Consider the following 57,671-nt stretch of genomic DNA (forward strand, 5'->3'; position numbering starts at 1 on the left):
TAGACGTATAGCAAGTATGGAAGAACTAAAGACAGAACTCGCGGCCTGGGAATGGAGCAGGAATAAAGAAAGAACAAATATAAACTGGCTATTTAATGTTGAATCAGCTCGTAAAAAACTTGAGAGGGCTTATGGTGCCCTCAACTAGTCAGAACTTGTGTGATGAAGTACTAGCACCTAGCACCTAGCACCTAGCACCTAGCACCCAGCACCCAGAACCACCCAGAGCCTATAACTCAAATCTAAGTACCAATTCAGGCTCCATTAAAGCAACTTTTGTTCTATTTATAAGCGGTCAAGTTCGAACTATGCTTAGTCTACAAATAACCCCGAAAAATGTGTGTTTATTTGGTTGAAAATTAATCATTTAAGACTAGAGTACGATGGTGTTTGAATACATCTTATAATACAATTTGTGGTCTGAACTATAAGTGAAGTCAATCACTTAGTGCACATTATCGGGTAAGGTAGCATAGCGTGGGTACATACGACTTAAAGCGTATTGTTGAAAGTATTTCAAATCTTAAAAGTGAGAACTTTTATAATGCAATATGCTTGTCTTTATCAGAAGTGCTTGGTGCTTCTCATGTTTTTTTAGCTCAAGTCGATGAGTCAACTTTGTATGCAACAACTATAGCTTTGTGTGCGCATGACGAAATTGTAGAAAACATCAGCTACGATATCCGCTGTACGCCTTGTAATGATGTGAGCTGTGGCAGCATCTCAAGTTACAATGCAGGAGTTCAGCAGTTATTCCCGAATGATCAGCTACTTGTTGATATGGGCATTGAAGCTTATGTGGGTGTGCCTTTACAAAGTATATCGGGCAAAACCGATACCATTCTTGTCGCGCTATTTCAGCATGAAATAAATGATGCGATGCAAATTGAGTCTTTTTTCTCGTTATTTACTGGTCTTATCCAGCGTGAAATCGAAAAAGACCGTTTTATTGCTAAATTAGATTTTGCAAACCAATTGATTGAGCAAAGCCACGAAGCAATTTTTATTTGCGACCACAATGTACATATTACCTACGCGAATACCGCATTTACTAAAATGACGGGGTATTCGTTGGATGAAGTCTTAGGGCAAAATCCAAAAATTTTAAGCTCAAACAAGTATGACCCGCATTTTTATAAAGCAATGTGGCACCAAATTAATACTGAGGGAAAGTGGTCTGGTGAGATCACTAATAAAACCAAACAAGGTAAGTTGTACACGCAATTTTTATCGATAACCAAAATGCAAAATAATGGTGAAGATTGCTATGTGGCGTTTATTTTGGATATCACTGAGAAAAAAGAAGCTGAGCAGAAAATTTATTTTCATGCAAACCACGATCAACTCACCGGTTTGACCAATCGTTTTTACTTCAAAGAGTACTTATGCCAGTTGCTATCATCTTTGTCGTACCAAGACGATGCAAATACTAACTTAGCCGTTATCTACTTTGATGTTGATAAGTTTCAAGATATCAACACCGTTTACGGTTTAACCTTTGGCGATAAGGTTTTATGCGAGCTTTCAGAGCGCCTCGATGAAAGCTTTAAAGAATCTGCTTTTTCGCGGATCGATGGTGATAGTTTTGCTATTTTACAAACTTATCAGCATGTCAGTGAACTTGAGCATGTTTGTAAACAAATTACCGCGTTACTTGTTGAGCCTGTTTCTATTGGTGGCATTAGTCAGCAAGTTTCAGTTACGCTGGGTATTAGTCAATTTGAGCAAACTAGCGCTGCTAGCTCACAAGAAAAAATCGAAAAAATTGCTCGTCGTTTAGTTCGCCAAGCTGAGCTTGCTACCTTGAATGCAAAACAAACAGGCGATGAATATTTGTTTTTCAGCAAAGAGATGGATAACAAGGTTAAAAAGCACAACTTACTGGTTGAGCAGCTTACACAAGCCGTAAAGAACAACGACATAGAAGTGTATTTTCAACCTATTATTGATATTGAAAATAATACGGTCGCTAAATTCGAAAGTTTAGTGCGATGGAACAACCAAGGGCAATGGGTATCACCTGCTGAGTTTATTCCGTTAGCAGAAGAGTCGCGGGTGATTATTCCCCTCGGTGAACTTGTATTGATTAAAACCTGCCAGCAAATTAAGGCGTTAGAAGCACAAGGTTATGAAAACTTTGTTTTTAATGTGAACCGTTCTTTATTTGAATTTACTGAGTTTAACCCTGAACGTAATGCATGGCTTGAGATTATTAAAGGGCAAGGGGTTAAACCATCACAAATTTCATTTGAATTAACTGAGAGTGTTTTAGCGCCAGAAAATACCAACCATCTCGATGTGTTAAAGCAGTTGAAGCAAGCTGGGTGTTTAATTTCGCTAGATGATTTTGGTACGGGTTATTCGTCTCTTAGTTATTTGCGCCGCTTCCCAGTTGATGTACTAAAACTAGATAAGTCATTTATTGATGAAGTGCATGTTGATTTAGGCGATGAAGCGCTGGTTAAATCGATTATTCAAATGAGTCGTGTTTTGGGTATTAAAGTCGTTGCTGAAGGAGTTGAAGAGCGCGAGCAATTGGCTGTGCTAACCGAAGCCGGTTGTGACTATATACAAGGCTATTACTTTTCTAAACCATTGCCAGCGAATGATGTAATTCCATTTTTAACGCAATTTTCTCGAGAGCAGTAGGTAATTACTGTATGATTTTGACATCAAACAGTTAGCAAAGCTTGTGATGTCAGAATTAACCGCAAAGCAAAACATAAAGGCGATTGTTACAGCCATTAAGGCCGAAGAACAATCGCTTAGATCGCATTACCCTATTCTTAACCAGCAAAACGCCATTGCGATGATTATTCTGCTGGCGTCGTTGTTTTCACTAATCGGTGTTGCGACACTTTATTACTTAGCGATTATTCCCTCGTGGCTTTGCATCATTCTGGCTGCCTTTATTACCTCGGTATCGCATGAGCTTGAGCATGACCTTATCCATAAGCAGTATTTTAGTAATCACCCTTTTATACATAACTTTATGATGTTAACCGTGTGGCTTATGCGGCCCAATACGGTTAATCCTTGGTATCGCAGAAAAATCCATTTGCATCACCATAAAGTATCCGGCACCTCACAAGATTTAGAAGAGCGTTTAGTGGGCAATGGCATTAAATCGCCATTTTTAAGAGCCTTGGTCATTACTGATGGTCTGCTAGGTTTATTAATCAATACCAAGCGATTTAATAAAGAAATTAGTGGTTTTAAGTTTTTAAGCGTGTTTAATGCGGGCTTTCCGATTGCAACCGCGTATTTTGCGATTCTTTATGGGGTAATTGCTTATTATGCTGTGCAGTTTGTGCAGCCGTTTACATTGCCGCCGTGGGGAGCTGAGTTACTGGCGGGAGCTGAGTTTTTAATGGTGGTACTTATTGTGCCTAATATCATTCGCTCAACGTCTCTTAACTTAGTGACATCTTCAATGCATTATTATGGCGGTGTAAATAACTTGCTTGAGCAAACGCATGTGATCACCAGCCGTTGGTTTTTACCGTTTCAGTTATTTTGCTTTGATTTCGGCCGAACCCATACAATCCATCATTTTGTGCCGAACCAGCCCTTTTATATTAGACAATTGATCAGCAAAAAAATACGTCCTATTATGGCCCAGCATAGGGTACGTTTTAATGATTTTCAAAGCTTAAAACATGCCAATCACTACCCTGTAAAAGGGCAATCATCTCAACAAGGAGTTTAATATGAAGGTTACCGGTCGTTGTCATTGTGGTGAGGTAACTTACCACGCAGAAGTGGATGAAAATAAAGTGATTAACTGTCACTGTACTGACTGTCAAATTATCTCGGGTGCGCCATTTCGCACGGTTGTGGTGTCTATGCCTGATGGGGTTACCTTTACAGGTGCAGAGCCAAAAGAATATATAAAAATTGCCGAGAGTGGTAATCAGCGTGCGCAAGGGTTTTGTGGTAACTGTGGTACGGCCTTATACGCGACCTCTGTAGGTGCAGGTGAACGTATTTATGGCTTACGTATTGGCGCCGTAGAGCAAGCTGATGAACTTATCCCTAAAGCGCATATTTGGTATCGCTCACATAAACCTTGGCTAGATAGCCTTAGTAATATGAGTGCCTTTGAAACCGCACCTAAATAGCTGTGGTTTCATATTTATTGCTGGCCGATGGTGATATTTCGGCCACTTAAATAACCAAATAAAGCACACAACAGGCTAGATGCAATACACAGCCAAAGTGCTCCTGCCCAGTTATTAAAATAACTATGTAAGGCGCCCGCAATAATAGGGCCTGTTGCAGCCAATAAATACCCGATACATTGCGCCATACCCGATAACGCCGCAGCTTGCATTGAGTCATGAGTACGCAGGCTTACAAATGATAAGCCCAAGATAAAGCAGGCACCTGAGCAAAACCCTAAGGTGACTGACCAAAGCATAGCAAAACTAGGCGCAACTAATAATCCAACAGAACAAAGCGCGCCAAGTAATGCCAAGCTTAGGGTTAAGATGCGTTGATCTTTTAATTTGGCAAGTAGTGGAATAAGCACAATACCTGGTAGCGCTGAGGCTACTTGAAAGGCGCCTTGCAAAGCACCCGCGTGCTGCGCACTATGGCCGCCTTCTATTAAAATGCTGGGTAGCCAACCTAGCATGATATAAGTGAAAAATGAGTTAAAGCCAAGCAATAACGTAATTTGCCAAGCAAGTGCAGAGTGCCAAATTTTGCTTTGTGTATTGTTCGACACATGTGCCTGTTTTGGCATGGTATGTTGCTTAAGTTGTGGTAACCACACCACAATAGCCAGCACAACCAATAAGGCATAACTGGCAAGCGCCAATTGCCAACCAAGTTCTTTATACTCAGCCAGCGGAATGATGAGTGCTGAATAGCTGCCACCAAATATGCCCATCGCTAAAACATAACTAGACGTCATCACAGCGACTTTGTGTGGAAAGTCACGTTTTATTAAGCTAGGTAATAACACATTGCCAATCGCGATACCGACACCAATTACAGCGGTACCAATAAATAGTATGGTGGCAGAATCAATAACACGAGACACAACCCCTATGCCTATGAGTACCAGGGCAATAAACAGTGATACTTCAAGGCCGCATTTTTTAGCAAGGCTTGCAGCCATAGGTGAAGCAACAGCAAATGCAATTAAAGGTAAAGTCGTCAACATGCCGGCTTGTGATGCATTTAACTTAAATTGTTCAATGATCTGTTCAAGTACCGGTGCAATACCAGTGATAGGGGCACGTAAACTAGCTGCAATAAGAAAAATGCCCAGCACTAAAAGAAGGTTACGAATTAGATTTTGAGAAGATGACACGCTGTTTAGGAACTATAGCAATAGGTACATTTATCATACCAAAACACTAAACAGCGTGGGTGAACTATGAGATAGCTCACCAAATAATGCGGTTACTTAAAACTGATAACTTGCTGATAACATGGCATTGCGCGGTCTACCTGGAAAGTAGCGGTCGCCACTAAATGTGGTGTAGTCAGCGCGCTCTGCATAACGCTCGTCAGTTAAATTGTTTATTCGTGCCGTCACACTAAGGTTAGCTGATAGCTGCCACGCCGCTCTTAAATTTACTAATGAGTGGCCTTGGTAACTATGCTGGTTTTCAGGATCAGTAAAGTAGCTGCTGGTGGTATGTAGCTCAAGGGCAACACGTGTCATGTCGTTTGCTTGCCAAAGTAGCTGCAAGTTCGCGATGTTACGTGGAGCAGTATCTATGAGATTACCATTGATATTAATCCCGCTGAGTAATTGGTCATAACTGTATGTATGTTTGGCGTGACTCGCGGCTAACTGCATCGATAAGCTTGGCGTAATGGCATAAGCTAACTCAAGTTCAACACCACGATGCTGGGTTTGGCCATCATTGACGTAATAAAAATCACTGTCGCGGAAAATTACGTTCTTTTTATTCATTGCATAAAAGCTAACTACATAATGCAGCTGTGCTTGTTGACCTTTTAAACCAAGTTCTAGATTTTTAGCTGTTTCAGATTTTAGATCTGCGACATTTTGTTCACGCTGTAACTGATAAAGCTCTGCCGCTTGCGGTGCTCGATAACCTTCTGAAGCATTGGCGTAGATAAACTGGTTTTCAGCATATTGATAGCTTAAACCAAGCTTAGGCGAAAAGTTGGTAAAGCGATTTACACCGCTTTCTGGTCGAGAATAGCGACATCCACCCATTGCGCATGGAGTACCATCTTCTTTTGTACGACCAGCCAACATATGGTTGTTGTAGTCATAACGCATACGCTCGTATCGGCCACCAAGGCTGATGAGTAACTCATCAAGTTGCCAATCAAGATTAACAAATGGTGCTAATAGGGTGCTAGTTACTTGATAATCATAATGTTTGCCTTGTGGCACGGTGGCGACTAAAAATGCTGAGCCTTGAGTTGGGCTATCTTGATATTGTAAAAAGTCAGCATCTGTAAGCTCACCATCAAAGCCAACAGTTAATAGGCTAGAACCCGTTAACTTATGCTGCCAGCTTGATTGTAGGCCAACACCTTGCTGAGCATTTTCTTCAAGGGGAGTACCCGGTAAAAAATGCTTAAAGAAGGTCATGTTTTGGTCGCGGATATAAGGCGTTAGGGAAAAGCTGTTAGCCTCATCTTGTGTCCAATTTAGCTTTGACCAAACACGTAAAGATCGGGCTTTACGAAATGCATCAGGATCAAAATTAGACTGAGCTATTTGCTCATCCTTATAGCTTTCAAAGCCCTCGATGTAGCCAGCCGTTTGCTGATCTAAATGGGTGTAAGTCAGGCCTGTACTTACACTTAATTTTTCGCCATCAAAACGGTGGCGTAGCGAAAGTTTTTCTTGGTCAACACTTTCGTCATCACGATAACCTGTATCTCGGGTGAGCGTGGCATTAATGCCTAAACCTTGCTGGCCAAAGTCACGCCCCGTACCAAGTTTGTAGCGAGTGTAGCCAAACGAGCCATAATCAAAACCAAGTTGGTTGTGGTCATAGGTCGTATCTGGCGTGATCACGTTGACTACACCATGCACTGCATTTGAACCATAAAGGGCAGAGCCCGGGCCTTTCAGTACTTCGATACGTTCAGCCATTTCTGTGTGGGCTTCGAATAATTCATTGATGTTGCAAAAACCAGCTGCGCGAAGTGGAATACCATCTTCAGCGGTAAGTAAGCCACCGCAGGCACCAGCACCAGAAAGTACAGGCGAACGTAGAGCGGGTAAATACTCTTGGCCGTTACCGTGTTGAAGATTAGCACCGGCCACTTGCTTAAGGGCTTGTTCAATATGGGTAGGAGCGATTAGGGCTAGTTGCTTTTGTGAAATACTGCTGACCACAACTGGCAATGGATCTGCCAACACTTCGCTGCGCGAGGCGGTTGTTGTAATATGTTCTAGCTCATTATTAGCGAAAGCTTGATGGTTAAATAATGAGGTGCTCACAAGCACTGAGAGTATCGACAACTTCATGAAAACCCTTTGGTTAGGTACAACAAAAACCAAAGGGTAACTGCTTTTTAGGATGGGTAAAAGCTTTCGCGATTAATAACTTTGTCTGTTATGCGCTACGGCGATGTACGGCAAAACCTGCCAGTACTGCAACTAACCAAAATAAGCTACTGCCGCTGCTGCCGTTTCTGTGCGTTACATTCGCTACTTTTTCTTCTTTAACGCGGGTTTTCGTAAATAGTGCCAAAGAAGTTTAAAGAAATGTAAAGATTGGCTTTCTAATGTGTTTATATGTAAACAGTTACGTTTTTAAATTGTAACCCTTCATCTATGATTCAGGCTAAAACGTTAGGCTTTTTATCAAGAGCAAACGTTGAGGGTCTCTATTATGAATAAATTACTTACTATCTCAGTTGCCATTTTAGGTTTGAGTTTGATACCTATGGAAGCAAACGCGAAACATGATCGTGACCATGATAGATACGAACATAAGCACGAACGTAAAAAGCATAAAAAGCATAAAAAACACCACAAACATCACCATCATGACAGACATGATCGTTACGATAGATACGACCGTTACAGCTACCGTGATTTACCACCCGGTTTATACAAAAAAGTAGGGCATGGTGGTGGCTTACCACCAGGTTGGTATAAGCGTTATCATCATGGTGATATTCTTGACCGTGATATATATCGTCATGGGCGAGTGATAAAACGTCGCGACCGAAATGGTATTATTGCCATCGAAATCGATGACCGCCTTATTCATCTAGTACACGATACGCGAGAGATTTTATCAATTGTTACTCGCCATCGTTAATCCTGTCAAAAGCCGCTTAGCGGCTTTTTTTAGCTGCTTTCATACCCAGTTCAGAAAAACTTGCTACGCTTAACTAGGACTAATAAAAGGAGCACTCGCATGAAAGCATTGTTAACAGTTGCAGTAATAGGTTTGAGCTTAGTGACGGCTGGCGCACTTGCAAAAGATAAAGACAAGGATAAGGACAAAGGTAAAAGTCTGCCACCTGGCCTTGAAAAGAAACTTGATAATGGTGGCGATTTACCACCTGGTTGGCAAAAAAAATTACGCAAAGGCGATATTCTTGACCGTGATATTTACCGCCGCGGTAAAGTGATTAAATCACGAGACAGAGATGGTCTAATTTCAATTCAAGTTGACGATACTGTCGTGCGTTTAGTGGAAGATACCCGAGAAATTATTTCTATTCTGAGCCGCTAATTTTGCTTGAATCGATCATGACTTATGGATTGAGTTCACTATTGGCCATGCTGCTAGTGGTCTCAATCTTGCCATTTTCATATTCCCAACATTACTTAATTCGCAGTTGTGACTTTGTACGCTTACAAGTGGTTTACCTTGCTTGTGCGAGTTTAATTACTGCAAGCTATTTAATCAGTCGAACGGGCTATGTGTTTTATATTGGTTGCGCTCTAGCTAGTATCCTAGTGCTGTTATTGCAAGTTGGTTGGATTTACCCTTACACATGGCTCGCTAACAAAGAAGTTGCCTCAAGCAATAAGTCCGATAAGCACAGTATTCGTATTATGTCGGCAAATGTACTGATGTCGAACACTGAATATGACAAACTCATTGGCTTAGTTAAAACGCACCAACCTGATTTCCTCATTACGTTAGAGTCTGATCAAACTTGGCAAAATAAACTGAGCAGTTTAGAGCAAGAGTACCCATATCGTGTTTACTGCCCAAAAGATAATCGTTATGGCATGCACTTGTACAGTAAGTTTAAAATCAAACAACAGCAAGTTTGTGAGCTTATAGAAAGCGATATCCCCTCAATCCATATTTTGTTTGAAGATGCCGATGGCGTAGAAGTACAAGGGCACTTTATTCACCCTGCTCCTCCGAGCCCCACAGAAGAAGACAGTTCACGACCCCGTGATACTGAGCTGATAATTTTAGCGAAAGCACTTAAAAACAGACAGCGACCTTGTATTGTTGCCGGTGATCTAAATGATGTTGCATGGTCGCGTAGTACCCGCTTGTTTATGCGTATTAGTGGTTTGTTAGACCCACGTAAAGGGAGAGGCTTTTTTAATACGTTTCATGCCAGTTATTTCTTTATGCGCTGGCCACTTGATCACCTTTTTCATAGTAATGAGTTTAGTGTTAAGCGTATTGAGCGTTTGGCTAAGTATGGCTCAGACCATTTTGCACTACTTACTGAACTTGTTTATAACCCCGATTCTGACAATCAAAAACAACAAGAGCAGATTGATAAAGAAAAAGCAGTGGATGAGTTAAAAATGCCAGCAGCGTCTAAGCAGCAAGTGCCAATGTTTGAAAAGTGATAACCTTATTCATGGCGGACAATTAGATATAAGAAAGGGCTCTAACGAGCCCTTTTTTGTAGTTAGTCGTTGATCATAATGGTTTTGATATTAACAAATTCTCGTAGTCCAAAGCCGCCGTGTTCACGGCCATAGCCACTGTCTTTTACACCACCAAATGGTAAGTTCGGCTGCGCAAGGGCATAGCCATTGATATTAACCATGCCGGTATCAAAATGGTGCTTTGCAAGCTCAATGGCTGCTTGTTCGTCTTTTGAGAAAATACCGCCACCAAGACCATAGCGAGAGTCATTGGCAATTTGCATTGCCTCATCATTATCTTTTGCTCTAATAAGCGATGCTACAGGGCCAAATAATTCATCATCATAGGCGGGCATGCCCGGTTTAATGTTTTCAAGTAGAGTCGGGGTGTAATAAAAGCCTGTGTGCTCAGCAACGTTACCGCCGGTAACAATGCTCGCACCCGCATTTACTGAATCAGTCACTTGCTGATGAAGTTTATCGCGTAGATCTTTACGGGCCATTGGACCGAGCGTGGTTTTTTCATCATTCGGGTCACCAAGAACAACTTGTTCAAATTGCTCTTTAATTAAGGCTTTAAAATCATCGTATAAAGCATCAACAACAATAAAGCGTTTTGCGGCAACACAGGTTTGCCCGTTATTGATCAAACGCCCTTGTGTACATGCGGTAATCGCCGTATTTAAGTCAGCATCATCGAGTACAACATAGGCATCGTTACTACCAAGCTCAAGTACCGTTTTCTTAACCTGTTTACCTGCAAGCTCAGCCACTTTTTTGCCTGTTTCGTCGCTACCAGTAAATGTCACACCTCGGATAGCTGAGTGCTCAATAAGTTTGCTTGCGGTTTTGCCGTCAATCAGTAGGTTTTTAAAGCAATAGTCATCAAAGCCAGCTTGAGTAAATAATTGCTCAATTTTTTCCGCCATGCCAAATACATTGCCAGCATGTTTTAGCACCGTGGTATTACCCGCCATGATATTTGCACAAGCATAGCGAATGACTTGATAAAGCGGGAAATTCCAAGGTTGGATACCTAAAACGACACCGATTGGTTGGTAGCTAATAATTGCACGGCCGTCTTGCATATCACGGCTTTCATCAGCAAGCACTTGTGGCCCTTGCTCTGCGGTATAGCGACAAATTGCAGCGCAAAGCTCAACTTCTTGTAGGCCTTGTTGATATAACTTGCCCATTTCATCGGTCATCAACTGGGCCAACTCTTGCTGGTTTGATTCAATTACTTGTGCAAGTTGATTGAGTAATTTAGCGCGCTGCTCATGGGATGTGGTGCGCCACTTTAAAAAAGCTTGATGACATTGGTCAACTTCACTCTGTGCTTGTTGCAGCGACAATAAATTATACGTATTTAAGGTTTGCTCATTGGCTGGATTGATTGTAGTAACAGTATCAGTCATCATTATCTCCTTACAAAATTGTAGGAAAAGGTTTGCAAGGCTAATACCTAATTTTTCGCTGTTCTAGCTATTTGATTTAATTGCCTTTTATTTTAATTTAATCTTAGCTGGGCACTCTTTTTCTGTAAAAACTGCAACAGGCTGCAAAACTTACAAGGAATACGTAATGACAAACTCTGTGTTAAATACCGAACTTGCGATTATTCAAGCGCCAATGGCGGGTGTGCAAAACGCCAAACTGACAGTGGCTGTTTGTGAAGCTGGGGGGCTTGGCTCGTTACCTTGCGCTATGCTTTCGGCTGAGCAACTAGTCTCAGAGCTTGATTACATTAGTCAGCATACTGATAAGCCGTACAACCTTAATTTCTTTTGTCATCAAACACCTGACTATACACTGGCTCAGCAAACTGCATGGCATAATGTGCTTACACCTTATTTTGATGAGTTTGCTGTCGATGCCTCACAATTTACCCGTAACGCTTCACGTCAGCCTATTAATCAGCAAGTGATCGATATTATCGCCCCTTATAAGCCTGCCGTTGTGAGTTTTCACTTTGGTCTGCCAAGTAAAGAGATTGTTTCTCAGATTAAAGCCTGGGGCGGGACGGTTCTTTCATCAGCCACAACATTAGATGAAGCGCGCTGGCTACAAGCAAATGGTGCCGATGCGGTTATTGCACAAGGGATTGAAGCTGGTGGTCACCGAGGTCATTTTTTATCGATGGATTTATCGCTACAACCAACCACAGTGCAATTAGTACGAGAGTGTGTAAAGCTTGATATTCCCGTAATTGCAGCAGGTGGAATTTGCACAGCGGAAGATGTAGCTCAGTACCAAGCATTAGGTGTATCTGCTGTGCAGGTAGGGAGCGCTTACTTACTTTGCGAAGAAGCGACAACAAGTACTTTACATCGTGAAGTATTAAAAACGGTTAAGCCAGACTCAACAGAATTGACAACCTTATTCTCTGGTCGCCCAGCAAGAGGAGTACGCAACAGAGTAATGCAAGAGTTAGGCGCGATGCCAGAGCAAGCGCCGCCTTTTCCGTATGCGTCGATTGCAATGACGGCATTACGTGCAAAAGCAGAGGCTAAAGGCGACAGTGGTTTTTCACCGCTTTGGTGTGGTGAGCGCTTTGTGGTTCGAGAAGGTATAAACGCCCAGCAAATGACTGAACTACTAATGCAAGGTTGGCAATCTTGACAGATACCCAGTTACTTCCACTTGGTGATAGTTACCATCAACTAGCCTGTGAATTTCGTAACAAGCTTGCTGGGCAATGCGCTACAAGACGTTACGCTAAAGGTGATGTTTTATTGCAGCAAGGCGACGAACAAGATGCAGGTTACTTAATTATATCTGGGGTGCTTGGGGCACTGCATGCATCCTCGCAGGGTGCGCAAAAGTGTAAAGAATTTTACTTTCAAGATGAATTTGCACTGCTTTATGGTAACTGGTTAACTAAAACCCCAGCGCTTTATCAGCTTAAAGTAATACGTGATGCTGAGCTCATTAAGGTGCCTTTGGTTTTATTTGATAGTAGTGACTGGCAAGCAATTAAACATCAGTTAATTAGTCAGCAATTATTGTTTAAAGAAGCAAAAGAAGCGTTTTTATTACTCAATACCCCTGAGCAGCGTTACCAATATTTACTGGAGCAAAAGCCGCATTGGCTTGAACAACTGAGTTTAAACGAGGTTGCTATGTATTTAGGGATCTCTGCGATTTCTTTATCGCGAATTAGACGGCGTCTTAACTTAAGTTAAGGCGCAGCAAAATAGTGAACATTACACTGCTGATTTTTCAGGAGTCGTTATGTTTATTTTATCTCAGTGCCTAGTTGCCATTGCCACATTACTCGATTTGGCATCTTTTCAATTTAAACAAAGACAGGCAATTTTGGCTTGTTTGTTTAGCTCGGTTTTACTGACATCTGTGCACTTTATGTTGCTCGAAAACTATAGTGCAGCAAGCTTAATGCTGATTGCTGCACTGCGTTATGGCTATTGTATTTTTGCCCGCAAAAGCTGGGTGATGATAGCTTTTATGCTTTTGAGTATTAGCGCAGTACTATTTACTTGGCATAGCTGGGTGAGCTTTATCGCGTTGTCGGCAACATTACTGCAAACTTATGCTTCATTCCAAGGCAAAGACTTTACCTTACGTATACTGATGATTGTTGGCACGATTGGTTGGATAGCCCATAACACTTTGGTTTTTTCACCATTGGCAGTGTTTATGGAAACGGTCTTTTTAATAAGTAATTTAGTGGGCTTATGGCGCTTTTATGCTCACCCTAAGCCCGCTTAAATTTGATTTAAGACTTACCTAACATGCGGCACAGCATGCCATCTTTGTCAACAAACTGGTGTTTAAGTGCTGCGGCAATGTGCAAGGCTAAAATCACCACGATAATAAGCACTGAACTGTGGTGTACAAAGCTGCCTGCATCAGCAAGCCAAGGTGTTTTCTCTGGTGCACTCAATAGCTCAAACTCAAAGAAGCTAATTGCTCGACCACCTGCATAGCTCATGATAAAACCAGACAACGGCATGGCTAGAGTTGCAAGTAATAATAAGCCATGAGTGATGTGAGCAATCGCTGTCTGCCACTTAGGTATTGCTGATGTCGCAGGTAATGCGCCTTCTTTAATACGCCAAATAAGGGTTGCGTAAAGTAATGTAAAGTAACTCAAAGAGTGTCAGCAATGAGTTTCAATAAAAAGGTCTCGCGCTGAATCGATAGCCCCTGTTTTTCACTCATTGCCATGGTGGTTTCGTTGTGTGCGATGGCATCAAAAATATTCACCCACTTAGGGTGCATGCCATTTTGCACTTCGTAATGCTCCATTTTTGGGTCTGTAAATTCATCGCTAATTTTACAGTAGTAGCAATAAGATTTGATATGAACACAATCAAAGTCGTCTTTATACCAAGGCCTAACTTCTTCGTATAATCCTAGTGGCTGCTTTATTTGAATTTGTTGTGCGCCAGTTTCTTCATGTAACTCTCGTAGAAGCCCTTGCTCAATGCTTTCGCCTTCATCAACGCCACCACCAGGTAGGCTGTAGTCATCATAACGGGCGGTATATAAAAGTAGTATTTGTTCACCTTTTAAAACAATGGCGCGGGCAGTGTTACGAATAAACACCGTGCCATAGTCATTACTTAAGCTTGGGTGAATTACTTTTCTTAATAACTTCATAGGATTACAACTTTAAATTAATGCAAGTACAGCTTAGCTTAATATTCAACGTGCCATAATAACCTTTTTTTCGCATTTAATTCATTATGCTTACCCCAAATTGAAACTAATAAGGTAATATAACTGGAATTAAGAACTATTTAGAGATCTAGCGCATCTAGTTTTCATTTGCTTGTAATTGTGCGTAGAATAATTGAAAAAGCTTAGGGAATGAATATGTTAAACGTACTTTTGGTTGATGATGACAGTGAATTTAGTGATGTAGTTTGTCACATTGTTGAGTTCCTCGGGCACAATATAAATACCGCAGCGAACCTTGCTGAAGCGGAGCAATGGTTTGAAAACAATACGTTTGACCATGTTTTTTTAGATTTTATGTTGCCTGATGGCAGCGGCCTTCATTTACTTGAACACTTAAAAGCTATCGGTCAATCGCCTCGTGTTACGTTAATTTCAGGGCACCCTTCAGTAAAAGGTAAGCTGGCTGAAATGTGTGAACCAAATGTAGGCCACCTAGTTAAGCCACTGCAACGTGAAGACATTGAGCGTGTACTTAACCCTAAAAAAGCAGCCCCTCAGAAAAAAACAACGCCAGCAATAAAGCGCCACTTCGGCACCCTAATTGGTGAATCTGAGGTGATGCAAAAGCTTTACACTATGATTGAGCGTGTCGCAGCAACTTCTGCCAATGTAATGTTGATGGGTGAAAGTGGTGCAGGTAAAGAAGTGGTGGCGCAGGCGATACACAATGCGACTGAGTGTGATGGTCCGCTAGTGGCAACCAACTGTGGTGCATTTTCAAAAGAGCTGATTGGTAGCGAGCTTTTTGGTCATGAAAAGGGCGCATTTACAGGGGCTATTGCGCGTAAGGAGGGGGTGTTTGAGCAAGCTGCTGGCGGTACTTTGTTTTTAGATGAAGTGACCGAAATGCCAATTGATATGCAGCCAAACTTACTACGCGTGCTTGAAAGCAAAAAAGTAACCCGCGTGGGTGGCACCAAAGAGCAAGCAGTGAATTGCCGTGTTATTTCTGCAACCAACCGCACCTTGACCGATCTTGCGCAAAACAATGTTATCCGTGAAGACATTTACTTTCGTTTAGCCGTATTCCCCATTGATATTCCTCCGCTTCGTGAGCGCAAAGAGGATATTCCACTGCTTGCCAATGCCTTTTTAGAGCAACTCAATGAAGAAAACGGCACTGACTTTAAATGGCAAGCGGCGCAAATCAAAGAGCTTGAGGCCCATGATTGGCCAGGTAACGTACGTGAACTTCGTCACGCTATTCACCGCGCCTTTATTATGAGTGACCCTAAAGGCACTGCTATTACCTTGCCTGAATCGCTAGAGTCACCTTTTTCTAAAGTGAATAAAGAGAGCCAAGCAAACCAAGTTGTTGCAGGGCAAACCATTGAAGAAGTTGAAAAAGAATTGATCCACGCTACTTTAGATAAAGTACAAGGTAATAAGACGATTGCAGCACAAATGCTGGGGATCAGTACTAAAACACTTTATAACCGTTTAAATGCTTATGGAGGCATTGGCGAATACAAATAACAAAGGATAGCTATGAATAATAACGAGTCTTTACGAAAAATGGTGCACGATGCCCGCGCGCCACTGAACCGTATTTCGATGAATGCAGAGTTAGTTAAGCTCGTATTAGAAAATGATATGCCTAAGCAAAAAGCACTTGAGGCATTGAATAAAATTATTGCTAATTGTCAGCAGTGTAGTGAGCACTTACAGGAAATAAGCGACACTCACGCAGCTGATTAAGCACTCATAGATTGAGAAGTAAATGCAAAAACAAAAAGGAAAAATAGCAGTCAGTTGGGCTGGCTTTATTGCCGTGGTGCTTTGTATCGTGGTGGCTAATGCATTTTTAGCCCTTAATAGCATTCGCTCACTCACCGAAACACAAAGTAGTCTTGATAACACCAACTCGCTCAACACTGCGATTGAGCGTTTGCATTTATCTGTGGTGCAAGCTGAATCAGGTCAGCGTGGTTATTTACTTAGTGACCGAGAAGATTATTTACTGCCTTACAATGATGCAATCGCTTCAATGCAAGCGCAGATCATGCTTGTGAAAAGTTTGCATTCAGAAATTGAAGGTCAAGCAGACCGCATTGCTCGTTTAATATATTTAGTAAACGACAAAGTGGCGGTAATGACTAAAACCACCGATCTGGCCCTTGCAAATAAAGACGTTAAAGCTCGCCGCTTGTTATTAACTGACCAAGGTCGCGATTTATACAAAGATATTCGCGCAGCAGTTGATGAAATTCAAATGCGTGAACTGAACTTTAAAATAGAGCAGTTTGCGAAGCTTTCTGAGATTAGAAATGAAGCTAAACTAACATTTGCGATTACGGCTGTGACCAGTACCTTATTGATAATAGGTATGTTTGTATTAACTCGTATTAACTTACGCAACCAAACTAAATATAGAGCTGAACTTGAAAGCCAAAATGAGAATCTAGCGGCAAAAGTCGCGGAGCGCACCCAAGAGCTAACCATATATTCAGACGAGTTAAGCCGCTCTAACAGAGAGCTTGAAGACTTTGCTTTTGTTGCAAGTCATGATTTACAAGAGCCACTGCGTAAGATTCAAGCTTTTAGTGACCGCCTCGACAAGATGTTTAAAGATGAGCTTGGTGAAAAAGGCGTTGATTACATTAATCGAATGAAAAATGCTGCTCAGCGTATGTCTAATTTAATCAACGACTTGCTAGAGTTCTCACGTGTAACCACCCGTGGTAAAGATTTTATTGATACTGATTTAAATGAAGTTGTTGCAGAAGTTCTTGATGATCTTGAAATTGCGATAAAAGAATCTGAGACCACGGTTAATCTCGACACTTTACCGCATATTCAAGCCGATCCAAGCCAAATGCTGCAATTGTTCTTAAATATTCTTTCTAATGCTGTGAAGTTTAGGCGTGAGGATGTTGCGCCTGTGATTGATATTACATACCAGCGAACGTCAGAATTCAGCGAAACTCACAACACTGATGTTGAGTGGGAAATTATTACTATTTCAGATAACGGCATCGGTTTTTCTGAAGAGTATCTCGAAAAAATATTTGTTCCGTTCCAGCGGTTACATGGTCGTTCACAATATAAGGGCACAGGCATAGGATTATCGGTTTGTCGCCGTATTGTTGAGCGTCATGGCGGAGAAATAACTGCAAGTAGTCGCGTTGGTGAGGGTGCAAGCTTCACTCTTAAATTACCCGTGGAAACATCGCTTTTCACACTACAAGGAGAGGCTTAATGCCACTTAATAAAGTTAAACCAATTACCATTTTAATGGCTGATGACGACGAAGATGATCGTTTATTAACCCAAGATGCATTGGCCGAAAGCCGTGTATTAAACGAGCTGTTTTTTGTTGAAGACGGTGTAGAGTTGCTTGAATACCTTGAGCGTAAAGGCAAATTTAGTGAAAAAGAAAACTCGCCTCGTCCGGGCTTGATTTTACTCGATTTAAATATGCCGCGTATGGATGGCCGAGAAGCTTTACAAGCCATCAAAGCCAACCCTAACTTGAAGGGCATACCGGTTGTGATTTTAACCACATCAAAACAAGAAGAAGATATGGTTAAAGGCTACGACTTGGGCGCTGCATCATACATCACTAAACCCGTTACTTTTGAAGGTTTAGTTGAGTTAATGCAAACACTAGGGAAATACTGGGTAGAGTTTGTAGAGCTGCCAACATCACAAAACGATTAAGTCCAATTCGCATAAATACTTAATTAAGCAAATTGGAATAAGGAATAAGAATGTTAGACAAGGTAACCCGATTACTCTTAGTAGAAGACGACGAAGACGATTATATTCTTACTTGCGACTACCTAGACCAATTAGGTTCCCATACATTCGATGTTGAGTGGTTAAGTTGTCCTGAAGAGGCCATTAGTGAGCTTAGCGAAAACAAACATGATATTTGTTTGTTAGATTACCGCTTAGGCGCATCAGATGGCCTCGAAGTACTAAAACGGGCTGTGGCAAATGGCTTTCGTGGCCCTATTATCATGCTAACCGGGCAATCAGATGAAGCCCTCGATTCTGCGGCGCTCGATGCCGGAGCTGTTGATTATCTCGTTAAAAATGAAATGAGCACCGGGCGTTTTGCTCGTGCTATACGTTACGCGTTAGCCCGCCGAGATGTTGAAGATGAGCGTGTTGAGCGTTTAAAAGCAGAAGCTGAAAACCGCTCTAAAGACCGCTTTCTGGCCCATTTAAGCCATGAGCTACGCACACCTCTGTCTTCTATCTTGGGTTACACAGAGTTACTCATGCAAAGCGGTAAGAACCAGCATGCTCAAAATGAGTTGGGTGTGATTTACCGAAATGGCAAACACTTACTGAGTTTACTCAATGATGTGCTTGACCTATCAAAGATTGCTGCCGATAAACTGGAGCTCAATTGCAGTGATGTTAACTTAGATAGCCTAATGGCTGACGTTTATACCTTAATGCGTGTTTCTGCGCTTGATAAAGGCTTATCGCTTAAGTTTGAGTCGCAGCAAGCTCTTCCTTTAGTTATAAACACAGACGCTACTCGGTTACGCCAAATCCTAATTAACATCATCAACAATGCAATCAAGTTTACCAACCAAGGCGAGATCACAGTGCGAGCTTGGACTGCTTGGGTCAATGAACGAGAAATGCTGTTTTTTAGTATTAAAGACACTGGCCTTGGAATCCCAGCCGAAAAACAAGCATTGATCTTTAAGCCATTTGAACAAATTGCCGATGTAGAATCACGAGATGTCGGTGGAGCGGGGCTTGGCCTTGCTATTTGTTCAGAGTTACTTAGTCGAATGCAAGGCTCTATTGAGCTTGAATCAACGCAAGGTGTGGGTTCTGAATTTACCCTTTCTATCTACCCGGGTAACATTCGTGATGTTGAGCGCCAAGTGCTACGCTTTGATTCAAACCCCGATTGCCAGCAAAAATTAGCCACCCTCGAAACCAGTGGTCGGGTATTAGTGGTCGACGACTTAAAAGATTTACGCACCCTTGTTGGTCACATGATCACTATGACCGGGGCAGAAGTGGAGTACGCAGAACACGGTAAACAAGCAATTGAAAAAGTAGCCAGTGCCGAGCAAGCCGGTAAACCTTTTGATATTGTATTTATTGATTTGCATATGCCGGTTATGGGCGGCAAAGAGGCTACCATTGAGCTGCGTAAAATGGGCTATCAAGGGCCAATTATCGCGCTTACTGCCGCCACCATGAAAGGGGTGAGAACTGAGTTAAGCGCGCTTGGTTTTAACGATATGATTGCAAAACCGGTTGATTCTGGGCTGCTTTACCAAGTGCTCAATCATTACATTTGCGAAGGCAATACTGCACCTGTGGTTGAGCAAGACGACAGTCCTGAAGTGACATTACAAAGCACACGCTATTTATTGGTTGAGGACGACAGTGATGCGGCGCAAATCACTCAGTTATTGCTTGAAAGCTTAGGTGTTGAAACTGTTATAGCGCCAAGTTGTGCTGCATGTCTTGCGACCCTGAGTGACGATCAAAACTTTGCTAAAGTGTTACTCGATATGCATTTGCCTGATGGCGAAGGGCTTGATTTAGCCCATGAGATAAAACAGCGCCACCCTGACTTAAATCTAGTCATTGTTAGTGGCGCAGAGCCAGAGCCAGAAAAAATTGAACAACTTGAGATTGAACAAGTGTTATTAAAGCCGATTAACCTTGGCTTGTTATCTGAGCTGATTGGCGGCTAATTGAATGCCTTATTATAAGCTCTGGTTCAAATAGCGTTTGTAGTGGTGGGGTTTGTTTTTGATAAACATGATTTAACACCCAATCTGCTGCCATGCGACCCATCTCATCTATTGGGTAATTAACGGTGCTCAATTGTGGGTAAACGTGACGGGTGAAAAATACGTTATCGTAACCCATAATCGACAATTGCTTAGGTAAAGTTAACCCTAAATCCCGCGCGCTAGCCATGGCGCCTACAGCCATTTCATCATTGGCACAGATGAGCGCTGTGAATGGATGCGTTTGTTGATGAAGTGCTTTTAAACCTTCGTAACCACTCGCTTCCATGAAGTCACCTTGGAATAATAGGTTTTCATCAAACTCAAGATTAAACTCAGCAAGGGCCTGTTTATGTCCTTCTAGACGGTCTTTGGCATCTTGTTTCCAAAGCGGCCCGCTGATGTAGGCAATATTTTTATGACCTTGCTCTAACACATGCTTCGCCGCTAAATAGCCACCTTTAAGGTTGTTAAGCAAAATACAGCGGTCACTGAGTTCGCTGATATAGCGGTTGATCAAAACAAATGGCGTACGGCCTTTACTGAGTTTTATAAGGTAGTCGTCGCTGACTGCTTCAACATGCAAAATAAGGCCATCGCAGTTACGGCTAATTAAAAATTCAATCCCTTGTTTTTCGCGTTCTTCATCACTGTGACCCGCAGCAATAATCAGATGTTTGCCTTGATTACGAAAGGTATTTTCAATGCCGCTCATCATAGGTCCATAAAACGGACCTTGTAATTCAGAGACCAGTAGGCCAACACTGTTCGAGCAATTTGATGCTAATGACTGAGCAATTGAGTTAGGTCTATAGCCAAGCTCATCCATTGCGGCAGTGACCTTTTTACGAGTTGCATCACTGACATTTGCATTGTTGTTCATTACTCGTGAAACGGTTGCAAGAGAAACACCTGCAAGTTTCGACACCTCGTAAATGGTGGCCATATTATTCCTTTTTATACAAAATTATGGATGCTGCTTTAACGATAAATCGGCACTGATCTGCTCAACTGTTTGGTTATCCAGAATATACCTTTTCATGATAAATGCGACAAGCATACTACCTATTGCTGGATAAAGGGTAAATGAAATTAAGATACCCGAAAGCGTGTGTTCACTGAGTTCGGTATTGGCTTCATAGCCATAAAATGCCAGTAACCAACCTGCAATGGCACCGCCAAGGGCAAGACCAAGCTTAATAAAAAAGACCACGCTTGCGTAGACTAGGCCTGTTAGCCTTTCACCGGTTTTCCATTGCCCGTAATCTATGGTGTCGGCCATTTTTGCCCACAGTAGCGGGGTTGCCATTTGCGTGAAGAAACACCATAAAAAATACACCGCAAAGGCAAGTATCAGCTGTTCGCCTGGCAACCAAAATGCCACGCAACTAATAGCTGCAGAGATATATTGCAAACGAATATAGGCGGTTTTCTTATCAACACGTTTGCTGAGTGGGTTTGCACAGGCACAGCCCAAAATATTACCTATCATGCCGATGGTAACAAAGTAGGTGACTAGCTCTGCTTCACCAAGTACATATTTTACATAGTAAATGGCAAGGGTAGTGCGTAGTACCATACTGGTTAACAACATAAATGCGGCAAAGCACAACACTTTAAATGGACCATTTTGCCATAGTGTGTTCATGCGGGTTTTCCAGCTCAACGATGAGCTGTTATGAGCTGTAACACGCTCTTTGGTAAAGCGAAAACAAATCAAAAATAAGATCACACCAAAGCCACTCATTAAAGCCATAGTGAGTTGGTAGCCGGTAGCGTTATCACCTTTGCCTAGCCAGTTTACCAAAGGCAAAGTACAGGCACTGACAATTAAGCCGCCCAGCATACCAAACACAAATCGATAAGATTGAATGGATACTCGCTCTTTCGGGTCGCCACTTAATACCCCACCTAACGCTGAGTAAGGAATATTAATCGCGGTATAAACCAGCATTAGCAAAGTATAAGTGACAAAGGCATAAATCACTTTGCCTGACTCTGGTAGGTCTGGTGTGGTGAAGGTGATCATGCTAATCACCCCAAATGGTATAGCAAGCCAAAGTAAATAGGGGCGATAGCTTCCCCATTTTGTGCGGGTTGAATCAGTTAAAGCTCCCATTAATGGGTCGGTAATTGCATCAACGATTCTCACCACCAAAAACAAGGTGCCAACAATAGCGGGTGAAATACCAAAGATATCAGTATAGAAAAAAGTTAAAAATAACATCACCGTTTGAAAGATGATATTACTTGCTGTATCGCCTAATCCGTAGGCTATTTTTTCTCTTTTTGTCAGCATGTGTGTTCTCGATTGTTGTTATTTTTATCGCTGTTTGAGTAGCGCGCGATATTGTTTTGCGCTTTCTTTTAAAATGCGTTGTTGGCTTTGATAATCAATATAAACTAACCCAAAGCGCTTTTCGTAGCCATACGCCCATTCAAAGTTGTCCATTAAGCTCCACGCAAAGTAGCCTTGAATATCAACGCCTTGGCGAATTGCATCACACACTGCATTTAAATGAGTATGATAATAATCTACCCGCTCGATGTCGTTCACTTCACCGTTTTCTAGTGTGTCGGCCATGGCTGCGCCATTTTCGGTAATATACATTTTTGGCAAATCATATTGCTGATGAAGTGATACCAAAAGTTCAGTTAAACCTTGTGGGTAAACTTCCCAGCCCATATCGGTAACACGAACATCTGTAAGGTTTGCTTCTTCAAACCAGTTATCAGCGGTATTTCTGTAGTGTATGCGGGTATAGTAGTTAACGCCAATAAAGTCGACAGCTTGGCTAATAATCGCCATATCGCCAGCAATAATAGTTGGCTTAACTGCATCAGCTAAATCATCCAGTAAAGATGGGTAAGCACCTTCTAAAACCGCTTTGATATACCATTGATTATGGTATTGATCAGCAAGCTCAGCGGCTTTTTTATCATCGGCGGTTAAAGGGTAGGTCGGGCTGAAGTTTAATACGATACCCGCTTCTGTATCCGGGCAGTTTTTACGTAATACTTGCATTGCAAGACCGTGGGCAAGCAGTAAGTGGTGCGCAGCTTGTCGGCCAGCTTGTTGCGATTTAATGCCAGGTGCATGTACACCCACTTCATAACCTAAGTAGGCACTACAAAATGGCTCGTTCAAGGTGGCGAATGAATCAACTAAGTGACCAAGGTGTTGAGTAACAAGTTCGGCATAGTCTTTAAATTTATAGGCTGTCTCGCGATTTAACCAACCGCCATTATCTTCAAGGTATTGGGGTAAATCCCAGTGATATAAGGTGACGTAGGTCTTAATATTACGTGCTTTTAACGCCGATAATAGCTGAACATAAAACGCCATACCTTGCTCGTTAACCGAGCCATCTTGTTGCATGACTCTCGGCCACGAAATAGATAAGCGGTAAGCATCGACAGCCAAATCTGCAATCATCTCGATATCTTGCTGCCAGCGTGCAACATGATCACAAGCTACATCGCCATGGCTGTTATCTGCAATGGTGCCTGGCTTTTCGCAAAATGTATCCCAAATACAATCGAGGCGCTTATCGCGTGCCCCTTCAATCTGAAATGAGGCTGTTGCCACCCCAAAAGTGAATTCGGGCTTGAGCAAAGCCGAATCTGGTAACAGTGAGATTGATTTATACACAGTTAATACTCGTCCTTTGGGTTAGTGTAAGGCTTGAATATTTAGAGCTTTGACTCGGCTGTAAGCGCTTACATTTTTTCTGCAAATAAATTGCTAAATATGATTTATATGTTATAAATGTAAGCGCTTACATTTAATGTTGCAACATTTTTCGCTATTTGTTGTTAGTGATTAAGTACCAGAGTTTGCTGTAACAAACTGATAAATATAATTAACTAGAGAAGAAAATTATGGCTCATGTATCAACTCCTGTTTCGGCTGCAGCAGGCCAAGCAGATATGCCAAAGCAGCATTTTGCGCTGGCATCATTGACCACATTATTTTTTATGTGGGGATTCATCACTTGTCTTAATGACATATTAATCCCTTACTTAAAAGGCATGTTTTCACTTAACTATACGCAGGCTATGCTCATACAGTTTTGCTTCTTTGGTGCGTATTTTGTGATGTCGATTCCGGCAGGCAAGTTGGTCAGTCGTATTGGTTACCAGTTTGGTATTGTGGTTGGCTTAGTGGTTGCAGCCATTGGTTGTGCGCTGTTTTACCCAGCTGCGGTTGCTCATGTGTATGAGTTATTCTTACTGGCCTTGTTTGTACTGGCCTCGGGCATCACTATTTTACAAGTATCTGCCAACCCTTATGTAAGTGTTCTTGGTCCACAAAAAACAGCGTCTTCGCGTTTGACTATGACACAAGCGTTTAATTCTTTAGGAACAACAGTCGCGCCAATTTTTGGTGGTTGGTTAATTCTATCTGAAATTAGCCAAGCAACGGCAGAAGAAGTGAAACTCCCTTATTTAATGTTATCGTTAAGCTTATTGGTACTTGCGGTTATCTTTGCATTTTTAAAACTGCCAAAACTAGGTAAAGAAAGTGATAGCGAAGCGGCACATCAAGACTTAGAAGACTTTGTTGATTTAGGCAGTGTTTGGCGTTACCGCCACCTTATTTTAGGTGCTGTAGGTATCTTTGTGTATGTAGGCGCAGAGGTAGCGATTGGCAGCTTCTTAGTAGGCTTTTTGACCCTAGATAACATTGCTGGTTTACCTGAAAATGAAGCAGCGCATTATATTAGCTACTATTTTGCAGGTGCTATGGTTGGCCGTTTCATTGGTGCTGCTGTAATGCAAAAGTTTAATGCCGGTAAGGTACTGGCGTGCCACGGCTTATTAGCAGTACTGCTGGTTGTTATTGCCATGACAGGTGAGGGAAGCCTTGCTATGTGGGCAATTTTACTTGTGGGGTTATGTAACTCTATTATGTTCCCAACCATTTTCAGCCTTGCTCTACATGGCCTTGGTAAGTATACATCAAAAGGCTCAGGCATTTTATGTTTAGCGATTGTAGGTGGTGCGATTATTCCATTACTACAAGGTGTGTTAGCAGATTCTATTGGCGTGCAAATGGCGTTGTTTTTACCTATCGCATGTTATTTATACATTACTTACTTTGCGCTGGTTGGCTCAAAAGTATCGACTCAGACTCAGCAATCTTCATAGGTGTAAAAATGAAATTGAAAAAAACATTCACACTCTTCTCGTTAATGATGGCAGGCGCCAGCATGACAGCTTGCACTGGGCAAGATAAGGTGGCAAACGTGAGCGCTGAGCAAGAAATTTGGCCAAACATCGAAACGGGCATTGCTGCAAATCCAGAAATGGAAGCAAAAATTGCGAAAATGCTGGCAAATATGACCCTTGAGCAAAAAATTGCGCAAATGATCCAGCCAGAAATTCGCGATATTACCGTTGAAGATATGCGCAAATACGGCTTTGGTTCTTACCTTAATGGCGGTGGTGCATTCCCAAATAATGATAAACATGCCAGTGCCGCAGATTGGATTGATCTTGCTGAAAAAATGTATCAAGCCTCAATTGATGACTCGCTTGATGGCAGCTCAATTCCGACTATGTGGGGCACCGATGCCGTGCATGGTCACAATAATGTTATTGGTGCGACACTATTCCCTCATAACATTGGTTTAGGTGCAACAAACAACCCTGAGTTAATCGAAAAAATTGCCGCCGCTACCGCGCAAGAAGTGATGGTAACAGGCATCGATTGGGTATTCGCGCCTACGGTTGCGGTTGTTCGTGACGACCGTTGGGGCCGTACTTATGAAGGTTATTCTGAAGATCCTGAAATTGTGAAAGCATATTCAGCAGCCATTGTTAAAGGGTTGCAAGGTGCGGTTGATGACGACTTTTTATCAGATAAGCGCGTGATCAGTACCGTTAAACACTTTTTAGGTGATGGCGGTACCGAAGGCGGTGATGACCAAGGTAATAACACAGCATCTGAGCAAGAGTTATTTGATATTCATGCGCAAGGGTATGTGGGCGGCTTAGGTGCTGGCGCACAAACTGTAATGGCGTCATTTAATAGCTGGAATGGTGAAAAAATTCACGGTAGCAAATACCTACTTACTGACGTACTAAAAGGCAAAATGGGCTTTGATGGTTTTGTAGTTGGTGATTGGAACGGTCACGGCCAAATTCCAGGTTGTACTAATGGCAACTGTGCACAAGCAGCAAATGCTGGTCTTGATGTGTACATGGTGCCAACAGATGCATGGAAACCTCTTTACGAAAACCTTATCAAACAAGTTAAAAGTGGCGAAATTGCGCAAAGTCGCATCGATGATGCTGTAACACGTATTTTACGTGTGAAAATGCGCGCAGGTTTGTTTGATAAGCCAAGCCCTGCTAAGCGTCCGCTTTCAGGTAAAACAGAGATCATTGGCAGTGCGGAGCATCGCGCAGTTGCAAAGCAGGCAGTGCGTGAATCACTGGTTCTTCTGAAAAATAAACAACAATTGTTACCGCTCGCACCAAGCTCAAACGTATTAGTTGCCGGTCAGGGCGCTGATAACATTGGTATGCAGTCAGGTGGTTGGACAATCACATGGCAGGGTACAGGTAACGAGAATAGCGACTTCCCGGGTGGTTCTTCAATTTTTGATGGCATCAAAAATACGGTTGAGCAAGCCGGTGGTCAGGTTCAATACAATATAAATGGCGAATTTGAAGCTAAGCCAGATGTTGCGATTGTTGTATTTGGTGAGCAACCGTATGCAGAAGGTAATGGTGATTTAGATAACCTTGAATACCAACGCGGTAATAAAACTGATTTAGCCTTACTTAAAAAGCTAAAAGATGCCGGTATTCCTGTGGTGTCGCTATTTATTAGTGGCCGCCCAATGTGGGTGAATGCAGAGCTCAATGCCAGTGATGCCTTTGTCGCAACTTGGTTACCAGGTAGTGAAGGTGATGCAATCAGCGATGTTATCTTTAAAAACCAAGATGGTTCTATCAATCATGACTTTAAAGGTAAGTTATCGTTCTCATGGCCAAACAACCCTGTAGGTAACCAAAACCGTGGCGATAAAGATTACGCGCCACTGCTGCCTTATGGCTTTGGTTTAACTTACCAAGATAAAAACACATTAGCAGATGACTTAAGCGAAAAATCACAAGTCGCCGCTAAATTAGAAGACTTAGTACTATTTGAGCGCGCCGTAAAAGCGCCATGGTCACTGCAACTACAAAGTGGTTCTGAGCTCCAAGCCATGACTAGTAGTCGTGCAGCACTTAATGCTGTTAGCGTAAAAACCTTTGATAAAGATGTACAAGAAGATGCGCGCGCAATCAGCTTTAACGGTAAAGAAGCGGCTGCGGTTCGTTTAATGGCTGCGTTCCCGTCGGATCTTCGTTCATACGTTGAAAAAGCGGGGCAGTTAGAAATGCAAATTAAGGTAGACCAAGCTGCTGATGCGCCGCTGATGCTGGGTATGCAATGTGGTGAAAACTGTGACGGTCAATTTGATATTAGCAAACAGGTTAAAGCAGCAAGTGATTGGCAAACCCTGACAATCGATTTGAGCTGCTTTGCTGAGCAAGGTGTGCAACTTGGACAAGTGTTCTCACCTTGGCAGCTAGCCACTGAAGGTGCATGGCAGGTATCGATTGCTAAATTGAATGTGACAACCTCGAAGAAAAACGATACTGCTATTTCTTGCAACTAACTTTTTTCTCCCTTAATGTTCCTCATGGCTAACAGTTGCTGTCGCATCTGTTAGCCTTTTTTATGTAAAGCCATTATTTGATATAAATTACCTAACGGAGGAATAATGCATAAGGTTAGATTTGCAGATAAAACGTTTTTACCTAGTAAAATCATTTGTGTTGGCCGTAATTATGCAGCACATATTGCAGAGCTTAACAACGAAACGCCTACAAGTATGGTGCTGTTTGCAAAACCAAATAGTGCTATCACCGATTCCCTCAATAGTGAACACTTAGGTGAGACTTTACATTACGAAACAGAGCTTTGTTTTTTAGTTAAAAATAAGCAACTGGCTGCGGTTGGGCTTGGGCTTGATTTAACCAAGCGAGACCTACAAAGCACGCTTAAAGAAAAAGGCCTCCCCTGGGAGCGCGCAAAAGCATTTAATGGTTCAGCGCTTTTTACTGAGTTTGTTGCTGTTAATTCCAACTTACATTATCAATTTAGTCTAAAGATTGATGATAAAGACACTCAACTAGGCGATACAAAGTTAATGCTGCATAACGCAGAGCAAATCTTAGCTGAAATCAGTGAATTTATGGACCTAGAAGATGGCGACATCATTATGACAGGCACGCCTGAAGGTGTAGGGAAGGTTGTCGCTCATTCAACCTTTGTGGTAACACTTATGGATGGTCAGCAGGCGTTGCTATCTCATCAGTGGCAGGCTCTTTAAGCGGTTCTATAATGTAGCGCTGATAATATGTTGAAAACTCAGGAAAGCTTTGTTCGAGCCAAACTCGTTGACTTTGCTGATATCTCTCGCTTGGCAATACCTTGTTTTTCAGTGCCTCATTAATTTCTGTAAGCACTTTTTCGGCATAATTATTAGGTGCATTCGTTGAGCAACCAATGGCGCCAAAAACCACATTCTGAGCCGGATTAACAATGTTGAGTTTTTGAATATTCTGTTGGTTTTGTTGATTGTAATAATCAGCAACAAATGGGTAATCAATCGTGTAATCAATGTAGCCATGTTCTAACTGCGATAGTAGCGCTTGGTTTGCATGGCTGCCAGTGCCACTTAATGCTGCACTTTCATAAAGCTTGGTATTTTTCGCTATAGTATCAAGCTTACTGCCAAACTTTCGCGCATCATTTTGCCCAAACATAAAATTTGCATCAGTCAATAATGAGATTAATGACACTGGGTTACCGTGTTTTTGCTTAATTTTTAGTGCTTTTTCTTTGGTACTTAATACGCTAAAGGGTGGGTACACTGTGGTTGGGATTGAGTAAGTAGCACGGTTGGTTTTTTTATCACGATGGATCATGCAGGCATAGCAGGCAAGATGTCCTTCGTCGAGATATTTGCTCAAACGTTTTGGTGGTAATAGTGATTTTTGGTGCTTAAAGTTTGGCATCGCTTCAATCAGCTGGTCGGTTATATTGTTACATAAGCCACCAAAAGGATATTGCTCTGATTTATCAAGAAAAAAAGGTTTGTTATCAGTTTCAAGCCAGGTAATAGAGAGCTTGTCGGAGGCATGAGTAATGGGAGCAAGTAATACCCCTGCAACTACGCATACTACTTGTTTTATGTATTTACTCATTAACAACCTACATAGTGAAACACTATGAATAACTATACACTAAAGTATGGGTAAAGTTGTAGGTAGAGTATAAAAATGATGAATAAGTATTAATAAGCCTGTCAGGTAACAGGCTTATACTAATGCAAATAATTGCTTAGAAAGGCATAGGATAGCGGGTAAATACATCAGCGATTTTATTGTTAGCTTCATCGCTTAATTGCACCGAGAAAGCATCGATATTTTCTTTTAACTGCGCCATTGAGGTTGCACCTATAATTGTAGAGCTTACGCCATCCACTTGATCACACCAAGCCAATGCAAGTTGTGAAGGTGTTAAATTAAAGGCGTTAGCAATTTCAACATATTCAGCAATCGCAGCCCGTGATTGTGCTGTGTCTCTAAATAAGCCATTACGTTGCACTAGCGTCCAACGACTACCTTCAGGGCGAGCACCATTTAAGTACTTACCACTTAGCATGCCGCCACCTAGTGGTGACCAAGGTAGGTAAGCAATATCTTCATGAATACATTGTTCAATTAAATACGGCCAATCTTTGGCGTGCAATAAACTAAATTCGTTTTGAATCGATACCATGCGCGGAAGGTTATGCTGCTCACTTAAGCGTAAGTACTGGCTGATGCCCCAAGGTGTATCGTCTGATAAACCACAGTGCTTAATTTTACCAGCCTTGATACAGTCATTCAGCCCTTCAAGAATATCTAACATACCCGCGATATTTTGCTCAGTGTCAGCCTCAGAGAAGCACACTTTACCTGGCCACTGTTTACCAAAGTGCGGTGATGTTCGGTTTGGCCAATGTAATTGGTATAAATCGATAACCTCAGTTTGTAAGCGTTTAAGAGATGCATCAACGGCTTCAACCACAGCTTGGCGAGTAATATCGCCGGCATCGCGTACCCAAGGTAAGCCGTTACCCGCAATTTTAGTGGCAATGACAAGATCATCGCGTTTGTCTTTATTACGCGCTAACCAATTACCAATGATCTCTTCTGTCTTACCGTAGGTGTCTGGAGAAGGTGGTACGGCATACATTTCGGCGGTATCAATAAAGTTAACGCCTTTATCTAATGCATAGGCGATTTGTTCATCGGCATCGGCTTGGTTGTTTTGCATACTCCATGTCATGCTACCTAAGCAAACACGAGATACATCAATACCACTTCGACCAAGTGGGCTATAAAGCATAATAGATCCTTGTTAATCGCTAGAATGGGCTTTAAGTGCAGTTAATAACTTATCATTTAACTGCGCTTTTTTACCCGTTTTAAAATTAAACATAACCACCTGTGATGAGCCAATGGTTGTTACTGCGTCTTGGCTTTCACTAAATACAGTGTAATGCATCATAAAACGATCTTGTTCAATGTCACTAATCTTTACACCAACATGCACAGTATCAGGAAATGTCACCGGGCGTTTATAGCGGGCGTTGTTTTCGCTGATCACCGGACCCACACCTGTTACTTGTAAATCTTTAAGAAAGCCGAGTTGAGTAAAAAAATCGATACGGGCTGTTTCAAAGTAGCGAAAATACACCACATTATTGACGTGCTGCAGGGCATCCATTTCGCCCCATGCAACATTAATTTTTGTTCTGATAGGGTGTTGTTCTATAAACGATTGCATAGTAAATCTTCGTTGATTGTGAGAAATCTTAGGTTAGCAATATGCTGCTTTTAGCTCAAGGAAATTAGAAAGCTCAGTAGATTGTGCTAGATTTATAAGTTCACGCTTACGTAAAGTGTGAGCAAAATGAACACACATTAAAGGACCTTAATTATGCAGCAACTAACCTTGAGGGTGATAAAGTGGATTGCACTTTTCATCTTGCTAGCTCTAGCTTTGCTCTGTTATAGCATGGGCACAATGTCAGGATTTATCGCTTTAATTGTCGTGGGCTTGTTATTAGAAGCCGCGTTTTGGTTATTTGGTTCACGGCTTATTAGCCGTAAAAAACCAAACCAACAAACAAGCCAAACCTCTTAGCTTGCACTCTCAGGAAGTTTAAATATAATAACTGTATATATAAACAGTTGTTGTATTCCTGATGAAAAAATTCATTCACATCGATATGGACTGCTTTTATGCAGCCGTTGAGATGCGTGATAACCCCGCGCTTGCCAATGTGCCACTGGCTATAGGTGGTAATAGTCGTCGCGGGGTGCTTTCAACTGCTAATTATATTGCCCGTAAATATGGTGTGCGCTCGGCGATGTCGAACTATCACGCCAAACAACTGTGCCCCGATCTGGTTATCGTGCCCGGACGAATGCAGGTTTATAAAGAAATCTCCACGCAAATTCGCGCCATTTTTGCAAAGTACACAGACCTTATTGAGCCGTTATCGTTAGATGAAGCCTACCTTGATGTAACCGACAGTACTGCGTGCAAAGGCAGTGCAACTCTGATGGCAAAGCAAATCCGCCAAGAAATCTATGACACCACCGGACTAACAGCCTCTGCGGGCGTCGCGCCAATTAAGTTTATTGCCAAAATAGCTAGCGATGAAAATAAGCCTAATGGTCAGTTTGTGGTATTGCCTGATGAGGTTGATGACTTTTTAGCGAGTTTACCGCTTGGTAAAATCCCTGGCGTAGGCAAGGTGACATTAGAAAAGCTGCAACTTAAAGGGCTTTACACAGGGGCTGATGTGCGCGCGAAAGGGGTTAATTGGATGCAGCAGCACATTGGTAATTTTGGCGTGTCTTTATATCAAAAGTGTGCAGGCGAGTACGTTGGCAAAGTGTCAACTGAGCGAGTACGAAAGTCGCTCAGTGTTGAGCACACCTATGAATACAACAAAAATAACTTAGATGAGTGTCTAAGTCAGTTACCCCGCTTGATGGATGAATTAACACGTCGTCTTGATAAACAACAATTAAACAACCGCATCAATAAATTATCGGTGAAGGTCAAGTTTGCCAATTTTGTCGTGACCAGTGCCGATCAAAGCCACCATCAATTAGACGAACGCATTTTTGCTGAGTTAATGAGTAAAGCTTATGAGCGAGGTAACAACCAGCCAGTACGCCTGTTAGGAATAGGTGTCGGAATAAAGAGTCAGGCTCACGAGCATTTTCAGCTGAGTATATTAGACTAAAGGTTAACACCTTGGTGCTTGAAAGTTTGTTAGTGTCTAGTTGGGGTGCTAGGCCTGCCTAGTTCAACACCTTAGACAACATTATAACTTAATAAGAGAGATGACTATGCAATCGGTCGTAATCGTGCTGCTCGGAATAGTCGGTATGTTGTTCGGATGGTTCTTTTATTCGAAATTCATCGCCGAAAAAATATTTAAAATGGATGATAATTTTGTCACACCCGCTCATGAACTTGAGGATGGTGTGGATTATGTGCCAACTAACAAAGTTGTGTTATGGGGCCACCATTTCACCTCTGTCGCAGGTGCTGCGCCAATTGTTGGCCCTGCCATTGCCGTATACTGGGGCTGGGTGCCTGCGGTACTGTGGGTAGTATTTGGTACTATCTTTTTTGCTGGTGTTCACGACATGGGCGCTCTATGGGCCAGTGCGCGTAACAAAGGCAAATCAATGGGCGCTTTATCTGAAAGCGTAATTGGTAAACGCACCCGTGCATTATTTATGATTGTGGTGTTCTTAGTACTACTGATGGTGAATGCGGTATTTGGTGTGGTGATTGCCAAGTCATTTGTATCGCAACCCAACGCGGTATTCCCAGCTTGGTCAGCGATTGTCGTGGCCTTAGTTATTGGTCAGTTGCTACGCCGTAAAGTGTCGTTAATTCCGCTTTGTTTAATTGGTGTGGGAATTCTTTATTACACCATTTACCTTGGTAGTGGTATGCCGATTTCATTACCTGATGAAATGTTTGGCTTAAGTGCGAATGCCAACTGGATCATCATCTTATTTATCTATGCAGCCATTGCTTCATTATTGCCAGTATGGATGCTTTTACAGCCACGCGATTTCATTAACGGTATGCAGTTATTGGTTGGTTTAGTATTACTATATGGTGCGGTTTTTGTGTCAATGCCGGATATCACAGCGCCTGCGTTTAATACTCAAACGGCGGTTGATACACCAAGTATAATTCCATTGCTATTTGTGACCATAGCTTGTGGTGCGGTATCGGGTTTCCACGGTATTGTGTCTTCAGGTACCAGTTCTAAGCAGCTTAACAAAGAAACCGATGGTCGCTTTGTGGGTTACTTAGGTGCAGTAGGCGAAGGTATGCTTGCGCTTATTACACTAGTTGCAGTAAGTGGTGTTGCACTTGCGGTATCTCCTGAAGAATGGCACGAAATTTACAGTCACTTAGGTGCTGGTAGTGTGAGCGCCTTTATTAATGGTGGTGCTAACTTAATTGAAAGTGGTTGGGGTATCTCGCAAGAGGTGGCATCAACTTTACTTGCCGTAATGGTGGTCTTGTTTGCGGGGACTACGATGGACTCTGGCGTGCGCCTGCAGCGTTATATCATTCAAGAGTGGGGTGATATTTATAATATCAGCATCATTCGTAATGGTATTGTAGCTACACTCATTGCAGTACTTAGCTGTTTACTGCTTGCCTTTGGTGCTGGTGGCGCTGACGGTAGCGGCGGTATGATTATTTGGCCATTATTCGGTTCGACTAACCAAATCTTAGCAAGCTTAACCCTACTGGTTATCTCGGTAATGCTTATTAAAGCGAATCGCCCGGCTAAATACACCTTGATCCCAATGAGCTTTGTATTAGTTATGGCGTTCTTTGCTGGGGTTATTAAACTGGGCGAGTACTATCAACAAGGTAACTGGTTACTGGTGACACTTGATTTGTTAGTACTGGTTGTGAGCGTACTGGTTATGCTTGAAGCTTGGTCTGTAATTGTTAAGCATCGTAAAGACTCAGCAGACATTACAGAGCAGTAAACTTAGCTTGCCAGCCATATCGTAAGCTGTCTTACTTGGCTGGCAATAGCGCTCTAAATCAATGATAATAAGGTCCTATGTTTCTAACAGCAGGACCTTTTTTATGGCATACCCTCATGCAGTTGCAGCCCCGCAATTAGCGGATGCAAATCACGATGCATTGATTATTATCGGTGATGATTTCTCTTCTTTAGCAGATGCAAGCTTAAGCCAAGCTATTAGCGCTCAACAAGCTGTAGACGCACGTATTGGCAAACAAGTGACATTACTTGTTATTGACTCTAAACGCGTTATTTTAGCGCCTACAGGCCCTCTAAATCGTGATTATGATGATGTACGTCGTTACTTTGATGCCGCGAAGCAAGGTGTACTAGAGGCGAAAGCATCAGGTAGCACTCAGCCTGCAATTTTACTTGCTAACGTAAATCAAGATAGCCGTTACAAGCATGCCCTTGAAGTGGCTTATTTAGGTGCTTGCCAAGCGCTTTGGCAACCACTTGAGGCACGTGAGTTTCACGGCCAAGCGATTGAACCAATTAGCCAAATTAGCCTAGTGGGTGCAGATGAGGCAATGAGCAAAGCGCTTAATGCTATTGCTGCAGGTCAATATGCTGCACGTGATTTATGTGGTACCGAACCTGAGCGTATGGCACCACCTCGCTTTGCTGATTACTGCGTTGAGTTATTTGCTGATAGTAAGGTGTCTGTTGAAGTGATTTCAGATATCAACACTATCGATAAAGATTACCCAATGATGAGCACCGTAGCGCGCGCATCTTACGCTGTTGAGCGTCATCACCCACGTGTTGTAAAACTAGAATACGTGCCTGAAGGCGACGTTGAGCGTACCTTAATGTTTGTTGGTAAAGGTTTAGTTTACGATACCGGTGGTGCAGACCTTAAAGTGGGTGGCTTTATGGCAGGTATGAGCCGCGATAAAGGCGGTGCAGCTTCGGTTGCTGGCTTTATGAAATCTGTGGCTGACTTTGCACCAAAAGGCGTAAAAGTGATTGCTTACTTAGCCGTAGTTCGTAACTCAATTGGTTCTGATTGTTTTGTTCCTGATGAAATCATTACCAGCCGTGAAGGTGTGCGTGTTCGTATCGGTAATACAGATGCTGAAGGCCGTTTAGCAATGGGTGACCTATTAAGCGAAATGAAAGATCGTGCTTTAAACGAAGTAAATCCAGAGCTATTCACTGTTGCAACACTAACAGGCCACGCAGCTCGTGCGATGGGTCCTTACAGTGCGTATGTTGAAAATGGTCCAGCTCGCGCAGCGAAAATTTCACGCCAAATTGCTGACTTAGGCGATTTATGGGCAGATGGCGCCGAAGTATCTCGTAGCCGCCGTGAAGATTATGACTTTATTCGTCCTCGCACGTTAGCTGACGATGTATTATCAAGTAACAATGCCGCTTCTGCAGTGACAGCTCGTGGTCACCAGTTCCCAATGGCATTCTTAGCGATTGTTGGTGGTTTAGATAAACATGGTACTGAATCAGCGCAACCATTACCGTATGTTCATATGGACATCGCAGGTAGCGGCGTAGAAGGCGGTGATTGGCAACATGGTAAGCCTACCGCAGCAACAGTAAGCAGCTTATTCGCTCGTTATTGTTTATAAGCTAGAAGCTATAAGTTTTTAGTTTTAAAAGCCCCGCACTGCAATGCGGGGCTTTTTTGTGGTGTTAGTCGAGCTTGAAGCGGTTAACGACATCACTTAACGCTTGCGAGCTTTGTTTTAAGTTTTCACTGGCGTTCGAGAGTCCTTCGGTATTCGACAGTGATTGTTCGGTTGATTGTGAAAGCTCATTAATCCGTAAATTAACCTCATCTGCGGCGCTGGTTTGTTGCTCGGTAGCTCGGGCGATTTGGCTGTTCATATCTTTAATAATAGAGACAAGTCGCTCAATCTCACTCAATGAGCTATTTGCTTCACCTGCTTGTGAAACTGTTTCGGTTGATAACTGTTGGCTTGCTGATACAGCATCAACAGCAGCTTGTGCGCCAGTTTGTAGTTTACTGATCATGGCTTGAATTTCATCAGTACTTTTACCTGTGCGACTTGCTAATGTACGCACTTCGTCAGCCACTACGGCAAAGCCCCGACCTTGTTCACCAGCTCGGGCCGCTTCAATGGCAGCATTGAGTGCCAGTAAGTTGGTTTGCTCAGCAATACTTCGGATAACATCAAGTACTGAGCCAATGTTGTTACTCTCTGCAGCAAGATCCGCCGTTACCTTACTCACTTGTTCAATATTATGCGACAGGGTTTCAATGGCGGTGATGGTCTTGTTGAGAACCTGCTTGCCCGCTTCGGCATTTTGTGCCGCTTCATTAGCGGCATGTTCAGCTTGGTCGGCATTTTGACTAACATCGTGAATTTGATGAGTCATTTGTTCCATCGCGGTTGCTACTTGAGTTGAGCTATCGTTTTGTAGCTCAATAAAGGAGTGATTGGTTTTACTGGCATCATCAACGCTATGGGCAAACTGATTTACTTGCTCGGCATTGTGGGCAACATGTTTCAGTGACTCACGCATTTTTGCGGTGTACAAGTTAAAGTAGCGCGACAAACGAGACACTTCGTCATTGCCATTTTCATCAAGCTTTTGGGTTAAGTCGCCTTCACCTTGTGAGATGTCTTTCATCATGTCGGCGGCAAGTTGGGTTGGGCGAAGAATACTATTGGCAATTAGGTAGCTTAGCGCAACCAGTAGAGCAATGATCACCACTGCGGTGATAATGACATGAGTACGAAGCGAAGAGAATGCCTCTTCAATGGTATCAATGTAGACACCAGAACCAACAATCCATTGCCATTTATCAAAGCCTTTTACGTAGGCAATTTTATCAACCGGCTTATCTTTACCTGGCTTTGGCCACTTGTAGGGAATAAAACCTTCACCTTGTTTTTTGACGATATTAACCATATCGACAAATAACAACACGCCATCTGGATCTTTACTGCCCGCTAGCGATTTACCATTTAATTCGGGCTTAAATGGGTGCATGACCATCACGGGTTGATAGTCGTTGATCCAAAAGTAATTGCTGTTGTCATAACGTAGTGCAGAAATTGTTTCGAGGGCTGCTTGTTTGGCTTGTTGCTCACTCAGCTTACCTTGCTCAAACAACGCATAATTATGCTCAATAATAGAGTAAGCAGACTCAACAAGGTTTTGGGTTTTTATGTATTGCTCTTGCTTTAGCGAGCTGTATTGCTGAGTTAAACTCGAGACGCTTAAAAATATCAGCCCTATCACGACCACACTCACTAACATGGCGAGGCGCTGAAAAATTGTAAAACGGCGTAAATTCATGTGTATTCCTTCGTCATGCCCATAGGAGCAATGTATTAAGCGTAGCTAAAATAGGTCGAAAATCTAGTTAAATAGTAGAATACATTGAGACAAAAAAAAGGCTGATTTAACAATCAGCCTTTAGTCTAAGTTACCGAAATTAAACGTGATTACTCCACGTTAAAGTGTCGGTTGAAGAAACTGGTGATGGTTTGGTGTAAGTGCGTTTGTACGCTCTTGCCACGTAAACTGTGTTTTGAACCCGGGTAAGTCATCATTTCGAACTGCTTTTCTTGATCTTGCAGTTGTTTGAATAATTTAGTGGCGTGAGTGAATAACACGTTATCATCTGCCATACCGTGGTAAATCATCAGTGGGCCTTTTAAGCCTTCGGCATATGGGAAAACTGCACTTGCTTCGTAACCTTTCGCGTTAGTTGCAGGGTGACCTACATAACGTTCAGTGTAGTGAGTGTCGTAAAGTGCCCAATCAGTTACTGGCGCACCAGAAACACCGGCTTTGAAGTAGTCGCCCGCTTTAAACATAGTCATAAGCGCCATATAACCACCGTAGCTGTGGCCATAAATACCAATACGTTCAGGGTCAACGTAATCAAGGGTACGTAAGAACTCGACACCTTTGATTTGGTCTGCCACTTCAGCAACACCTAAGTGCTTATAAATCACGTCTTCAAACTTTTTACCACGGTTGTATGAACCACGGTTATCAAGTTGGAAAATAACATAGCCTTGTTGTGCCATGTACTGGAAGTATAAGTTTTTACTACGCCAGCTGTTCGTTACGCGCTGAGCATGAGGGCCGCCATAAACGTTAACAATAACTGGGTGCTTTTTACCATCTTGGTAATTAGTTGGCTTGAATAAACGGTAATGCATGATTTGTCCGTCTTCAGCCTTTAACGTGCCGTATTCAGGCGTGATCAAATCAGCTAGGTAAGGCGTTAATGGGTGTGACTTATCTAACTTGTTTTCTTCAAGCCAAGTGATAAATTCGCCATTAATTTTACGTAATGCTGCAGAGCCAGGCTTATTCACTGATGAGCTGTTATCGATAAAGGTTTTGTTATCTTTGGCAATCACCACATTATGGTAAGCACCTAGCTCAGTTACGCGTTTAATTTCGCCTTTTTTGAATAGCGGTACGCTGTAAAGGTGGCTCTCAAGTGCTGTATCTTTGCGACCTGCAAAATAAACGATGCCTTTTTTCTCATCGATACCTTTTAAGCTATCAACAACCCATTCACCTTGGGTGATTTGACGGATCATTTCACCGTTTGTGCGGTATAAATAAAGGTGTTTAAAACCGTCGCGCTCAGATGCCCAAACGAAATGTTTCTTATCGTTTAAGAACTGCAAATCAAAGTGCAGGTTAATCCAAGTATCACTGGTTTCTGTTAGGGCAACGGTTTGTTTTTTAGTGTCGCTATTATAAAAACGTAACTCTAAGTTATGTTGCGAGCGGTCTTGCCATTGATAAGAAAGTGTTTTGTTATCTTTTAACCATTTTGCGCGAGCGATATAAATATCTTGATCTTCGCCTAAATCAACCCAGTCAGTTTTTTGATTGTTGATGCTTACAACACCTAACTGAATTTTAACGTTGTCGGTACCTGTAAACGGGTAGCGTTGATTAAATAGCTTTACTTCATCGGCGTAAATTTCATTACGGATCGCTTCTTTTACTGGGCTTTCATCAACACGGGTATAAGCGATTTTAGACTCATCACCAGACCACCAGTAGCCAGTCATTCGACCCATTTCTTCTTGCGCAACAAACTCGGCCATACCGTTTTTAATAACGCCGCCACCATCTTTACTTAATTGGATTTCTTGACCCGTTTTTAAGTTAAGTGCGTAGAGGTTTTGCTCACGAATAAACGACACATAATGGCCTTTAGGTGAGAAACGTGCATCGGTTTCAAATGCTTCAGTGTCGGTTAGTTTACGGCTTTTAGCTGAGGCAAGCTCATAATAGTAAAGGTCGCCATTAAGCGGGAATAAAAGCGCTTTACCGTCTTTTGACCATTTATATTCTAAGATCCCTTTACCAAAAATACGTTGGCGCTCACGGCGTGCTTTTTCTTCATCAGATAAGTTTTCTGGACCAGAAAATAGTGCAGCAGAGTCAACTAATAAGCGGTTTTTGTTATCTTTTAAGTTGTATTCCCATAAGTCGTAGCGATTGTAATCATCGGTTTTACCTTGCAGGTAAGTTACACGACTGCCATCTGGAGAGAATTTAAGTTGTACAGGCGCTTTACCTGCTAAGCTTGGATCGTCAAAAATACGTTCAAGAGTGAGTGGTTCAGCGGTCACACTGAATGCTGTTGCCACCACTGGCAAAGCAAGTGAGAGAGATTTAATTTTTTTTAGCACAGGAGTACCTTCGCTCGAATAAAAACTGCCACGATGGTAATGGTAAGCTTAGGCAACTGCAACAAAATGCTATAAAGTAGGGTTTGTTTACCCAATATCAAAGGATTTACTGATGAAAAATACTGATACGCCGTTTTCTTTGGCCCCAGAACTACAACGCGATTGCATTGAGCTTGCTGATTGGCCACTGTGTAAAGTATTGCTGATGAATGATAGCCAATACCCTTGGTTTATTTTAGTGCCAAGAGTTGCTGGCGTTAAAGAGATTATCGACCTTTCTGAAGAGCTACAAATTACCTTATTACAAGAGTCGGGCAAACTGAGTAAACTATTACAACAGGTGTTCAACCCAGACAAACTCAATGTAGCAGCACTAGGGAATATGGTACCGCAATTACATGTTCATCATATTGCGCGTTTCACAACTGATGCAGCTTGGCCAACACCAATTTGGGGTAAATTACCAGCAGTACCTTATAGCGACGAACAAATTGCCGCATTAAAAGCGCATTTTTAAACTGTTTGTTCTAGCAAGATTGGACTAAGCTAAATGGATGATGCACGAAGGGGTACAGAATAAATGAAACACACAGTGTTTGCCGTGTTGCTTATTCTTAGCTCTTTTTCTTGTTTTGCAAAAAGCTATTACTTTGTTGGTAGCCACTTTCCTGCCATTTTAGAGCAAGATCAACAAGGCACAGTGATTGGCTTGGGTGCCGATATTGCTCACGAAATTTGCAGGCGTTTAGGGCATGAGTTGGTAATTGATATCATGCCACTAAAACGCGCTCTAAAAATGGTAGAGCAAGGTCAGGCTGATGCCATTATTGGTCCTTACAAATCCATTATACGTCAGCAGTATATGCAATTTAGTGACTTGCCCTTTTACGAAGACCCGATTGTTTTATATACCAAAAAGAACAATGATGTGACTTGGGTTGGAAACTTTGCCAGCCTTCGTAAAGATATTATTGGTACAATTCGAGGTTGGAACTATGGTCCTGAATTTAAGCGTAACGAGGCAAATTTATCGCTATCTGAAGTGGGTAATGTGCGGGCTAGCTTTTTACAATTGATGCATAACCGAGTTGACTTAATTCTTACCCATCCTCGGGCTGCAAAGCCTGTGATCGACAGTTTAGATATAGCAGATAAAGTGATTATGTTATCGCCGCCAGTGACGGTTAATCAGGGCTACTATGGCTTTAGTAAACAACGCGAACTCGATGAATTTATTGATGCTTTTAATGCCGAGTTTCAAAAAATGCTGATCAACGGGGATATTGTAGAACTAAACTCCAAATATGGTTTGAACTTCGTTGCACACTAGTCGTGTTTTACTCGATTTCAGGCAACAAAAAACGCTGCAATTGCAGCGTTTTTTGTTAGAGAAGAATAAGGCTTAAAGACCTAATACTTCTTTACCTTGTTTGAAAGTAACATCAACAGGGATGTTAGCTTGGCTTAGTTTTTCTAAGTCTTTAGCTAGTTCAGCTTTGATGTCGCCATGAGTTGCGATTAGCTGATCAACTTTTTGGTAATCACCGTCACCTTGAATAGTAAGGATTAGGTTAGATAGTTTCTCCATTGCTTGGCTCATTTTCTCCATGTTAACGCTGTATAAGCCGTCAGCATTTTTAGAGAATGCACCTTCTTCAGCGAAGAAGTTAAAGCGGATCATGTTCGCTTTACCGTGTGCGCTTGATGCACCAAAACGCACTGAGCGGAAGATACCAGCCATAAAGGTAATGTAGTAATCTTCTAACGTACCGTCAGTGATCTCGCCTTTCTTAAGTAATTGCTCAACCATGTAAAGACCTAAGATATCCGCTTTACCTTCTTCAAGGGCACTTGCATGCTCTTGCAATGATTGGCGAACAGTTCCTTTACCAGTAATGGTGTTTTTAATACCTAAACCGTGCGCTACTTCGTGGAACATAGTGTTTGCGAAGAAAGCATCAAAGGTAATGTGTTTACGCTGCTCAGGAACAATTAGCTGCTCTGAAATTGGCACTAAGATTTTATCGAATTTAGCGCGCATTGCGTTTTTAAGCTGTAAACGACGAGTGCCTTTTTCTAGCTGAACTTGTTCATCATTTGGCAGGTTGATAGCAATTGTTTTACTACCTGCATTTGAGTGGCCTGCGTAATAAACAACATCATAAGCATTTAGGTCAGCATCAGAGCCTGGGACTTCTTGCTTGTATTTTTCGTCTACAGGTAAACCTTTTTGTAGCTCAGGTAAGAAAGCGGCAAATTTAGCTAAACGCTCGCTCCATGCTAAATCTTTAATTAATACATAAGATTCATACGCTGCACGGTAACCAAATAATTGATCTTCATAGGTTTCGATAGGGCCAATAACCACGTCAATTGGGTTATTTTTCATATCCATCCACGCAAAATCAGATGGTTGGAAGTCATCACTTACTAGTGCGTCTGCGCGCATGCTTAGGTAGTTAGCAAATTCTTTATCATCAGCCAATTTACTTGCTTCGCGTAATAAATTAGCTGCTTTTTCTAGCTCTTGTGCGTACTCAACCGAGTAAGCCACGCTATAAAGAAGGCCTTTTTCATCGCGCTTGATCACTGAGTAAAGACCGGTTTTGTCATCAACGATTGCGTTGTTTAATTCTTCTTTTGTGATATCGCTCGGGTAAAATTCAGCGCCTAAAGGCTTTTCTTCATAGCCTGACAAGAATACTTGGTCACCGTTTAAGCGATCCCAAGGGCCGTAGTTGATATCTGCAAACTTCTGAACTTTTTCATCATTAATTTTTGCTAAGAAAGCGTCTTTGCTCTCACCAAATGCTTGGCGCCAAAATAGCTCATCCATGATTTTTGAGGCATCGATTAACTTGCCAATCATTTGCTTCTGGTTATCGCTTAAGTGGCTAAGGTCAGAAGTAAGCGTAAAGTCAGTGTAAATGTCTAAGCGGCTTTTCTCAGCATTGATAAGTTGTGGGTTGTTTTGTTCAGTAGTTTGCTTTGTTTGCTCTGCAGCAGGCTTAGTTTGAGAAGTGGTAGCTTGCTGGTCAGAACATGCACCAAGGAAAACAGCACCTGATAAGATAAGTGCTTGGCTAATTTTATTTAATGTCATTTTTTTGCCCGTTAAAAAAGTGAGAGTCATTGCTTAGAAAACAAAAAGTCTATGCATTAAAGCAAACCTGACATATATATGGCAAGTTTACAGCACTAGAAGCAATATTTATTAGGGCGTGTTGACCTTTGTGGATTAAAATTTGTTCACTCTAGGGGCGATTTAATCGCGGCGCGAGATTTGTAACCTAGTGGGCTAAGTAAAAATCGAGCAAAGCTACCGCGTCCTGCTCACGCCCCTTACCTACATCCATGTAGGTAACAAAGAGTTAATCGCCCCTAGGAAGAACCTGAAGGGCAGCGCGTGTTTGGCATTGATGCTGCGTTATCGCCTATTTATGTGGAACAACCACACTACATAGGCTCTGCCTTGCCTAAATACCAAACACACTGCTGCAAAATTAATCACAAAAGGTCAACACGCCCTAGTTAGTTAAAAAATATAAAAAATAGATAATTTCTGTGAATTTCTTAACTTTAGCGCTAAGTTAGACAATACTAAAACTATAACTAATCTAATAATGTCAGTCATTAGTCTGTCTTTGTTTAGGCGGGCTAACCCAAGAGGATGGCACACATATGTCAACAGAAAATGCATTACTGACCATATTGGTCGACAGAATAAATAATGACACTTTAGTGTTACCTACCTTACCAGAAGTTGCAGTGAAGGTAAGGCAAGCCGCGGATAACCCCGAGGTAAACTTGATGGATATGGCAGATGTCATCTCTCATGATCCGGCATTATCAGCACGAATGATCAAAGTCGCCAACAGTGCATTTATGGGGCGCTCAGTTAAAGTTACAAATCTACACCAAGCTGTAACACGAATTGGTCTACGTCAAATTAAGAACATTGCAACTGCAATGGCAATGGAGCAGCTGTTTGTATCGCATAATGAGCTTATCAAAGGCTATATGGACAAGGCATGGCAGAAAACCCTCAAAGTAGCATGTCACTCAATTACCTTGATGGACTTCTTCTTACGCAGAAATAAGCATACATCATTGAATCGCGACACAATTACCTTAGCGGCATTGGTTTATAACATTGGCGTACTGCCCATTTTAACAGAAGCTGAAAAGCACCCCGAGGTGTTCGCAAACCCAAGTTTCCTTGCTCATGCCATTCAAAAGCTGGGTGGTAAAGTAGGTGGCGCAATTATGCGTGCTTGGGGCTTTACTGATGAGTTTGTAGAAGTAGCTGAAAGCTGGGCAAATCCAAACTATCGTCCAGAGCATATTTGCTATGTTGATTTTATTCGTATTGGCGCGATTTTAGAAGGCATCTTACAGGTGTCTGATAAGTCTGCGGCATTGCAAACTTACATGGACAAAGGCGTGATTGAATCACTAGATATGTTCAGTGACGATGAATATAACGATATGCTTAATGAAGTAAAAGCAATTTTTACTGAATAACTTTAACAAAAAGCGCGACTTAGTCGCGCTTTTAAATTAATTAACTCTCAGATTAATTTTATAAATCTTCTGCGTCGCCTAAGCCTTGAGTCAGCTCTTCTAGCAATTGCTTAATTTCTTCTGACGCTAGGATAAAGTCAGCATCAAGTTTGACCGCCATATCTTCTTTTGGGATGTCGGCGTTTTCTTCTTTTAATGTTTCTGAGTAGCTTAAACGCTTAATTGAACCATCGTTTTGTAGCATGAACTTAACGCGTTCTTGCCAATCAAGAGCCAGCTTAGTTACGCGCTTACCATTCTCTAAGTGTGACTTTACTTCGTCGCATGATAAGTCATGGCCTTTTAATTTAACCTGAGCGCCACTGTCATCGGCTTCTTCAAGCTCTGCATCATTACCGATAGAAAAGCCTTCAGGGGTACTGAAATTAGTTAACCAGTCAGTTAAAAATACATCTAAATCGTAATTCGCAAATGCAGGTACGACAGGTAACGTGCCAAGTGATTTACGTAATAGGGCTAAAAGCTCTTCTGCTTTATTAAAGCTTGCGCTGTTAACCACAACCCAGCCATTCTTTTGATCAATAAACGCAAACTGTAGGCTCGATTTTTTGAATGCTTGAGGTAGTAAAGTGTGCAGAATATTTTCTTTTAGTTCGTCTTTTTCTTTTTTCTTTACTGGGCGGTTTTCTTCAGCTTCGATTTGCTCTACTTTCTCTGCAACCAATTCGTTGATAACGGCAGCTGGCAGTACTTTTTCTTCACGTTTAGCACATACTAAAATGCTGTCTTGAGAGAAATGAGATAGGGTTTGACCATGTTTACCAAAGGCTTTTGTCCAACCGAAAGTTGAAAGCTCTTGGCCTGTACATGAGCGGAACAAGTCTTGTTCTAGGGCTTTGTCGAAGTCTTCTTGAGAGTATGAAACGTCTTGTTTAAAACGGTAACAGATAAGGTTACTAAACCACATAATTAGGCTAATCCTTTCAATAAATTTGCCCAATCATAGCAATAAAAAACTGATGCCGAAATGAATCATTTCGGCATCAGCGTTAATTGCTTATGAGTTAAACATTGAAAGTGGCTTTGGCATGTTTTTCGGAAAACTAATATGGTAGTGCAAGCCTTTACCGACTTCGCTTGATACCTCAATATCGCCACTCAGGGTTTGCTTAACAAGGTTAAAAGTAATATGTGTGCCCAAGCCACTGCCGCCTTGGTCGCGCTTGGTTGTAAAGAATGGGTCGAATAGCTTTTCTAACTGCTCTTTTGATACGCCATTACCATTGTCTTTAAAGTCGATAACGACTTCGTCATCTTCTTCTTTGATCACAATATCAATGATGCCACTTTCAATCCCTTCGAAACCATGAATGAGTGAGTTCATAATCAAGTTTGTAAAAATTTGACTAATCGCACCCGCAGGCAGGTTAAGTGTTAAATCATCAGGGCAATCTAAATTAATATGATGCGATGTTTTCTTAAGCTTTGGATGGAGTGAGCGGATCACTTCACCTAAATACTCTTTAAAATTAATGGTACGTACTGCTTCACTGGCTTGGTCTACTGCAATTTGCTTAAAGCTTGCAACCAGCTCTGAAGCTCGGTCTAGGTTACTAGTCAGTAGGCTAGTACTTTGTTTGGCGTCATTAATAAACTCTTCAAGCGCTTTTGGCGATAGGGTTTTTTCTTTATATGCCGCTTCAATTTGGTCCAAGCGTTCTTGTAAAAATGACGTTGCAGTAACACCAATCCCAATAGGAGTGTTTACATCATGAGTAATACCCGCCACTAAGCCACCTAAAGCAGCCATTTTTTCTGAGCCAACTAAGCGTTCTTGCGCCATATTTAGTTCATCAAGGTAGCGTTGTAACTCAGTTTGCTTGGTTATGAGTTCTTGTTCAGTTTGTTTACGTAAATCAATTTCTTCAGTTAGTGTCAGCTTTTGTTTTTCAAGCTCGTATTTTTGTTGCTGCAAGTCCATCATCGCTTGGCTTAGGTTTGATGTTTTGCGCGCTACTTCTTGCTCTAACTGTAAGTTATGTTGGTCGAGCTTTTCGTTGCTTATCAAAAGCTCTTTTTGCGTATGTTCGAGCTCTTCACGGTAAAGTACCACCTTATCAATTAAGCGGTTGAAAGACTCTTCCATTACTTTTAATTCGTTGTGTTCAACAGTTTTGATCTCGATATGGCGGCCTTCTAGGTCGTTTAGTTCAAGATCTTCAATTTGTTCTGTGAATTGTGCCAATGGCTCGGTTAAGCGCTTTCTAAATGCAAGTAAGAAAAGAATGATCAAAAAGGTGGTTTTGATCATTGCATTACCAATTAAAAAGTAGATAGAAATCATGATGCGGCTAAAGACCACTTCACGACTTGAGAACAGGGTTACATCACCTACTTGGGTTGTTTTACCCGAAAATTCAAAAATGAGTGGGAATGTGTAACCGAATAAGCCTGATGGCGTATCTTCGATAATCGCTTCTTCTTGCACTAACTGTTGACTGTATAGCTCGTGAATATCTAACGAGCGACCTAACTGAGAGAGTACCTCGCCGCTATCATCACGCACAATAATACCCTCGATCATAGGGATTGCCAGTAAGCCCTCAGCCGTGGTGATGGTTTGTTTATCGTTCAGTTCCCAAATAGCGCGGGTTAAACTACGGCTAAATGTTTTTTGTAAAGTCGTTAACTCGTCGCGAATATAATCTTTGGTATTAACGTACTCAGCAATAACTTGTCCACAGGTCACTACAAAAGTAAGTAAAAAGTAGACTGAGAGTACATTTGTTAATAATTCTTTGGACAGGCTTTTTTGTAGCATGGAATATCCATAGCTCCTTGGTGACAATTGTAATACATTCAGCTAGTTCTAAAGTTAGCTAATAAATGGTTAAAAAGAAATAAATATATCCTTTTTTACTGGAACATTTCTAAATTGTTAGTAAATTTTGAAAAAACTTGCCCTTACTGCGCTTGAAAAAGTGTGTTATAAATTTATTCCATCTTTAATTTAGCCTTTTTTGATGTTGTATTTGCTACAGCGAAGATTTTTATTTCATGAATAATCCTAATTTTTCAGTACTGGTCTGTGATGATTCAAATATTGCCCGAAAGCAGGTAGTACGCTGTTTAGGGGATTGCTTGGATGCAGATGTTCAACAAGCCACTAATGGCCGCGAAGCTCTTGCCTTATTGCGCGAGCAAAACTTTGATCTATTGTGCTTAGATTTAACCATGCCAGAATTGGATGGTGTTGCAGTGCTCGAAACAATCAAAGCAGAGAAAATAGAGTGCTTTGTTATAGTGATTTCGGCTGATATTCAGGCTGAAATGAAACAAAGAGTAGTAAAATTGGGTGCTATTGACTTCATTGATAAACCGATAGATCTTGTGCGACTAAAAGCAACTTTGCATAAATTTGGTATTCACTAATCTTTTATATAACACAAACGCATAATTTATCTTTTCTTTAAGGGTTGACAGGCTGGCTATATTTAAGGCAGTCTACAGGCTATGAAAACATTTAATCACGCAACGACCATTATTATTACAACCATCATCCTTACGGGATAGTGGCATAGGTCGGTGCAACAAAATTATAGGCCTGTGTTCACTAGAACACAGGCCTTTTTCGTTTATGGAATGAGGAAACATAAATAATGCGAGTATTAAAATTTGGTGGGTCGTCCTTGGCCGACTACGCATGTTTGCAACAGGTAGCTCAGTTAGTCAAAGAAGAATTACGCGATGAAATGTTGTTAGTGCTGTCAGCGCCGGGTGGCATGACAGATTCATTAGTAGCATTAGCAAGCGCTGCTGAGCAGGGGCAAGATTTTAGTGAGTTATGGCAAGCTTTGGTTGCACGCTGTGAACAACTAAAAGCTGCTGTTGAAGCTGACTTTGGTCAGACAGCAAATTGGCCTGATCTGAGCGAGCTTAAGAATAAACTAGATGGTGTTGCACTTTTAAAGTGTTGCCCAGACCAAGTACGTGCTTATGCAATCAGTTTTGGTGAGCGCGTAAGTGTTGCCTTGATGGAGTGTATGCTTAAAGACAGTAATGCTCGTTATTTAGAAGCGACAGATTGTATAGCTTCAGTGGGTGGCTACATTGATGCTGAAGCTGACTTGAATGCAAGTAAGTTACGTTTTCAAGCAGCATTAAAAGCGGCACCGAGCACAATTTATATCATGCCGGGTTTCACTGCTGCCAATGAGCAAGGTGAGCTAACAACACTTGGTCGTAATGGTTCAGATTACTCAGCAGCTATTGCAGCAGCATGCCTAGAAGCTGATGTATGCCAGATCTGGACTGATGTTGACGGTGTTTACAATGCTGACCCGCGTTATATCAAAAAAGCATCTAAGGTTGATTCGTTATCTTATAAAGAAGCAATGGAGCTTTCTTACTTTGGTGCGAAAGTATTGCACCCGAAAACGATTTTACCTTGTGCCAAAGCAGGCGTGCCGTGCGAGATCAAAAATACTCATAACCCACGTGCAGAAGGTTCAGTGATCAGTAACGACAGTGTGTCGAACGATCCAGTTAAAGCGTTATCAAGTTTACAAAACCTCGCTATGTTAACGGTGTCTGGCCCAGGCATGAAAGGTAAAGTTGGCATGGCGTCAAAAGTATTTAATGCACTGGCGCACGACAATGTTTCAATTGTACTAATCACTCAATCTTCGTGTGAATTTAGCATCAGTTTCTGTGTGCATGAGAGTGACCTATCTCTTGCTTTAGAAGCATTACAAACTGCTTTCGAATTAGAATCACAAGCCGGTTTAATCGAACCAGTACAAGTACAGCGTAACCTTGCGATTGTTACTCTAGTTGGCGATAACATGCGTGCGCACAAAGGTTTAGCGGCTAAGTTCTTTGCTTCATTAGCTCAAGCGCAGGTTAACATTGTTGCTATTGCACAAGATTCGACTGAAAGCGCCATTTCAGCGGTTATCGACGGTGAACTGTGCAACGACGCAGTAAAAGTGTGCCATGAGAACTTCTTTACTCACATTCCTTCAATCGATGTGTTTTTGCTTGGCTGTGGCTTAGTGGGCCAAGAACTTATCCAGCAGTTAAAGCGTCAGCAAGCATGGCTTGAAAAACGTAACATCAAGCTGAACTTGTACGGTGTTGCTAACTCAAGACAGCTTTATCTAGATAGTGAAGGTATTGCTTTTGATGGCTGGCAAGACAAACTAGCCGAGTCAGAGCAGGCATTTGATTTAAATCTGGTTGAGCAATTTGTTAAACAAAACCATTTAATTAACCCTGTGATTGTAGATTGTAGCTCAGCCGATAAGCTTGCTGCGCAATATGTTGATTTCTTGAATGCCGGTTTCCATGTGGTTGCGGCAAACAAAAAAGCCAATACTAGCTCGTATGCTTACTACCAAGATTTAGTAGCAGCAACACAAAAGAATAACCGTAAGTTTTTATACGAAACAAACGTAGGTGCAGGCCTGCCGGTTCTTGATAACTTGAAATCATTATTTGGTGCCGGTGATGAGCTTATTAAGTTCAGCGGTATCTTATCGGGTTCATTATCGTATATGTTTGGTGCACTGCAAGATGGTTTATCACTTAGCGAAGCAACATTAAAAGCAAAAGAAAGTGGATTTACAGAACCAGATCCGCGTGATGATTTATCAGGCACTGATGTTGCCCGAAAACTACTGATCATTGCTCGTGAGTCGGGTCTTGAGTTAGAACTTAGCGATATTGAAGTTGAATCAGTTTTACCAAAAGGGTTTGCAGAAGATGATTCTGTAGCAGATTTCATGGCAAAACTACCATCTCTTGATGCACAGTTTAACGACCGCATTCAAAGCGCTGCAAGTGAAGGTAAAGTACTTCGTTATGTGGGCACTATTGAAAACGGTCAATGTAAAGTAGGCATTGAAGCCGTAGATAGTAGCCATGCTCTTTACGATATCCGTGACGGTGAAAATGCATTGGCAATCTTAAGTCAATATTATCAACCACGTCCGTTTGTGATTCGTGGTTATGGCGCAGGTGCTGAAGTAACGGCTGCAGGCGTATTTGCTGATATCTTAAAAACGTTAACACGTTAGGAGCTGGTCATGATCCGTGTATATGCACCCGCTTCAATCGGGAATTTTGCTGTCGGCTTTGATGCGCTAGGTGCCGCGCTGGCACCTATCGATGGTACGTTATTAGGTGATGTTGTAGAGGTGAGTGCCGCTGAGCAAGATACTTTTGTATGCTCAGGCGACTATGCCCATAAACTGCCTGCTAATGCTGAAGAAAACTTGGCTTATCAATGTTTAATTCATTTTAAAGAACACGTTGCGCCGGCTATGCCAGCGGTAAAACTTGAGCTTAAAAAGAACCTACCAATTGGCTCAGGTTTAGGTTCAAGTGCTTGTTCTGTGGTGGCAGCATTTGCTGCCCTTGATAAATTTGCCGAAACCAACTTATCTCAAGAGCAACTTATCGAGTTGATGGCTGATTTTGAAGCCATTGTTAGTGGCGGCCGTCATTACGATAACATCACACCCTGTTATTTAGGTGGTTTGCAATTAACTGGTGAACTGATTCCGAACAAGTCAATTTCGTTACCCGTTGATAATCAATGGTATTACGTAGCGGCTTTTCCAGGTTTTTCACTGAATACTGCAAAAGCGCGTTCGGTATTGCCAACGCAATTATCAATGCACGACAGTGTTGAGTTTGCACAGCGACTGTCTGCATTTAGCAGCTTACTGCTTACTGGTCGCTTTGATGCTGCGTTATCAATTATGACAGATGAAATCGCTGAGCCACATCGCGCACCATTAATCCAAGGTTTTGCAGAAGCTAAAAGTGCCTTGCCAGAGCTTGGCGCAGAGATTGTCAGTATTTCTGGTGCTGGCCCAACATTATTTACCGTGTGTAAGAGTCTTGAAGCTGCTCAAAAGTGTGCAGCTTGGCTGAATGATAATTACGTAAATGAACAAGGTTTCAGCCATATCTGTAAACTTGATCAGCTTGGCACACGACAGCTTTAAAGATTTTAAGGAATAAACATGCAATTACATAATTTAAAAGATGAAACACAACAGGTGTCGTTTGTAGAAGCGGTAAAAACGGGGTTAGGGCGTAACCAAGGGGTGTTCTTCCCTGAAAGCCTAACGCCAATTCAAGACATTGATGCGTTACTTGATTTAGACTTTGTTAGCCGAAGCAGTAAGATTTTATCGCACCTAATTGGCGATGAACTACCTGCCGATACCGTTGCACAGATGGTACAAAATGCATTTAACTTTGATGTGAAATTGGTTGAAGTAGAAAAAGATATTTATTGCTTAGAGCTATTTCATGGCCCAACGCTTGCGTTTAAAGACTTTGGCGGCCGTTTTATGGCTGAGTGTCTTGCACAATTTAACCAAGGCGAAAAAGTCACTATTTTAACAGCAACATCAGGCGACACAGGGGCTGCAGTTGCTCATGCATTTTATAATAAGCCAAATATCGATGTCGTGATTTTATACCCGAAAGGTAAAATTTCACTAGCGCAGCAAAAGCTATTTACAACGTTAGGCAATAACATTCATTGCTATGCTGTTGATGGTAGCTTTGATGATTGCCAAAGCATGGTAAAGCAAGCTTTCTTAGACGATGAAGTTAAACAAAAGCTAGGTCTAAATTCTGCTAATTCAATCAACATCAGTCGTTTAGTTGCACAGGTTTGCTATTACTTTGAAGCCATTGCTCAATTACCTAAAGAGCAGCGTAGTAAAGCGCATATCTCAGTACCAAGTGGTAACTTTGGTAATGTGTGCGCTGCGATGATCGGTGCTGTGCTTGGTATGCCAGTAGCGAAACTAAGTGCTACAACTAACCAAAACGACACTGTGCCACGTTTCTTACAAAGCAAAGAGTGGGCACCGAATGACACGCTTGAATCGTTATCGAACGCTATGGATGTGAGTAAACCGAATAACTGGCCACGTGTTCAGTTTATGTTGGATAACAAATGGTTTAGCTATGATGACTTTTATTCAAGCTGTGTTGGTGAAGAAGAAACAAAAGAGGTGATGAAAAAAATTCATCAAACGGGTTACATCGCAGAGCCTCATACTGCAATTGCTTATCAAGGCTTGAAAGAAAATCTAGCAGATGGCAGTGCAGGTATCTTTTTAGCGACTGCACACCCAGCTAAATTTAAAGACAGTGTAGAAGAAATTTTAGACATCGAACTGCCTATGCCAAAACCGCTCGCTGATGCGCTAGCAAATGAGTGTTTGGCTGAAGATATTAAGTTTGATTATCAATTGCTTCGAACTGAGCTGTTAAATAAATTAGCATAACCTTGATTATAGAGCGGCTAAGCCGCTCTTTTTTATGCTGTCTTTTAATAAAGCCCTCAATGAAGTAACGAATGGCTATGACGGTTTAAAATCCGCATGCTTAGAATGACCCCTGCCGAGATACACAGCAAAATACTGATCACCGAAACGAGTTCATTTTGCGTCCATTGCATCAAGGTGAATGCCGAAATAAAAATGATAAAAGGTTTAAATTCATAGTAATAGCGACGTTTTCTTTGCTTGACTCGCTGGCTTGAATGATCGGTTCTTCTGGCTTCAGAACGCATCCGCCAAATGTTAGCACCTAATAAAAATAAGATTACACCGATTAATGTAGGCACATAATTATTGGCTAATGTGATACAACTGATGCCGAGAAAAAAGTATCCGTAGGGGACTAATTCGTATATTGGTTTAGCTAACATGTACTTATACCATCCTTGATATTGACTAGTTATATAAGCTTAGTTTGCCCTAATAAAAACGCAATTTAACAGAGCGATTTTTTGTTTAAGTGACATTTTAAATATCTATGAAATATTTTAAATTTATAAATTTTTGTTATGTATCAATAAAAAAATATCATTATTAAAACACTGTGAAATAAATTCAATCCCTGTTTAAATATGTTCATCTTTACAAGATAGGCAAAAGTGCGTTTTAAGCGTACAATACAGCCTTTAAAAAACACCATACACGTTGCCTTAGGAGACCCCATGTTAGAACGTAGCATGAATATTTCGGATTTCGATCCAGAGTTATTTGCAGCCATCAATAAAGAGACGGCTCGTCAAGAAGAGCACATCGAACTGATCGCGTCTGAAAACTACTGTAGCCCACGCGTACTTGAAGCGCAGGGTTCTCAGCTTACCAACAAATATGCTGAAGGTTACCCAGGCAAACGTTACTATGGCGGTTGTGAGCATGTTGACGTTGTTGAGCAACTAGCTATTGACCGTGCAAACGAATTATTCGGCACAGATTACGCTAACGTTCAACCACATGCGGGTTCACAAGCAAACGCAGCTGTTTTCCAAGCACTTCTTCAGCCACACGATACAGTACTAGGTATGAGCTTAGCTCATGGTGGTCACTTAACTCACGGTTCACACGTTAACTTTTCTGGTAAAACGTACAATGCAATTCAATACGGCCTAAACGACGAAACAGGCGAAATTGATTACGCTCAAGTTGAAGCACTTGCATTAGAGCACAAGCCAAAAATGATCATCGCTGGTTTCTCTGCATACTCAGGCGTTGTTGACTGGGCTAAATTCCGTGAAATCGCTGATAAAGTAGGTGCATACTTATTCGTAGATATGGCTCACGTTGCTGGTCTTATCGCGGCTGGTGTATACCCAAGCCCAATCCCTCACGCACACGTTGTTACAACAACAACTCACAAAACATTAGCAGGTCCTCGTGGCGGTCTAATCGTTTCTGCATGTGGTGATGAAGAGATCTACAAAAAGCTAAACAGCGCTGTTTTCCCTGGCGGTCAAGGTGGTCCTTTATGTCACATCATCGCTGCTAAAGCGGTTGCTTTCAAAGAAGCATTACAACCAGAATTCAAAGCGTACCAAGCACAAGTTGTTAAGAACGCACAAGCAATGGTTGAAGTACTGCAAGAGCGTGGCTATAAAGTTGTTTCTGGTAAAACAGACAACCACTTATTCCTTCTTGACCTAATCGATAAAGATATCACAGGTAAAGATGCTGACGCTGCACTAGGTAACGCAAACATCACTGTAAACAAAAACTCAGTACCAAACGACCCACGTTCACCGTTTGTAACGTCTGGTCTTCGTATTGGTTCTCCGGCTATTACTCGCCGTGGTTTCAAAGAAGCTGAGTCAAAAGAGCTTGCTGGCTGGATCTGTGACGTACTAGACAACATCAACGATGAGTCTGTACAAGCAGAAGTAAAAGAGAAAGTTAAAGCTATCTGTAAAAAATTACCAGTTTACGCTTAATTACTGGTTAAACCGTAATTAAGATAACAATAGCGTTGTTTTTTGCTATTATAAAGGCCGCTTACTAAGCGGCCTTTTTTTGTTTTTTATAAACGGAAGTTGAACCCTATGCATTGCCCTTTTTGCACCGCAAAAGATACTAAAGTAATTGATTCTCGACTAGTTGGCGGTGGTCACCAAGTGAGACGTCGACGTGAATGTAACGAATGCCATGAGCGCTTTACCACCTTTGAAGGCGCTGAACTTGTGATGCCAAGAGTCATCAAGCAAGACGGTAGCCGCGAACCATTCAATGAAGACAAGTTACTGAATGGCTTGCATCGCGCTTTAGAGAAACGCCCAGTGAGCACTGAGCAGGTCGACGAAGTCGTTAACATCATTAAATCTCAACTTCGTGCTACAGGTGAGCGTGAAATCTCTAGCCATTTAATTGGCGAGTGCATCATGGAGTCACTGAAGAAACTCGACAAAGTGGCCTATGTGCGTTTTGCATCGGTTTATCGTTCATTTGAAGATATTCGCGAGTTTGGTGAAGAAATCGCTCGTTTAGGTGATTAATCATGTCGTTTACAGAGCTTGATACGGCTTACATGGCGCGTGCCATTGAGCTGGCTAAACAAGGTCGTTTTACTACAACGCCAAACCCGAATGTTGGCTGTGTTTTGGTTAAAGATGGCGAAATAGTCGGTGAAGGGTTTCATCAAATCGCAGGGCAGGGCCATGCTGAAGTGAATGCCTTGGCTGTAGCTGGCGACAACGCGAAAGGCGCTACTGCCTATGTCACTTTAGAGCCTTGTAGTCATTATGGACGCACCCCGCCTTGTGCCGAAGGTTTAAAAGCCGCGGGTGTTAGCAAGGTCATTGCCGCTATGGTTGACCCAAACCCTGCGGTGAGTGGTCGCGGCCTACAAATTTTAGCTGACGCCGGTATTAGCGTTGCATCAGGTTTACTTGAACAACAAGCGCGCGATTTAAATAAAGGTTTTTTAAAGCGTATGGAATCTGGATTGCCATATGTGACTTGTAAAATGGCATGTAGTTTAGATGGTAAAACCGCGCTAAATAACGGCCAAAGTAAATGGATAACAGGCCCTAAAGCGCGCCAAGATGTGCAAGCATTTCGTGCACAAAGCTGTGCTATCTTAACCGGTGCAGACACCGTTATTACTGATAATGCCAAACTAAATGTTCGTGTTGATGAGTTGCCATTTACAATGCCAACCTCGTTGCCTTTGCGCCAACCAACCCGAATCATTATTGACTCACAAAACAGGTTAACGCCTGAGCTTGCGTTATTCAGCATCGAGAGCCCGGTGATAATTTTTACCACTTCGCTTGATAATCACACCAAGTGGCCTCACTTTGTTAAACACGAAGTGGTGCCAGCAAATAACAATAAAGTTGATTTATCGGCGGTTTTAAAGCGTCTTGCTGAACTACAATTTAATCATATTTGGCTCGAAGCGGGGGCAACCCTTGCTGGGGTGTTCGCAGAGCAAGATTTAATTGACGAATACATTGTTTATATTGCCCCTAAGTTAATAGGTGATATGGGCAAAAGCTTACTAAACTTTGCAGAAGTCACCATGATGAGTGATATCACTGAACTGACCTTTACTGATACAGTGATGATTGGCGATGATATTCGCTTAACAGCGATAAAAGCAAAGCAAGCCACAGACATTGAAAATAAAGAGTAGCACTATGTTTACTGGAATTATTGAAGCAACAGGTAAAATTGTTGAACTAACACAAAAGCAAGGTGATCTAGCTATTCGTATTCAAAGCCCTAATTTGGATATGAAAGACGTCAAGCTCGGTGACAGTATTGCCACCAATGGTGTGTGTTTAACGGTTGTCGCTAAACATAGCGATGGTTTTAGTGCTGACTTATCAAACGAAACAATTAGCTTAACTGGGTTTGCACATTATAAAAAAGGTCAAACAGTTAACCTTGAAAAAGCCATGCAACCGGTTTCTCGCTTAGGTGGGCACTTAGTGTCAGGGCATGTTGATGGTATTGCGACTGTCGAAAGTATTAGTCCTAATGCTCGTGCAACTGAGTACTGGTTAAGCACAGACAATGATTTAATGAAGTACATTCCGTACAAAGGTTCGGTGTGTATTGATGGCATTAGCTTAACCGTTAACGAGGTTGAGCAAAATCGCTTTAAGCTGACGATTGTTCCGCATACTGCAGAGCAAACAACGATTGCAGAATTTCAGGTGGGGACTCAGGTGAACTTAGAAGTTGACCAGATTGCTCGCTATTTAGAGCGCCTAATTAAAGGGGCTGAACAACCTTCCCGTTCAGACATATCAATGAGCTTGCTAGCACAAGCTGGCTTTATTAAATAAGCACAGATACGTCACTATTAATCATACTCTCATGGGCACATTATGAATTTACACAGCGCGCAAGAAATTATCGATGACATTAAAGCCGGTAAAATGGTTATTTTAATGGACGATGAAGACCGAGAAAATGAAGGCGATTTAATCATCGCAGCAGAGCACATTAGTGCTGATGCTATCAACTTTATGGCAACACATGGCCGTGGTTTAATTTGTTTAACAATGACACAAGAGCGTTGTCAGCAGTTAGAATTACCACTTATGGTGAAAAATAACGGTGCTGCTTTTTCAACTAACTTCACAATGTCAATTGAAGCGGCGAAAGGTGTAACTACAGGTATTTCAGCGGCCGACCGTGCCCGTACCGTTCAAGCTGCAATCGCTAAAGGTGCCGTGCCGAGCGATATCGTA

51 protein-coding genes (1 of these 51 running past the window's edge) are annotated in these 57,671 nt (G+C 41.9%); 33 read left to right on the forward strand and 18 right to left on the reverse strand.

Annotation, left to right across the window (positions count from 1 at the left end):
• Window positions 1-477 precede the first annotated feature (477 nt).
• The 3 genes from HUS61_RS17065 to HUS61_RS17075 are packed head-to-tail and all read left to right on the forward strand — an operon-like array spanning window position 478 to window position 4,121.
• On the forward strand, window positions 478-2,649 hold the full coding sequence (locus tag HUS61_RS17065; protein WP_175083246.1) for a bifunctional diguanylate cyclase/phosphodiesterase: 2,172 nt from the start codon (window positions 478-480) through the stop codon (window positions 2,647-2,649).
• A gap of 46 nt (window positions 2,650-2,695) precedes the next feature.
• Window positions 2,696-3,709, forward strand: coding sequence for a fatty acid desaturase (locus HUS61_RS17070; RefSeq protein WP_175083247.1), 1,014 nt, complete (start codon window positions 2,696-2,698; stop codon window positions 3,707-3,709).
• 1 nt (window position 3,710) lies between these two features.
• A complete protein-coding gene (locus HUS61_RS17075) occupies window positions 3,711-4,121 on the forward strand; it encodes a GFA family protein (protein WP_175083248.1) in 411 nt (136 codons plus the stop codon).
• Between the two features lie 14 nt (window positions 4,122-4,135).
• Here the strand turns inward: HUS61_RS17075 and HUS61_RS17080 are convergent, their stop codons facing one another.
• The 3 genes from HUS61_RS17080 to HUS61_RS17090 all read right to left on the reverse strand — a co-directional run bounded on the left by HUS61_RS17080 (window position 4,136) and on the right by HUS61_RS17090 (window position 7,700).
• Window positions 4,136-5,320, reverse strand: coding sequence for an MFS transporter (locus HUS61_RS17080; RefSeq protein WP_175083249.1), 1,185 nt, complete (start codon window positions 5,318-5,320; stop codon window positions 4,136-4,138).
• Window positions 5,321-5,416: 96 nt separating this feature from the next.
• On the reverse strand, window positions 5,417-7,474 hold the full coding sequence (locus HUS61_RS17085) for a TonB-dependent receptor (RefSeq protein ID WP_175083250.1): 2,058 nt from the start codon (window positions 7,472-7,474) through the stop codon (window positions 5,417-5,419).
• 88 nt (window positions 7,475-7,562) lie between these two features.
• On the reverse strand, window positions 7,563-7,700 hold the full coding sequence (locus HUS61_RS17090; RefSeq protein ID WP_175083251.1) for a hypothetical protein: 138 nt from the start codon (window positions 7,698-7,700) through the stop codon (window positions 7,563-7,565).
• Window positions 7,701-7,841: 141 nt separating this feature from the next.
• Between HUS61_RS17090 and HUS61_RS17095 the strand changes: the two genes are divergently transcribed.
• From HUS61_RS17095 to HUS61_RS17105, 3 genes are all read left to right on the forward strand, one after another.
• Complete coding sequence (locus tag HUS61_RS17095; protein ID WP_175083252.1) at window positions 7,842-8,276, forward strand: hypothetical protein; 435 nt, start codon at window positions 7,842-7,844, stop codon at window positions 8,274-8,276.
• A gap of 99 nt (window positions 8,277-8,375) precedes the next feature.
• Window positions 8,376-8,696 (forward strand): hypothetical protein, encoded by a 321-nt coding sequence (locus HUS61_RS17100; RefSeq protein ID WP_062566111.1) that lies wholly within the window; start codon window positions 8,376-8,378, stop codon window positions 8,694-8,696.
• 17 nt (window positions 8,697-8,713) lie between these two features.
• The gene (locus HUS61_RS17105) at window positions 8,714-9,787 is read left to right on the forward strand and encodes an endonuclease/exonuclease/phosphatase family protein (protein ID WP_175083253.1); all 1,074 of its coding nucleotides are present in this window, start codon (window positions 8,714-8,716) and stop codon (window positions 9,785-9,787) included.
• A gap of 62 nt (window positions 9,788-9,849) precedes the next feature.
• Here the strand turns inward: HUS61_RS17105 and HUS61_RS17110 are convergent, their stop codons facing one another.
• Window positions 9,850-11,226: an NAD-dependent succinate-semialdehyde dehydrogenase gene (locus HUS61_RS17110; protein ID WP_175083281.1), complete on the reverse strand. Its 1,377-nt coding sequence runs from the start codon at window positions 11,224-11,226 to the stop codon at window positions 9,850-9,852.
• 166 nt (window positions 11,227-11,392) lie between these two features.
• On the opposite strand from HUS61_RS17110, the gene HUS61_RS17115 reads away from it, so the two are divergent.
• From HUS61_RS17115 to HUS61_RS17125, 3 genes are read left to right on the forward strand one after another with little or no spacing between them, the layout of a single operon-like run.
• Window positions 11,393-12,430: a nitronate monooxygenase family protein gene (locus tag HUS61_RS17115; RefSeq protein ID WP_175083254.1), complete on the forward strand. Its 1,038-nt coding sequence runs from the start codon at window positions 11,393-11,395 to the stop codon at window positions 12,428-12,430.
• On the forward strand, window positions 12,427-12,993 hold the full coding sequence (locus tag HUS61_RS17120; RefSeq protein WP_175083255.1) for a Crp/Fnr family transcriptional regulator: 567 nt from the start codon (window positions 12,427-12,429) through the stop codon (window positions 12,991-12,993). Before HUS61_RS17115 ends, HUS61_RS17120 begins: the two co-directional genes overlap by 4 nt.
• 49 nt (window positions 12,994-13,042) lie before the next feature.
• A complete protein-coding gene (locus tag HUS61_RS17125; protein ID WP_175083256.1) occupies window positions 13,043-13,537 on the forward strand; it encodes a YgjV family protein in 495 nt (164 codons plus the stop codon).
• 7 nt (window positions 13,538-13,544) lie between these two features.
• On the opposite strand, the gene HUS61_RS17130 is transcribed toward HUS61_RS17125, so the two are convergent.
• Both HUS61_RS17130 and HUS61_RS17135 read right to left on the reverse strand, forming a co-directional pair.
• Window positions 13,545-13,922 carry a cytochrome b gene (locus tag HUS61_RS17130; RefSeq protein ID WP_175083257.1) on the reverse strand — a complete coding sequence of 126 codons (378 nt, stop codon included), beginning with the start codon at window positions 13,920-13,922 and terminating at the stop codon, window positions 13,545-13,547.
• Window positions 13,919-14,431 (reverse strand): NUDIX hydrolase, encoded by a 513-nt coding sequence (locus tag HUS61_RS17135; protein ID WP_175083258.1) that lies wholly within the window; start codon window positions 14,429-14,431, stop codon window positions 13,919-13,921. The genes HUS61_RS17130 and HUS61_RS17135 overlap by 4 nt, the downstream gene beginning before the upstream one ends.
• Window positions 14,432-14,647: 216 nt before the next feature.
• On the opposite strand from HUS61_RS17135, the gene HUS61_RS17140 reads away from it, so the two are divergent.
• Genes HUS61_RS17140 through HUS61_RS17160 form a run of 5 tightly spaced genes read left to right on the forward strand, consistent with a single transcriptional unit; the run spans window position 14,648 to window position 20,190 of the window.
• Window positions 14,648-15,988 (forward strand): sigma-54 dependent transcriptional regulator, encoded by a 1,341-nt coding sequence (locus tag HUS61_RS17140; RefSeq protein WP_175083259.1) that lies wholly within the window; start codon window positions 14,648-14,650, stop codon window positions 15,986-15,988.
• 12 nt (window positions 15,989-16,000) lie between these two features.
• Window positions 16,001-16,210 carry a histidine kinase gene (locus HUS61_RS17145; protein WP_054562695.1) on the forward strand — a complete coding sequence of 70 codons (210 nt, stop codon included), beginning with the start codon at window positions 16,001-16,003 and terminating at the stop codon, window positions 16,208-16,210.
• Window positions 16,211-16,232: 22 nt separating this feature from the next.
• Window positions 16,233-17,711, forward strand: coding sequence for an ATP-binding protein (locus tag HUS61_RS17150; RefSeq protein ID WP_175083260.1), 1,479 nt, complete (start codon window positions 16,233-16,235; stop codon window positions 17,709-17,711).
• On the forward strand, window positions 17,711-18,172 hold the full coding sequence (locus HUS61_RS17155) for a response regulator (protein ID WP_062566100.1): 462 nt from the start codon (window positions 17,711-17,713) through the stop codon (window positions 18,170-18,172). Before HUS61_RS17150 ends, HUS61_RS17155 begins: the two co-directional genes overlap by 1 nt.
• Before the next feature lie 50 nt (window positions 18,173-18,222).
• The gene (locus HUS61_RS17160; RefSeq protein WP_175083261.1) at window positions 18,223-20,190 is read left to right on the forward strand and encodes a response regulator; all 1,968 of its coding nucleotides are present in this window, start codon (window positions 18,223-18,225) and stop codon (window positions 20,188-20,190) included.
• Here HUS61_RS17160 and HUS61_RS17165 read toward each other — a convergent pair.
• Genes HUS61_RS17165 through HUS61_RS17175 form a run of 3 tightly spaced genes read right to left on the reverse strand, consistent with a single transcriptional unit; the run spans window position 20,153 to window position 23,881 of the window.
• Entirely contained in the window at window positions 20,153-21,175 is a 1,023-nt protein-coding gene (locus HUS61_RS17165; RefSeq protein WP_175083262.1) for a LacI family DNA-binding transcriptional regulator, read from the reverse strand. The two genes, HUS61_RS17160 and HUS61_RS17165, sit on opposite strands and share 38 nt — an antisense overlap.
• 21 nt (window positions 21,176-21,196) lie before the next feature.
• Window positions 21,197-22,528, reverse strand: a complete 1,332-nt coding sequence (locus HUS61_RS17170) for a glycoside-pentoside-hexuronide (GPH):cation symporter (protein WP_175083263.1) — start codon at window positions 22,526-22,528, stop codon at window positions 21,197-21,199.
• Between the two features lie 24 nt (window positions 22,529-22,552).
• Window positions 22,553-23,881 (reverse strand): GH1 family beta-glucosidase, encoded by a 1,329-nt coding sequence (locus tag HUS61_RS17175; protein WP_175083264.1) that lies wholly within the window; start codon window positions 23,879-23,881, stop codon window positions 22,553-22,555.
• Between the two features lie 230 nt (window positions 23,882-24,111).
• Between HUS61_RS17175 and HUS61_RS17180 the strand changes: the two genes are divergently transcribed.
• The 3 genes from HUS61_RS17180 (at window position 24,112) to HUS61_RS17190 (ending at window position 28,622) form a co-directional block, all read left to right on the forward strand.
• A complete protein-coding gene (locus HUS61_RS17180) occupies window positions 24,112-25,380 on the forward strand; it encodes a sugar MFS transporter (protein WP_175080252.1) in 1,269 nt (422 codons plus the stop codon).
• 8 nt (window positions 25,381-25,388) lie between these two features.
• A complete protein-coding gene (locus HUS61_RS17185; RefSeq protein WP_175083265.1) occupies window positions 25,389-27,905 on the forward strand; it encodes an exo 1,3/1,4-beta-D-glucan glucohydrolase in 2,517 nt (838 codons plus the stop codon).
• A 105-nt stretch (window positions 27,906-28,010) separates the two neighbouring features.
• Window positions 28,011-28,622: a fumarylacetoacetate hydrolase family protein gene (locus tag HUS61_RS17190; protein ID WP_175083266.1), complete on the forward strand. Its 612-nt coding sequence runs from the start codon at window positions 28,011-28,013 to the stop codon at window positions 28,620-28,622.
• Here the strand turns inward: HUS61_RS17190 and HUS61_RS17195 are convergent.
• The 3 genes from HUS61_RS17195 to HUS61_RS17205 form a co-directional block, all read right to left on the reverse strand.
• Window positions 28,573-29,499, reverse strand: a complete 927-nt coding sequence (locus tag HUS61_RS17195) for an ABC transporter substrate-binding protein (protein WP_175080257.1) — start codon at window positions 29,497-29,499, stop codon at window positions 28,573-28,575. The two genes, HUS61_RS17190 and HUS61_RS17195, sit on opposite strands and share 50 nt — an antisense overlap.
• Window positions 29,500-29,635: 136 nt before the next feature.
• Window positions 29,636-30,688, reverse strand: coding sequence for an aldo/keto reductase (locus HUS61_RS17200; RefSeq protein ID WP_175083267.1), 1,053 nt, complete (start codon window positions 30,686-30,688; stop codon window positions 29,636-29,638).
• A gap of 12 nt (window positions 30,689-30,700) precedes the next feature.
• Window positions 30,701-31,129 carry a thioesterase family protein gene (locus tag HUS61_RS17205; RefSeq protein WP_175080260.1) on the reverse strand — a complete coding sequence of 143 codons (429 nt, stop codon included), beginning with the start codon at window positions 31,127-31,129 and terminating at the stop codon, window positions 30,701-30,703.
• A 153-nt stretch (window positions 31,130-31,282) separates the two neighbouring features.
• On the opposite strand from HUS61_RS17205, the gene HUS61_RS17210 reads away from it, so the two are divergent.
• The 4 genes from HUS61_RS17210 to HUS61_RS17225 all read left to right on the forward strand — a co-directional run bounded on the left by HUS61_RS17210 (window position 31,283) and on the right by HUS61_RS17225 (window position 36,019).
• Entirely contained in the window at window positions 31,283-31,489 is a 207-nt protein-coding gene (locus HUS61_RS17210; RefSeq protein WP_054562678.1) for a hypothetical protein, read from the forward strand.
• A gap of 61 nt (window positions 31,490-31,550) precedes the next feature.
• Window positions 31,551-32,603 (forward strand): DNA polymerase IV, encoded by a 1,053-nt coding sequence (gene dinB / locus HUS61_RS17215; RefSeq protein ID WP_175083268.1) that lies wholly within the window; start codon window positions 31,551-31,553, stop codon window positions 32,601-32,603.
• Window positions 32,604-32,709: 106 nt separating this feature from the next.
• Window positions 32,710-34,392, forward strand: a complete 1,683-nt coding sequence (locus tag HUS61_RS17220; protein WP_062566089.1) for a carbon starvation protein A — start codon at window positions 32,710-32,712, stop codon at window positions 34,390-34,392.
• A gap of 103 nt (window positions 34,393-34,495) precedes the next feature.
• The gene (locus HUS61_RS17225) at window positions 34,496-36,019 is read left to right on the forward strand and encodes a leucyl aminopeptidase family protein (protein ID WP_175083269.1); all 1,524 of its coding nucleotides are present in this window, start codon (window positions 34,496-34,498) and stop codon (window positions 36,017-36,019) included.
• A 64-nt stretch (window positions 36,020-36,083) separates the two neighbouring features.
• Here HUS61_RS17225 and HUS61_RS17230 read toward each other — a convergent pair whose 3' ends face one another.
• A complete protein-coding gene (locus HUS61_RS17230) occupies window positions 36,084-37,718 on the reverse strand; it encodes a methyl-accepting chemotaxis protein (RefSeq protein WP_175083270.1) in 1,635 nt (544 codons plus the stop codon).
• Between the two features lie 149 nt (window positions 37,719-37,867).
• Window positions 37,868-40,093 carry a S9 family peptidase gene (locus HUS61_RS17235; protein ID WP_175083271.1) on the reverse strand — a complete coding sequence of 742 codons (2,226 nt, stop codon included), beginning with the start codon at window positions 40,091-40,093 and terminating at the stop codon, window positions 37,868-37,870.
• Window positions 40,094-40,205: 112 nt separating this feature from the next.
• Between HUS61_RS17235 and HUS61_RS17240 the strand changes: the two genes are divergently transcribed.
• Together HUS61_RS17240 and HUS61_RS17245 are read left to right on the forward strand one after the other, a co-directional pair.
• Window positions 40,206-40,610, forward strand: a complete 405-nt coding sequence (locus HUS61_RS17240; protein ID WP_054562674.1) for an HIT domain-containing protein — start codon at window positions 40,206-40,208, stop codon at window positions 40,608-40,610.
• Window positions 40,611-40,673: 63 nt separating this feature from the next.
• On the forward strand, window positions 40,674-41,423 hold the full coding sequence (locus HUS61_RS17245; RefSeq protein ID WP_175083272.1) for an ABC transporter substrate-binding protein: 750 nt from the start codon (window positions 40,674-40,676) through the stop codon (window positions 41,421-41,423).
• Between the two features lie 72 nt (window positions 41,424-41,495).
• Here HUS61_RS17245 and HUS61_RS17250 read toward each other — a convergent pair whose 3' ends face one another.
• Window positions 41,496-43,196 (reverse strand): dipeptidyl-peptidase 3 family protein, encoded by a 1,701-nt coding sequence (locus HUS61_RS17250; protein WP_062566085.1) that lies wholly within the window; start codon window positions 43,194-43,196, stop codon window positions 41,496-41,498.
• 578 nt (window positions 43,197-43,774) lie between these two features.
• Here HUS61_RS17250 and HUS61_RS17255 point away from each other — a divergent pair.
• Window positions 43,775-44,617 (forward strand): HDOD domain-containing protein, encoded by an 843-nt coding sequence (locus HUS61_RS17255; protein WP_062566084.1) that lies wholly within the window; start codon window positions 43,775-43,777, stop codon window positions 44,615-44,617.
• Window positions 44,618-44,675: 58 nt separating this feature from the next.
• Here the strand turns inward: HUS61_RS17255 and rdgC are convergent, their stop codons facing one another.
• Window positions 44,676-45,584 (reverse strand): recombination-associated protein RdgC, encoded by a 909-nt coding sequence (rdgC, locus tag HUS61_RS17260; RefSeq protein ID WP_054552583.1) that lies wholly within the window; start codon window positions 45,582-45,584, stop codon window positions 44,676-44,678.
• 90 nt (window positions 45,585-45,674) lie between these two features.
• A complete protein-coding gene (locus tag HUS61_RS17265) occupies window positions 45,675-47,438 on the reverse strand; it encodes a sensor histidine kinase (RefSeq protein WP_054562670.1) in 1,764 nt (587 codons plus the stop codon).
• Window positions 47,439-47,674: 236 nt separating this feature from the next.
• Here HUS61_RS17265 and HUS61_RS17270 point away from each other — a divergent pair, with 236 nt between their 5' ends.
• The 4 genes from HUS61_RS17270 to thrC all read left to right on the forward strand — a co-directional run bounded on the left by HUS61_RS17270 (window position 47,675) and on the right by thrC (window position 52,932).
• Entirely contained in the window at window positions 47,675-48,049 is a 375-nt protein-coding gene (locus HUS61_RS17270; RefSeq protein WP_054562669.1) for a response regulator, read from the forward strand.
• A gap of 227 nt (window positions 48,050-48,276) precedes the next feature.
• Window positions 48,277-50,694: a bifunctional aspartate kinase/homoserine dehydrogenase I gene (gene thrA, locus HUS61_RS17275; protein WP_175080274.1), complete on the forward strand. Its 2,418-nt coding sequence runs from the start codon at window positions 48,277-48,279 to the stop codon at window positions 50,692-50,694.
• A 9-nt stretch (window positions 50,695-50,703) separates the two neighbouring features.
• Window positions 50,704-51,630, forward strand: coding sequence for a homoserine kinase (gene thrB, locus HUS61_RS17280; RefSeq protein WP_058586208.1), 927 nt, complete (start codon window positions 50,704-50,706; stop codon window positions 51,628-51,630).
• 18 nt (window positions 51,631-51,648) lie between these two features.
• A complete protein-coding gene (gene thrC, locus HUS61_RS17285) occupies window positions 51,649-52,932 on the forward strand; it encodes a threonine synthase (protein ID WP_062566081.1) in 1,284 nt (427 codons plus the stop codon).
• A 56-nt stretch (window positions 52,933-52,988) separates the two neighbouring features.
• Here thrC and HUS61_RS17290 read toward each other — a convergent pair whose 3' ends face one another.
• Window positions 52,989-53,357 carry a hypothetical protein gene (locus tag HUS61_RS17290; RefSeq protein ID WP_130166844.1) on the reverse strand — a complete coding sequence of 123 codons (369 nt, stop codon included), beginning with the start codon at window positions 53,355-53,357 and terminating at the stop codon, window positions 52,989-52,991.
• A gap of 291 nt (window positions 53,358-53,648) precedes the next feature.
• Between HUS61_RS17290 and glyA the strand changes: the two genes are divergently transcribed.
• The 5 genes from glyA to ribBA all read left to right on the forward strand — a co-directional run.
• Window positions 53,649-54,905 carry a serine hydroxymethyltransferase gene (gene glyA, locus HUS61_RS17295; protein ID WP_054562665.1) on the forward strand — a complete coding sequence of 419 codons (1,257 nt, stop codon included), beginning with the start codon at window positions 53,649-53,651 and terminating at the stop codon, window positions 54,903-54,905.
• A 108-nt stretch (window positions 54,906-55,013) separates the two neighbouring features.
• A complete protein-coding gene (gene nrdR / locus HUS61_RS17300; RefSeq protein WP_054552576.1) occupies window positions 55,014-55,463 on the forward strand; it encodes a transcriptional regulator NrdR in 450 nt (149 codons plus the stop codon).
• 2 nt (window positions 55,464-55,465) lie between these two features.
• Window positions 55,466-56,605 carry a bifunctional diaminohydroxyphosphoribosylaminopyrimidine deaminase/5-amino-6-(5-phosphoribosylamino)uracil reductase RibD gene (ribD, locus tag HUS61_RS17305; RefSeq protein ID WP_175083273.1) on the forward strand — a complete coding sequence of 380 codons (1,140 nt, stop codon included), beginning with the start codon at window positions 55,466-55,468 and terminating at the stop codon, window positions 56,603-56,605.
• A 4-nt stretch (window positions 56,606-56,609) separates the two neighbouring features.
• Window positions 56,610-57,263 (forward strand): riboflavin synthase, encoded by a 654-nt coding sequence (locus HUS61_RS17310; RefSeq protein WP_054562663.1) that lies wholly within the window; start codon window positions 56,610-56,612, stop codon window positions 57,261-57,263.
• 42 nt (window positions 57,264-57,305) lie between these two features.
• Window positions 57,306-57,671, forward strand: the start of a protein-coding gene (gene ribBA / locus HUS61_RS17315) for a bifunctional 3,4-dihydroxy-2-butanone-4-phosphate synthase/GTP cyclohydrolase II (RefSeq protein WP_062566079.1). 750 nt of this gene lie beyond the right edge of the window; 366 of the gene's 1,116 nt are visible here — the first part of the coding sequence; it begins with the start codon at window positions 57,306-57,308; the stop codon falls past the right edge of the window.

It is taken from the genome of Pseudoalteromonas sp. 0802 (assembly GCF_013350085.1).
In the GTDB taxonomy this organism is placed as follows: domain Bacteria; phylum Pseudomonadota; class Gammaproteobacteria; order Enterobacterales; family Alteromonadaceae; genus Pseudoalteromonas.

Coding starts and splice junctions, on each gene's coding strand:
- HUS61_RS17210 (WP_054562678.1), top strand. CDS start 31,283: ATGCAGCAACTAACCTTGAGGGTGATAAAGTGGATTGCACTTTTCATC.
- HUS61_RS17145 (WP_054562695.1), top strand. CDS start 16,001: ATGAATAATAACGAGTCTTTACGAAAAATGGTGCACGATGCCCGCGCG.
- thrC (WP_062566081.1), top strand. CDS start 51,649: ATGCAATTACATAATTTAAAAGATGAAACACAACAGGTGTCGTTTGTA.
- HUS61_RS17310 (WP_054562663.1), top strand. CDS start 56,610: ATGTTTACTGGAATTATTGAAGCAACAGGTAAAATTGTTGAACTAACA.
- HUS61_RS17250 (WP_062566085.1), bottom strand. CDS start 43,196: ATGACATTAAATAAAATTAGCCAAGCACTTATCTTATCAGGTGCTGTT.
- HUS61_RS17240 (WP_054562674.1), top strand. CDS start 40,206: ATGAAAAATACTGATACGCCGTTTTCTTTGGCCCCAGAACTACAACGC.
- HUS61_RS17195 (WP_175080257.1), bottom strand. CDS start 29,499: ATGAGTAAATACATAAAACAAGTAGTATGCGTAGTTGCAGGGGTATTA.
- HUS61_RS17200 (WP_175083267.1), bottom strand. CDS start 30,688: ATGCTTTATAGCCCACTTGGTCGAAGTGGTATTGATGTATCTCGTGTT.
- HUS61_RS17190 (WP_175083266.1), top strand. CDS start 28,011: ATGCATAAGGTTAGATTTGCAGATAAAACGTTTTTACCTAGTAAAATC.
- dinB (WP_175083268.1), top strand. CDS start 31,551: ATGAAAAAATTCATTCACATCGATATGGACTGCTTTTATGCAGCCGTT.
- HUS61_RS17160 (WP_175083261.1), top strand. CDS start 18,223: ATGTTAGACAAGGTAACCCGATTACTCTTAGTAGAAGACGACGAAGAC.
- HUS61_RS17230 (WP_175083270.1), bottom strand. CDS start 37,718: ATGAATTTACGCCGTTTTACAATTTTTCAGCGCCTCGCCATGTTAGTG.
- HUS61_RS17225 (WP_175083269.1), top strand. CDS start 34,496: ATGGCATACCCTCATGCAGTTGCAGCCCCGCAATTAGCGGATGCAAAT.
- rdgC (WP_054552583.1), bottom strand. CDS start 45,584: ATGTGGTTTAGTAACCTTATCTGTTACCGTTTTAAACAAGACGTTTCA.
- HUS61_RS17155 (WP_062566100.1), top strand. CDS start 17,711: ATGCCACTTAATAAAGTTAAACCAATTACCATTTTAATGGCTGATGAC.
- nrdR (WP_054552576.1), top strand. CDS start 55,014: ATGCATTGCCCTTTTTGCACCGCAAAAGATACTAAAGTAATTGATTCT.
- HUS61_RS17100 (WP_062566111.1), top strand. CDS start 8,376: ATGAAAGCATTGTTAACAGTTGCAGTAATAGGTTTGAGCTTAGTGACG.
- thrA (WP_175080274.1), top strand. CDS start 48,277: ATGCGAGTATTAAAATTTGGTGGGTCGTCCTTGGCCGACTACGCATGT.
- HUS61_RS17150 (WP_175083260.1), top strand. CDS start 16,233: ATGCAAAAACAAAAAGGAAAAATAGCAGTCAGTTGGGCTGGCTTTATT.
- HUS61_RS17115 (WP_175083254.1), top strand. CDS start 11,393: ATGACAAACTCTGTGTTAAATACCGAACTTGCGATTATTCAAGCGCCA.
- HUS61_RS17180 (WP_175080252.1), top strand. CDS start 24,112: ATGGCTCATGTATCAACTCCTGTTTCGGCTGCAGCAGGCCAAGCAGAT.
- HUS61_RS17125 (WP_175083256.1), top strand. CDS start 13,043: ATGTTTATTTTATCTCAGTGCCTAGTTGCCATTGCCACATTACTCGAT.
- glyA (WP_054562665.1), top strand. CDS start 53,649: ATGTTAGAACGTAGCATGAATATTTCGGATTTCGATCCAGAGTTATTT.
- HUS61_RS17165 (WP_175083262.1), bottom strand. CDS start 21,175: ATGGCCACCATTTACGAGGTGTCGAAACTTGCAGGTGTTTCTCTTGCA.
- HUS61_RS17245 (WP_175083272.1), top strand. CDS start 40,674: ATGAAACACACAGTGTTTGCCGTGTTGCTTATTCTTAGCTCTTTTTCT.
- HUS61_RS17085 (WP_175083250.1), bottom strand. CDS start 7,474: ATGAAGTTGTCGATACTCTCAGTGCTTGTGAGCACCTCATTATTTAAC.
- thrB (WP_058586208.1), top strand. CDS start 50,704: ATGATCCGTGTATATGCACCCGCTTCAATCGGGAATTTTGCTGTCGGC.
- HUS61_RS17095 (WP_175083252.1), top strand. CDS start 7,842: ATGAATAAATTACTTACTATCTCAGTTGCCATTTTAGGTTTGAGTTTG.
- HUS61_RS17270 (WP_054562669.1), top strand. CDS start 47,675: ATGAATAATCCTAATTTTTCAGTACTGGTCTGTGATGATTCAAATATT.
- HUS61_RS17140 (WP_175083259.1), top strand. CDS start 14,648: ATGTTAAACGTACTTTTGGTTGATGATGACAGTGAATTTAGTGATGTA.
- HUS61_RS17290 (WP_130166844.1), bottom strand. CDS start 53,357: ATGTTAGCTAAACCAATATACGAATTAGTCCCCTACGGATACTTTTTT.
- HUS61_RS17110 (WP_175083281.1), bottom strand. CDS start 11,226: ATGACTGATACTGTTACTACAATCAATCCAGCCAATGAGCAAACCTTA.
- ribD (WP_175083273.1), top strand. CDS start 55,466: ATGTCGTTTACAGAGCTTGATACGGCTTACATGGCGCGTGCCATTGAG.
- HUS61_RS17105 (WP_175083253.1), top strand. CDS start 8,714: ATGACTTATGGATTGAGTTCACTATTGGCCATGCTGCTAGTGGTCTCA.
- HUS61_RS17205 (WP_175080260.1), bottom strand. CDS start 31,129: ATGCAATCGTTTATAGAACAACACCCTATCAGAACAAAAATTAATGTT.
- HUS61_RS17220 (WP_062566089.1), top strand. CDS start 32,710: ATGCAATCGGTCGTAATCGTGCTGCTCGGAATAGTCGGTATGTTGTTC.
- HUS61_RS17170 (WP_175083263.1), bottom strand. CDS start 22,528: ATGCTGACAAAAAGAGAAAAAATAGCCTACGGATTAGGCGATACAGCA.
- HUS61_RS17265 (WP_054562670.1), bottom strand. CDS start 47,438: ATGCTACAAAAAAGCCTGTCCAAAGAATTATTAACAAATGTACTCTCA.
- HUS61_RS17070 (WP_175083247.1), top strand. CDS start 2,696: ATGTCAGAATTAACCGCAAAGCAAAACATAAAGGCGATTGTTACAGCC.
- HUS61_RS17185 (WP_175083265.1), top strand. CDS start 25,389: ATGAAATTGAAAAAAACATTCACACTCTTCTCGTTAATGATGGCAGGC.
- HUS61_RS17135 (WP_175083258.1), bottom strand. CDS start 14,431: ATGAAGTTATTAAGAAAAGTAATTCACCCAAGCTTAAGTAATGACTAT.
- HUS61_RS17255 (WP_062566084.1), top strand. CDS start 43,775: ATGTCAACAGAAAATGCATTACTGACCATATTGGTCGACAGAATAAAT.
- HUS61_RS17075 (WP_175083248.1), top strand. CDS start 3,711: ATGAAGGTTACCGGTCGTTGTCATTGTGGTGAGGTAACTTACCACGCA.